The sequence below is a fragment of the Pedobacter jeongneungensis genome, from assembly GCF_000633455.1.
Classification (GTDB): Bacteria; Bacteroidota; Bacteroidia; order Sphingobacteriales; family Sphingobacteriaceae; genus Pedobacter; species Pedobacter jeongneungensis_A.
Map to the genome: position 1 here is coordinate 1 of NZ_AYMG01000003.1, position 57,671 is coordinate 57,671.

The 57,671-nt window shown below is 39.9% G+C and carries 37 protein-coding genes (1 of these 37 running past the window's edge); 8 read left to right on the plus strand and 29 right to left on the minus strand.

The features are described 5' to 3' along the window. Positions 1–398: 398 nt before the first annotated feature. A complete protein-coding gene (locus U859_RS0103010; RefSeq protein WP_025141960.1) occupies positions 399–953 on the minus strand; it encodes an RNA polymerase sigma factor in 555 nt (184 codons plus the stop codon). 155 nt (positions 954–1,108) lie between these two features. On the opposite strand from U859_RS0103010, the gene U859_RS0103015 reads away from it, so the two are divergent. Next, a complete protein-coding gene (locus U859_RS0103015; RefSeq protein ID WP_025141961.1) occupies positions 1,109–1,609 on the plus strand; it encodes an RNA polymerase sigma factor in 501 nt (166 codons plus the stop codon). A 1-nt stretch (position 1,610) separates the two neighbouring features. Next, the gene (locus tag U859_RS0103020) at positions 1,611–2,216 is read left to right on the plus strand and encodes a hypothetical protein (RefSeq protein ID WP_025141962.1); all 606 of its coding nucleotides are present in this window, start codon (positions 1,611–1,613) and stop codon (positions 2,214–2,216) included. A 92-nt stretch (positions 2,217–2,308) separates the two neighbouring features. On the opposite strand, the gene U859_RS0103025 is transcribed toward U859_RS0103020, so the two are convergent. The 10 genes from U859_RS0103025 to U859_RS0103075 all read right to left on the minus strand — a co-directional run bounded on the left by U859_RS0103025 (position 2,309) and on the right by U859_RS0103075 (position 20,172). After that, positions 2,309–4,243 carry an alpha-amylase family glycosyl hydrolase gene (locus tag U859_RS0103025; RefSeq protein WP_025141963.1) on the minus strand — a complete coding sequence of 645 codons (1,935 nt, stop codon included), beginning with the start codon at positions 4,241–4,243 and terminating at the stop codon, positions 2,309–2,311. A gap of 339 nt (positions 4,244–4,582) precedes the next feature. Continuing rightward, entirely contained in the window at positions 4,583–5,959 is a 1,377-nt protein-coding gene (locus U859_RS0103030) for an MFS transporter (protein WP_025141964.1), read from the minus strand. A gap of 134 nt (positions 5,960–6,093) precedes the next feature. After that, positions 6,094–7,959 carry an alpha-amylase family protein gene (locus tag U859_RS0103035; protein ID WP_025141965.1) on the minus strand — a complete coding sequence of 622 codons (1,866 nt, stop codon included), beginning with the start codon at positions 7,957–7,959 and terminating at the stop codon, positions 6,094–6,096. Further along, a complete protein-coding gene (locus U859_RS0103040; RefSeq protein WP_025141966.1) occupies positions 7,956–10,274 on the minus strand; it encodes a glycoside hydrolase family 65 protein in 2,319 nt (772 codons plus the stop codon). Before U859_RS0103040 ends, U859_RS0103035 begins: the two co-directional genes overlap by 4 nt. Positions 10,275–10,331: 57 nt before the next feature. After that, positions 10,332–11,030: a beta-phosphoglucomutase gene (gene pgmB, locus U859_RS0103045; RefSeq protein WP_025141967.1), complete on the minus strand. Its 699-nt coding sequence runs from the start codon at positions 11,028–11,030 to the stop codon at positions 10,332–10,334. A 98-nt stretch (positions 11,031–11,128) separates the two neighbouring features. Beyond that, complete coding sequence (locus U859_RS0103050) at positions 11,129–13,045, minus strand: glycoside hydrolase family 13 protein (protein WP_025141968.1); 1,917 nt, start codon at positions 13,043–13,045, stop codon at positions 11,129–11,131. Positions 13,046–13,108: 63 nt separating this feature from the next. Further along, positions 13,109–14,125, minus strand: coding sequence for a SusE domain-containing protein (locus U859_RS0103055; RefSeq protein ID WP_025141969.1), 1,017 nt, complete (start codon positions 14,123–14,125; stop codon positions 13,109–13,111). A gap of 20 nt (positions 14,126–14,145) precedes the next feature. Beyond that, positions 14,146–15,735 carry a RagB/SusD family nutrient uptake outer membrane protein gene (locus U859_RS0103060; RefSeq protein ID WP_025141970.1) on the minus strand — a complete coding sequence of 530 codons (1,590 nt, stop codon included), beginning with the start codon at positions 15,733–15,735 and terminating at the stop codon, positions 14,146–14,148. A gap of 14 nt (positions 15,736–15,749) precedes the next feature. Continuing rightward, positions 15,750–18,725: a SusC/RagA family TonB-linked outer membrane protein gene (locus U859_RS0103065; RefSeq protein ID WP_025141971.1), complete on the minus strand. Its 2,976-nt coding sequence runs from the start codon at positions 18,723–18,725 to the stop codon at positions 15,750–15,752. Between the two features lie 433 nt (positions 18,726–19,158). Continuing rightward, complete coding sequence (locus U859_RS0103075; protein ID WP_025141972.1) at positions 19,159–20,172, minus strand: LacI family DNA-binding transcriptional regulator; 1,014 nt, start codon at positions 20,170–20,172, stop codon at positions 19,159–19,161. Between the two features lie 286 nt (positions 20,173–20,458). On the opposite strand from U859_RS0103075, the gene U859_RS0103080 reads away from it, so the two are divergent. Next, positions 20,459–20,818, plus strand: a complete 360-nt coding sequence (locus U859_RS0103080; RefSeq protein WP_025141973.1) for a PleD family two-component system response regulator — start codon at positions 20,459–20,461, stop codon at positions 20,816–20,818. A gap of 537 nt (positions 20,819–21,355) precedes the next feature. Here U859_RS0103080 and U859_RS0103085 read toward each other — a convergent pair. Beyond that, complete coding sequence (locus tag U859_RS0103085) at positions 21,356–21,715, minus strand: DUF6717 family protein (protein WP_025141974.1); 360 nt, start codon at positions 21,713–21,715, stop codon at positions 21,356–21,358. Positions 21,716–21,780: 65 nt separating this feature from the next. Between U859_RS0103085 and dinB the strand changes: the two genes are divergently transcribed. Further along, positions 21,781–22,881 (plus strand): DNA polymerase IV, encoded by a 1,101-nt coding sequence (gene dinB, locus U859_RS0103090; RefSeq protein ID WP_025141975.1) that lies wholly within the window; start codon positions 21,781–21,783, stop codon positions 22,879–22,881. A 466-nt stretch (positions 22,882–23,347) separates the two neighbouring features. Here the strand turns inward: dinB and U859_RS0103100 are convergent, their stop codons facing one another. The 14 genes from U859_RS0103100 to U859_RS32450 form a co-directional block, all read right to left on the minus strand. Further along, the gene (locus U859_RS0103100; protein WP_025141976.1) at positions 23,348–25,822 is read right to left on the minus strand and encodes a glutaminase family protein; all 2,475 of its coding nucleotides are present in this window, start codon (positions 25,820–25,822) and stop codon (positions 23,348–23,350) included. A 203-nt stretch (positions 25,823–26,025) separates the two neighbouring features. Then, positions 26,026–26,871, minus strand: a complete 846-nt coding sequence (locus U859_RS30880; RefSeq protein WP_025141977.1) for a PKD domain-containing protein — start codon at positions 26,869–26,871, stop codon at positions 26,026–26,028. Positions 26,872–26,883: 12 nt separating this feature from the next. Further along, positions 26,884–28,311 (minus strand): PA14 domain-containing protein, encoded by a 1,428-nt coding sequence (locus tag U859_RS0103110; RefSeq protein ID WP_025141978.1) that lies wholly within the window; start codon positions 28,309–28,311, stop codon positions 26,884–26,886. 32 nt (positions 28,312–28,343) lie between these two features. Next, a complete protein-coding gene (locus U859_RS0103115; RefSeq protein ID WP_162799845.1) occupies positions 28,344–30,041 on the minus strand; it encodes a DUF4983 domain-containing protein in 1,698 nt (565 codons plus the stop codon). Between the two features lie 30 nt (positions 30,042–30,071). Continuing rightward, the gene (locus U859_RS0103120) at positions 30,072–31,691 is read right to left on the minus strand and encodes a DUF5008 domain-containing protein (protein ID WP_025141980.1); all 1,620 of its coding nucleotides are present in this window, start codon (positions 31,689–31,691) and stop codon (positions 30,072–30,074) included. A gap of 24 nt (positions 31,692–31,715) precedes the next feature. Beyond that, on the minus strand, positions 31,716–32,441 hold the full coding sequence (locus U859_RS0103125; protein ID WP_025141981.1) for a hypothetical protein: 726 nt from the start codon (positions 32,439–32,441) through the stop codon (positions 31,716–31,718). A 23-nt stretch (positions 32,442–32,464) separates the two neighbouring features. Next, a complete protein-coding gene (locus U859_RS0103130) occupies positions 32,465–33,994 on the minus strand; it encodes a RagB/SusD family nutrient uptake outer membrane protein (RefSeq protein WP_025141982.1) in 1,530 nt (509 codons plus the stop codon). A gap of 11 nt (positions 33,995–34,005) precedes the next feature. Further along, positions 34,006–37,155 carry a SusC/RagA family TonB-linked outer membrane protein gene (locus tag U859_RS0103135; RefSeq protein ID WP_029985409.1) on the minus strand — a complete coding sequence of 1,050 codons (3,150 nt, stop codon included), beginning with the start codon at positions 37,153–37,155 and terminating at the stop codon, positions 34,006–34,008. 21 nt (positions 37,156–37,176) lie between these two features. After that, complete coding sequence (locus U859_RS0103140; RefSeq protein WP_025141984.1) at positions 37,177–38,265, minus strand: DUF5007 domain-containing protein; 1,089 nt, start codon at positions 38,263–38,265, stop codon at positions 37,177–37,179. 36 nt (positions 38,266–38,301) lie between these two features. Beyond that, positions 38,302–39,411: a discoidin domain-containing protein gene (locus U859_RS0103145; RefSeq protein WP_025141985.1), complete on the minus strand. Its 1,110-nt coding sequence runs from the start codon at positions 39,409–39,411 to the stop codon at positions 38,302–38,304. A 73-nt stretch (positions 39,412–39,484) separates the two neighbouring features. Next, positions 39,485–41,029 (minus strand): RagB/SusD family nutrient uptake outer membrane protein, encoded by a 1,545-nt coding sequence (locus U859_RS0103150; RefSeq protein ID WP_025141986.1) that lies wholly within the window; start codon positions 41,027–41,029, stop codon positions 39,485–39,487. Position 41,030: 1 nt separating this feature from the next. After that, entirely contained in the window at positions 41,031–44,045 is a 3,015-nt protein-coding gene (locus U859_RS0103155) for a SusC/RagA family TonB-linked outer membrane protein (protein ID WP_025141987.1), read from the minus strand. A gap of 539 nt (positions 44,046–44,584) precedes the next feature. Beyond that, positions 44,585–46,120 carry a SulP family inorganic anion transporter gene (locus U859_RS0103160; protein ID WP_025141988.1) on the minus strand — a complete coding sequence of 512 codons (1,536 nt, stop codon included), beginning with the start codon at positions 46,118–46,120 and terminating at the stop codon, positions 44,585–44,587. A 142-nt stretch (positions 46,121–46,262) separates the two neighbouring features. Then, positions 46,263–46,388, minus strand: coding sequence for a hypothetical protein (locus U859_RS32450; RefSeq protein WP_262496781.1), 126 nt, complete (start codon positions 46,386–46,388; stop codon positions 46,263–46,265). Positions 46,389–46,606: 218 nt separating this feature from the next. Here U859_RS32450 and U859_RS0103170 point away from each other — a divergent pair, with 218 nt between their 5' ends. The 3 genes from U859_RS0103170 to U859_RS0103180 all read left to right on the plus strand — a co-directional run bounded on the left by U859_RS0103170 (position 46,607) and on the right by U859_RS0103180 (position 52,813). Beyond that, the gene (locus U859_RS0103170; RefSeq protein ID WP_025141989.1) at positions 46,607–49,684 is read left to right on the plus strand and encodes a SusC/RagA family TonB-linked outer membrane protein; all 3,078 of its coding nucleotides are present in this window, start codon (positions 46,607–46,609) and stop codon (positions 49,682–49,684) included. 12 nt (positions 49,685–49,696) lie between these two features. Next, on the plus strand, positions 49,697–51,376 hold the full coding sequence (locus U859_RS0103175; RefSeq protein WP_025141990.1) for a RagB/SusD family nutrient uptake outer membrane protein: 1,680 nt from the start codon (positions 49,697–49,699) through the stop codon (positions 51,374–51,376). Between the two features lie 873 nt (positions 51,377–52,249). Then, positions 52,250–52,813: a Crp/Fnr family transcriptional regulator gene (locus U859_RS0103180; RefSeq protein WP_025141991.1), complete on the plus strand. Its 564-nt coding sequence runs from the start codon at positions 52,250–52,252 to the stop codon at positions 52,811–52,813. A gap of 68 nt (positions 52,814–52,881) precedes the next feature. On the opposite strand, the gene U859_RS0103185 is transcribed toward U859_RS0103180, so the two are convergent. From U859_RS0103185 to U859_RS0103200, 3 genes are all read right to left on the minus strand, one after another. Then, positions 52,882–53,772, minus strand: coding sequence for a helix-turn-helix domain-containing protein (locus U859_RS0103185; protein WP_025141992.1), 891 nt, complete (start codon positions 53,770–53,772; stop codon positions 52,882–52,884). Between the two features lie 76 nt (positions 53,773–53,848). Next, a complete protein-coding gene (locus tag U859_RS0103190; RefSeq protein ID WP_025141993.1) occupies positions 53,849–54,667 on the minus strand; it encodes an SDR family NAD(P)-dependent oxidoreductase in 819 nt (272 codons plus the stop codon). Between the two features lie 623 nt (positions 54,668–55,290). Next, a complete protein-coding gene (locus U859_RS0103200; RefSeq protein WP_025141994.1) occupies positions 55,291–57,042 on the minus strand; it encodes an RICIN domain-containing protein in 1,752 nt (583 codons plus the stop codon). Positions 57,043–57,476: 434 nt separating this feature from the next. Between U859_RS0103200 and U859_RS0103210 the strand changes: the two genes are divergently transcribed. After that, positions 57,477–57,671, plus strand: the 5' portion of a protein-coding gene (locus U859_RS0103210; RefSeq protein WP_025141995.1) for a VOC family protein. It continues 219 nt past the right edge of the window; only the first 195 of its 414 coding nucleotides appear in the window; it begins with the start codon at positions 57,477–57,479; its stop codon lies beyond the right edge, outside the window.

Genomic DNA, 57,671 nt, shown 5'->3' on the forward strand with positions numbered 1-57,671 from the left:
GGTTTTGAAGACAGTACCTATCCGCTTTATCCCGATGAAAAATCGGGATGTCCGCTGCTATCAGGTTTAGATGGCCCGGGCTGTATTACTATTGAAGGTTGCAGGGTGCAGAATGATTAGGCCGCCAAGAACTACAAACTTAATTCCCTAAACACGGTAGTAACGGAAATCCTTTTTATTGCCTATAGTCACCATTAAACTATACTTATTGCCGGTAACGCTAAATTGCAATAGAAAGATTGGAGTGTATAACGGGGCTACAGTAACCCATGGAGACAGGAATGTTCGTTTCCAAAACAAAAACATCCCTAAATAAACTACGTTTTAGCAGGAAAAGATTTAGAAAATTTTTCTGTCTATTAGATTTCTCCACTGCGGTCGAAATGACGATACTAAAATTACGTATTAAATTCCTTCCTTAAGATTTTAAGCGCATCATAAATGGTATTGTAGGCCGTTTTTATAGTCTGATTGCTCTGCTCGGCAATCTGCTCATAACTTAAACCTTCGAAAAATTTTAAGTGAATCAGTTGTTTCTGACGGAAAGTGAGTTTTTCAAGTGCATTTTTAAGCTGGTGTTTTACGAGTTCATCGCTTTGCACCTTTACAATAAATTCCTCGTAACTCATCTCCATCCAATCGCCATCGGCGCCAGCATTAAAAAGGGCATCGTTAATTTTGCGTTTTCGTTCGAGAATTCTTAGTAATTTCCTCTTAAGGAAAGTGCGCAGGTAAGCTTCAACATTATCAACACGGGTTAAACTTTCATGTTTTTCCCAAATGGTGGTAAAAACCAGGTCGGTGGCTTCGCTGGCCGTATCGGCATCGGCACAAACCCTGATCCCGAAATTAACCAATGGATAATAAAGTGCTGCATAGAGATCAAAAAACGCATCTTTATCGCCAGTCCGTAATCGTTCCCATAATAAGTGATGCGCTAATTTATTATCCATTAAGTTGTTAGTTGTTATCGCAATATTAACTAAAAACAATAAGATTATTACCTACCGATTTTGATGCAGACAAATTTCTCTGCCTATTTGCATAAAAATTTTTAATCCTGTAACATTTTTTCAAAATGACATACTTATCCAGCAAAAATTAGATTTTGAAAAAGACAGACTTAGAAATAGAATTCGAAACAAAATTAAAAGATTATAAACTTTTGATTTATAAAGTTTGCCGCATGTATGCAAACAACCACGATGATATCCAGGATCTGTATCAGGACATTATCATCCAGCTTTGGAAATCGTACCCCAAATTTAGGGGCGAAGCTAAATTTAGCACCTGGCTGTACCGCATTGCAATTAATACTGTACTTACCAATTTCCGCAAACAGAAGCGCAACATCCAAACCAGCGATGTTGAGCTGCAAAACATTCAGATACCCTATGAGGAAGACATCGGGCTGAAGGAAGAACAGCATGAACAGCTATATGCCGCCATCCAGCAATTGAACGATGTAGAAAAATCGATCGTGATGCTGTACCTGGAAGATAAATCGTATGATGAAATGGAAGAAATTTTAGGCATCAGTAATGCCACACTCAGGGTAAAAATGAACCGTATAAAAGATAAATTAAGAACCTTTACCAACAACAACTAACATGGAACTAGATAATTTAAAAAATAGCTGGAACAGTGTTTCGGTTGATTTAAACCGAAATGAATTTGATATTGTAACAGCCACCAAGAAAGAAATGGAATCGCCGCTTAGCAATCTGAAAGCAATGTTGAAAAGACAATTGATTACATTGCCCCTGCTTATAGTTTTTTTAGCGGGAATGACTGCAACCGTACCTGATATGAAGAACCAGTTACTGGTTTGGATTGCATTTATCGTACTTCCATTAACTACCATTTATTATTATTTCAACCTTAAACTGATCAATAACCTGGAAAATAATGAAGGTGCTGTTAAAAACGATTTCCAGAGAAAGGTAAAACAGTTGATCTATAATAACAATCTCTACCTTAACCTTACGAGGGCAGCAATTTTGATATTGGTTGTAGTTACAGAGTTATTGATCCAAAACAACAATATGGGTTTAATATATGGAATAGAGATTATGAAATCGATCATATTGCCCCTGCGTTTATTGATTTACGCTGGTGTAATAGCCGTACATTATGTAGTGAGCAGGTATTCATTCAATCTGTATTTTGGCCAGTACTTAAAAAGATTGAAAGGTTTGTTGGCAGAAATGGAATAATTTTAAGTTTCGGTTCGTGGTGACACGAACCGAGGCGCGAGATTAGTTTAAACCTCGCAGGTTTTAAAAACCTGCGAGGTTTGTAAATAAAATTACTTTAAAGCAGTTTTACTAAAAATATGATATTCACCAGGCGTTAATGTTGCGCTATAAATACTTGTACTTAAATTAATGCTGGTACCAACGGCATCAACCCAGGCGCCAGCCGTTCCGAAATCGATATTGGTCGTTTGGCTCACCACATCAAAATTACCAACTACCACAACGGTATTGCCTCCTTCGCTTAACTTGATGTATTTAATTGCTCCCGCAAGGTCATAAGTTGAACTGGCTGAATTAAAAATGCTGTTGTTCTTTTTTAACCGGATAAATTTTGCATAAGCATCGTACAATGCCTTGCGGTTTGGATCGCTATAATAATCCCATTTAATGGGTTTTTCTCCGGTTCTTCCGTTAAAATCGATGTTGATATCGTATCCCAGCTCTCCAAACTGCCAAATCATTTTCGGCCCGGGGATACTGAACAAAAATGCTGCTGCAAGTTCTTCTCTTTTTAAGGAGGTGGCCAGGTTTCCTTTAATTACATAACTGCCTGAAGCATTTCCATAAGTGATATTTTTAAAGTTTAAACGTTCCTCATCGTGACTTTCGCCGTAAGTAACCAGACCATCAGATTTGGTGAAACCGTGATTGGCATAAAAGCCCCATTGAAAGTTAGAATTATCCAGCCAGCCCATTGTAGCCTCATTCATATTATAATTGAGGTTATTCCAAAGCATCATGCCGTCATCAGCCAATACCTTTTCTTCTGATTGTTCGGCAAAATGTTCTAAAATCACATAAAAATTATTGGCATCTACACTTTTGAGAAAAGCATTGTAATCTTTCCATATCGCGATACGGCTGGCATCGTATAACCTAAACTGCGCATCGTCAGTTGATTGCTTTTGCGTAAATCCTTTTGAAAGATCGAAACGGAAACCATCAATTTTATATTGCTGCATCCAAAATTTCATCACATCTTTCGAGAATTTTTTAGTAGTCGAACTTTCATGGTTAAAATCGTAACCCACATTAAAGGGATGTTTGGCATCAACATTAAACCAAGGACTTGAAGCGGTTGGTTTAGTACCATCAAAATACAATTGTACCATTGGCGATTGACCGAAAGAGTGATTTAATACCATATCCATAATTACGGCAATGCCGCGGCCATGGCATTCGTCGATGAAGTTTTGTAGTGCGGTTTTAGTACCGTAATATTTATCGGGGGCAAAATAAAACGAAGGATTGTAACCCCAGCTTAAATTTCCTTCAAATTCATTTACCGGCATTAATTCTATAGCATTGATACCCAAACCAGTTAAATAATCGAGTTTGGCCAAGGTTGACGCATAATTATGATCGGTGGTAAAATCGCGGACCAGCAATTCATAAATCACCAGGTTATTTTTATCGGGACGTGTAAAACTGCTATTCTTCCAGGTGTAAACGGGCTGATTGGCCTGCATCACACTCACAATTCCTGTGGTTTTACCTGTTGGGTAAGCTTTTAAGTTTGGGTAAGTAACAGCAGAGATATATTGATCATTATCCGGATCAAGCACTTTTTCGCAATACGGATCGGCTACTTTCAGGTCTCCATCTACATAAAACTGATAGGCATATTCTGTAGCTGGATTTAAATTATCGATCTGCACCCACCAATAATTTCCATCGGTCGTATTTTTCATCGGCGTTGCGCTGGTAGACCAATTGTTAAATTCGCCGATCAGTGCGACTGATTTTTTATTGGGCGCATACAGGGTTACAATGGCCGATGTTCCGTTATTGATAAATACCACACCATCTTTGGCTCCTGCGGGCAGATCAGCTTTTTGATCAGTTGGCGTAGGTTCTAAACCACCATCTGACGCTTTTTTACAGGCCGTACTACATGCTGTTACCAATAGCAAGAGGTAAACAATGGTTTTGATTTTTTTTGTTTCGTGCAGACACGAACCAAGGCGGTTAATTATTTTTTTCATTTGGTTAGAGATTATTATTGGTTTTACCACAGAGAACACCGAGTTATCACAGAGCGCACTGAAAATAAATATTTTATGTACCTCGGTCTGTGTCCCCACAGACCATGGAGTAGTGTTTTAGACTGATCTATTTTCTCCACCTCGGTCTGTGTCCTCACAGGCCGAAATTCTCGCTAGTGATCTGTGAGGACACAGACCACGGAATATGGGCAAAGACGACGGATAATTTTAGACCGATCTATTTTCTCCGCCTCGGTCTGTGTCCTCACAGGCCGAAATCCTCGCTAGTGGTCTGTGAGGACACAGACCACGGAGTATGGGCAAAGACGACGGATAATTTTAGACCGATCTATTTTCTTCTACTTCCAGTTTAGAAGTCAAAACTTCATCTGTTTTCTTTGGTTCACGGATAAATAAATAACAGATTACTGCCGCTAAAATCATCAATCCACCGCCCAATTGTACCGCTAAAAGTCTGTCGTTATTCAGTACGTTACGCATGAGCCAGCCAAAACCGAGTGAAGCGATAATTTCTGGCAATACAATAAAGAAGTTGAAGATACCCATGTAAATCCCGATTTTATCTTTGGGTAACGATCCGCTTAACATGGCATAAGGCATAGAAAGTATGCTGGCCCAGGCAATCCCCACGCCCGTCATACACAAATACAACATGTTTTTATCATGCACCCAGGCCACACTGATCAAACCGATTGCGCCACAGATTAAACACAATGCATGTGTGGTTTTACGTCCCAGTGTATCGGCAATTTTTGGCAAAACCAATGCGAAGAGAAAAGTAATTACGCTATAATAGGCAAGGGTTAAACTGCCAAAATCTGCTCCATGCGCATAAACCGGATCGGCAGCATCTTTACCGCCAAAAACATTAACTGCTACTGCCGTTGTATAATAAAACCACATTAAAAACAAACCTGGCCAGGTAAAAAACTGTACCAAAGAAACAATCTGCATTCTTTTAGGCATATTTCTTAAGGCATGAAAAATTTCGCGGGCACCTCCACCAAAACCTTTGTTGCTTTCTTTTACTTTTTCTTTAAAATCTACATCCTGTGGTGGATACTCTTTAGTGGTAAAAACCGTCCACAGTACCGCGGCGAAAAAGAAAAATGCACCGATATAAAAAGAGAATTTTACATTTTCAGGGATATTGCCCTTTTCTGCAGTATTGGTTAAATGGAAAACATTGTTCATGATCCATGGCAATGCCGAAGCAACACTCCCCCCTAAACCGATCATCATGCTTTGCATAATGAAACCACGGTTAACCTGGCTATCGGGCAATTTATCGGTAACAAAAGCGCGGAAAGGTTCCATGGCAATGTTTCCAAAAACATCCAGGATCCAAAGTAATCCGGCAGCCATCCACAAGGCACTGCTATGCGGCATAAAAATGAGCGCAATACTGCTCACAATGGCACCAATCATGAAATAAGGTCTTCTTCTACCCCATTTCGGATGCCAGGTGCGGTCGCTCAGGTAACCGATAACAGGCTGAACCAGCAATCCGGTTAAAGGTGCTGCCAAAAACAATAATGGAACCTGATCTGGATTGGCGCCCAGGTTTTCGTAAATACGCCCCATGTTGGCCCTTTGTAAATCCCAACCGAACTGGATCCCGAAAAACCCAACGCTCATATTAATGATCTGTGCGAGTGTTAATTTGGGGTTCTCGAATATTGTTTTTAAGCTCATTTTGTTTAGTTTAAGCGCTTAGCGCAGGGCGCATGGCGTTCTATTCGGTTAAATAAATTAATTTAAATACTATTCATCTGTTCACCTTTTTTTTTACCGCTAAACGCGTGGCGCCAGACGCATAGCACAAACTTTTAAAATTCTATCAGCTGAGCGCTAACCGGCGCCATGTTTACGGGTATGCTTGTTCCTGCGGGAATATTTAATTTTTTATCTGTTAGCAGATCTGTAACCGGCGATGAACTTTTAACTTTTAAAATCTGATCGGGAATTTCGATGTTAGCAGTTAAAGTTTCTGTCCGATCAAAATTGGCCACGACCAGTAAACGTTGCTTGCCAGAGTAACGGATAAAAGCATACATGCGCTTATTCATGTTCCCGGTAACAGGCACTTCATAGATTTCGCCATTAATTACAGCATCACTTGTTGAAGTTACTTTTAGCAATTGCTGATAATAAGCCCTTAAATTTTGTTGGGAAGTGCTTAATTTCCCTCCATCAAACAATCCGCCGTTCATCCATTTCTGGTGATCAGGCACACCCCAATAGTCAAAAATCGTGGTGCGGTTATCGTCGCCGCCAAAACCTTCCTGGCCTTTGCCAGGCTCACCAACTTCTTGTCCGAAATAAAGCATTACCGGACCAGCGCCCAGCGTTGCCGAAACAAGCATTGCAGGTAAAGCCAGTTCAGCTTTACCTGCAAATCCTGCCGATGCAATGCGTTCTTCATCGTGATTTTCTAAAAAGCGCAACATGTGTTTGCCAAAACCAGCACTTTCTACCTGCCACACGTGTTTAATCGCTGCTACATCTGCAGTTGGTTCATTTCTGATTAATTTTTTAAGTCCATCATATAAACCTACTTTATCGTACAGGTAATCAAATTTACCTTCGTCTAAATATTGTTTGTACACTTTTGGGTTGTACGCTTCTCCAAGGAAAATCAGATCGGGGTTCACTTTTTTAACCTGTGGAATTACCCAGTTCCAAAATGCAATGGGAACCATTTCGGCCATATCGCATCTGAAACCATCAACTCCTTTATGCGTCCAGTAAATTAAAATGTCACGCATTTTAATCCAAACCGGTGGAATGGGATCGAAATATTGTTTTTCGCCGTTCTGATAGTCTACGCCGTAATTTAACTTAATCGTTTCGTACCAATCGTCGTATTTAGGCTGGGCAGAAAACACATTGTTACCGGTAGCTTTTGCCGGATTCTCCTCAAACTTACTATCCTGAAGTGCCGAAAGTGGCGTTTTTTGTCCGTTGGCTGGAACCACTAAAGCCTGACCAGGAATATAGTAAAAATCGTTTTTCGGACTAAATGCTTTGGTTACCTCATCCTGAGCACCAAAATCAACTACGCCATCGGGTTTTGCATAAGAATGATAACTCCTGGCGACATGGTTGGGCACAAAATCGATCAAAACCTTTAAGTTTTTGGCATGTGTTCTTTTAACCAAGGCCTCAAACTCTTTCATCCTGTTTTTAACATCAACGGCTAAATCAGGATCCACATCGTAATAATCGCGGATGGCATAAGGCGAACCTGCCCTGCCTTTTACCACATCGGCATCATCAACCTTGATTCCATAAGCAGAATAATCGGTTAAGCTGGCATGGGCAATGGCACCGGTATACCAAACGTAATTGGCGTGAAGCGCTTTGATGCCATCGAGCGCCTTATCGGTGATATCGTTAAACTTACCCGAACCATTTTGTTCAATGGTACCGTAAGGGATATTGGTGGTATTTTTATTCCCGAACAAACGGGGCAGTAACTGATATATAACGATCTGTTTATCGTTCATTTTTGTACGTGTTTTTTGTGCAAAGGATGATAGAGAGAGTATTGTGAAGGTAAAAAAAAGTGCAGATAGCCATACTTTATTGCTTCCAAAAACGGATAAGCTTTGAGCAGAATAACATCCTCCACCAGATAAAGTTTTAGATTTTAACCCTCTACCCTCAACCTTTACACCCTTTACCTTTCTCATACCAACTCGCCGTTATTTACTTCAATTTCGGCATTCCCGGCCAATTTATACACATGGTTTCTAATCCCGATTTCTAAATCAACAGCTGCATTGTTTTTAATGCTGATGCCGTTTTCGGTAATATTGATTTTTAAGGTTGCTCCCCTGAAACCAATGGTAAAGGAGAACGATTTCCATTTTTCAGGCAAGAAAGGATTAAACTGCAGTTTACCATCACGAACACGCATACCCGCAAAACCTTCTACCACACTCATCCAGGTTCCGGCCATCGAGGTGATGTGCAAACCATCTTCGGTATCGTTATTATAGTCGTCGAGATCTAAACGGGCGGTGCGTAAATAAAATTCGTAAGCACGGGCTTCATCGTTTAATTTGGCGGCCAAAATACTGTGTACGCAGGGCGATAATGAACTTTCGTGTACGGTACGTGGCTCATAAAAATCGAAGTTGCGTTTCAGGGTAGCCAGGTCGTAATCTTCTTCAAAGAAATACAGTCCCTGCAAAACATCGGCCTGTTTAATAAAACACGAACGTAAAATCCTGTCCCAGCTCCATTTTTGGTTAATCGGTCTTTCGCTGGCAGGCAAATCCTTAACTAAAGTTTGTTCTTTATCTAAATAACCATCCTGTTGTAAGAAAATGCCTAGTTTTTCATCCTGCGGATAATACATCTTTTCGATAATATCAGCCCAATCAGCAAATTCCTTTTGATCGAAATTTAAACTTTTTAACAAGCTGTTATATTTTTCCGGCTGTTGTATTTCTACAATTTTAGCTGCTTCAGTGGCATATCTCATGCACCATGTAGCCAAAATATTGGTGTACCAGTTATTATTGACGTTGTTTTCGTACTCATTTGGTCCGGTTACGCCAAGCATTACATATTGCTGTTTATCGTTGCTCCAGTTTACACGTTGTTTCCAGAAACGGGCAATACCGATCAATACTTCTAAACCGAAATCCGAAAGGTAACTTTCATCGCCGGTATAACGGATGTAATTAAAAATGGCAAAGGCGATAGCACCATTACGGTGGATTTCTTCGAAAGTAATTTCCCACTCATTATGGCATTCTTCACCGTTCATCGTTACCATTGGATAAAGCGCTGCACCATCTTTAAAACCTAACTTTGCTGCATTTTCGATGGCTTTGCCCAATTGTTTATGACGGTAAACCAGCAGGTTTTTGCTTACTTCCTGTGGCGCTGTGGCCAGGTAAAAAGGCACACAATAAGCTTCAGTATCCCAATAGGTAGAACCTCCGTATTTTTCACCGGTAAAACCCTTCGGACCGATATTTAAGCGATCATCTTTACCGGTATAAGTCTGGAAAAGCTGGAAAATATTAAAACGGATCGCCTGTTGGGCAGAAACATCACCTTCAATAATGATATCGCTTTCTTCCCATTTGGTTGCCCAGGCTTCGGTTTGCTCTTTTAATAAAGTATCGAAACCTTTGGCAGATGCTTTGGCAATTACAGATTTGGTTTCTTTTAAAAGTGATTCTTTTGGATAATTTTCTGAAGATAAATTAGCCGCGATTTTAACCAGAGTGATTTCGTCGTTTGCTTTCACGTCCACCGAAAAAGTTTGTCCGACGAATTTCTCTTTGAGGACATCTGAAGGATTGATACTTAATTTTTCTTCACCTTTATACAGTTCGATGTTACTTCCGGTGCAAACCTCAAATTCAGTTTTCTTTGTTCTTAGTTTAATGTAAGCTTCTGTTCCTGAAATTTCATCAGCAACCATATCCCAGAATTTTTCATCATAGTTACTATCCTGATTTTTAACATCGCCATCAATAAAAGGTGTTAACGTTAATTTACCCTCGAAATTTAAAGGGGTAATGCTGTAACGGATGGCACCCACTTCATCGTCGGCTATACTGCAAAAACGTGTCGATTTAACTTTTAGGGTTTTACCACTTTTTAATTTTGCAGTAAAAGTACGTTCTAAATATCCGGCATGCATGTTCAGCACACGTTTAAAATCGCTCACTTCTGCAGTCGCCAGATCCAGAATTTCATCATCGATTTTTACTTCAATGCCTACCCAGTTTGCTGCATTTAACACTTTTGCAAAATATTCAGGATAACCATTTTTCCACCATCCCACACGGGTTTTATCAGGATAATAAACACCTGCAACATAATTGCCCGGCAGGGTTTCTCCGGTATAATTTTCTTCAAAATTGGCACGTTGCCCCATGCGACCATTGCCCAGGCTGAAAATACTTTCCGAAATTTTATTTAAATGTGGATCAAAGCCTTCTTCGATAATATTCCACTCATCTGCTTTAATGTAGTTTTTCATAATTAGTATTGAGTAGTGAGATTTGAGATGATGACCCCTAAACCTTACACCTTAAACCTATAAATTCTCTAAATCTTTAACTGTTAATTTATCTAATCCGCTTACTACCACATCTGCCTGGGTGAGTACGCTTTTTTCGCCGATACCTATGGCTTTCATTCCACCTCTTTTTGCTGCTTCTACACCTGCTACGGCATCTTCAAAAACCACACATTCATCGGGTTTAAAACCTAAAAGTTCGGCTCCTTTTAAAAATACCTCGGGATCGGGTTTCGATTTGGTTACCATATTCCCATCTACAATTTCATCGAAGAAATGGGCCAAATTTGTTTTTTCTAAAATAATACCTGAGTTTTTGCTTGCAGAGCCTAATGCCAGTTTATAGCCTGCTTTGTGTATTTCGGTTAAAAAATCAACTGTTCCGGGTAAAACTTCAGCAGGTGTCATTTTGGTAATCATATCTACATACCAGCTGTTTTTTAAAGTAGCCAGTTCTTCTTTCTCAGCATCTGTTTTCTCTACGCTGCCCCAGGCCAGAATTTTATTCAAACTTTCTACGCGGCTAACGCCTTTTAACTGCTCGTTCTGCTCTTCAGTAAAATCGAAACCCATGGTATTGGCCAAACGTTTCCAGGCTTTATAGTGGTAAACCGCAGTATCTACCAGGACACCATCGAGGTCGAAAAGACAGGCCTTTATTGAGGCTGAAGGTGTAAGGTTTAAGGCTGAAGGTTCTGAGTGGGTGTTATCTTGCATTGTGTTATTTTAGTATCGGGTAATTAGTATTGGGTATCAAGACGAAAGTATTAAGTATCGAGATGTAAGCCCTATACCTTCAACCTTTTACCTTTCACCTACCTTAATTCCAGTACCAACGTTGTTTTAGCAGGTACTTTAATATTTTTGAATTCGATGTTTTCACCGGTAATTACGTTTTTAGCGGAAGTAATTCCTGTTGTTCTTTCGGCGAAGCGATCGGTATTTAATGTTTTATCTTTCTCTGTATTGTTTACAATAACCATTATGGAGCCTTTTGGTTCGGCATTGTAACGGAAATAAACATAAATATCATCCTGTGGCACAAACTGCATCAATTTACCTGTTTGCAATGCCGGACTGTTTTTGCGGAAATTAGCCAGTGTTTTCACAAAATTGAAAGCCTCATTTTCTTTATTTGTACGGCCATCGGCAATGAATTTATCTTTTTTGTCGCCTTCCCATCCCCCTGGAAAATCAGAACGGATTAGGCCATCCGGATTGGAAAAGTTTTTCATCAGGATTTCTGTTCCGTAATACATCTGCGGAATGCCCCGCATGGTTAACAAGATACTCATTCCCATTTTGTATTTATCAAAATCTTCGCCCACCATCGAATAAAAACGGCTCATATCGTGGTTATCCAGAAAAATACAGTTGGTGTTCGGGTTTTTGTAAAGAAAATCGTGCGCAAGGGTTGCATACAAACGGTTAATGCCATCTACCCAGCCATTTTTACCATTGATGCCTTCGTAAATGGCATCTTTTAAAGTAGCATCGGTAATGCCCTGAAGATGGGTATCGAATCCACGGTTAACGGTATTGCCACCCGTAAAGAAAGCCTGGTTGGCCACCGCGGTCACCAATGTTTCACCAAATACGGATAAGTGTGGAAATTCTGCCTGTACTTTTAAAGCCCAATCTGCCATGTAAACCGGATCGTTATAACCGTAGGTATCCAGGCGTAAACCATCAATACCTGCATATTCAATCCACCAGATGTGGTTTTGAGTCAGGTAGTTTTGCACATAAGGATTACGCTGATTTAAATCGGGCATTGAAGGCACAAACCATCCATCCAGCATCTGTTTGCGGTCGGCAGCAGAAGCATGGATATCCATCACCGTTTGATCGCGGTAACTCGTTTGTGTATATTTTGGCCATTGGTTTAACCAGCTTTTCATTGGTAAATCTTTATAAAACCAATGTTGGGTACCAATGTGGTTGTGTACAATATCTTTAATTACTTTTAATCCTTTGGCATGCGCAACCTCTACATATTTTTTGTAAAGTGCGTTAGTACCATAACGTGGATCTATTTTGTAGTGATCGGTTACCGCATAACCATGGTAAGAAGCATGTGGCATGTCATTTTCTACCTCCGGTGTCATCCAAACGGTCGTAATTCCTAAATCTTTCAGGTAATCGAGGTGATTGATTACGCCCTGGATATCGCCACCATGGCGGTAGTACATGCTGTCGCGGTTTAATGCGGTTTCGGTTAAACCCTGCACCACATCGTTGCTTTTATCGCCGTTCGAAAAGCGATCTGGCATCAGCAGGTATATAAAATCTTTGTTGGTTACACCCTGAATCCTCCCTGCGCTTTTATCGCGGTTTTTTAATTCGTAGGTGTAAGTAAATATCTTTTTTCCGTTAACGGCAAAGTTAATCGGGAATTTTCCGGCTTTAGCCACCGGAGCAATTGTTAAATCGAGAAATAAATAATTCTGGTTTTCAACTTTGTTAACCTTTACGAGTTTTACCCCCGGATAAGTTAAGGAAACCGAGCTTGAAGCAATGTTTTCGCCATGAACCAGCAATTGCAACTTAGGATTGTGCATGCCTGTAAACCAGAACATCGGTTCTACCCGTTCCAGCTTCTGGGCAAATAGATTATTTGTTAGCAAAACAACCAGTAAGGTAAAAATTGTTGTTGCCTTTTTAAAAAAGGAAGTATTAGTATGATTATGAATTGGAAGCGGATAATTTGGATGGGTATGAGATCTGTTCATGCTAAAACTTTAAAAATTTAAAAAAAGCCCCGCAGTAGGTAACTGCAGGGCAGATAATAAGGATTAGTTTTTAACCATTGTAGCTTTTTTAGCGGCTACATCTAAAGTAATGGTATAAGTTCCGGGAACGGTTACGGCAATGTTATCGCCTCCATTGGTTAAAGCAGTTATGCTACCGCCGAGATTAACTGTCCAATCGTGTTTGAACCTGAATTTCAATGCACCAGCTGTTAAGGTTGTTTTAACGGAGTAATTATTTGATTTTCCATCATTTACCACTTTCATGTCGGTATCATTGTTCCAGCCACCCAAAGTTGCGTCTCCAATAATCGACCATTCGTTTGGTGTTGAAAAAACTATGGTTTTGGCATTTAAATCAACAGTTACCTGTTTCACTATGGCATCTGGTGATTTTAAATTATCGCCGGCGCTACTGCTGATTTTACCTGCACCTGCATCGCCATAAGCAACATCCCATTTTTTGGCAGGTGTGATTTTAAATTCCAGGTTTCCGGCAGTATAAGCAATCATTCCGGTATAAATACCATTGCTTGATAGCGAAATTAAACTGTCAGCAGTGGTAGGATCCCAGCCCTGGTAAGCTCCGGGAGCGTAAATCCATGCTGAAGCTAAATAAGGTGTAGCGGTTAAAGTGATTACGTTTGAGTAAGTTAAATCGTTTACAGCAGCACCTGATTTCAACCTTACTTCGATCTGTGACGCTGTTCCTACTTTACCTCCTAAAGCCAAAATCATGTTGTTGATTTCGGTTACAGTTGGTGCATAAGTTTTTGTAGTAACCACCACCTCTTTTGGAGCGGCAAAGTTAGTACCCTTTAAAGCGAACTGTAAGGTGGAGTTTACCGGCACCACGTAACCTGATGAAGTAGCCAGTGGATAGCTTAATGTTAATGCGGCCTGCGCACCGTTTGCCTGTACTAAACTTAATGTAGTTGTAGAAGCGGTAAGCGTGCCTGCTGCCCCAATAGTTGAAACCGTTTGGGTTTCGTCTTTTTTACACGACCAAAGCGATAGTGCTACAAAGCAAAGGGCCAAGGTTTTGAAAAATATTGATTTCATATCTTATTAAAATATTAAGATTAATAACCTGTGTTTTGAACCAGATTCGGATTGGCAATTAAATCTGCCGCTGGGATCGGATAAATGTTACGGTAAGCTGGAATAGATGTTCCGGCTTTAACCCCACCTTTAAATGGCCATAAGTAAGTACCACCGGTAAACTTGCCATAACGTACCAAATCGGTACGGCGGTGACCTTCCCAGTATAATTCGCGCGCACGCTCATCCAAATAAAAATCGACGGTTAATGCGGCTGGAGTCAGATTACCTGACGCATTGCCATAAGCACGTTGACGTAAGGCATTAACATATTCGAGTGCTTTCCCTGCATCACCACCTGAACCACCACGGGCAACAGCTTCTCCGTAAATCAAATACTGTTCGGCCAAGCGGAAAATGGCAAAATCCAAAGAGCTGAATGTTCCGTTTAATGATGGCGGTATGGTACTTGTACCAATGATATTTTTAAATTTTGTAACACGCAATCCATCGGTAAACACACCAACTTCATCAACTGTATTTTTTGCACCGAAGAAGGTACCGCGCTTATCTAAAGTTCCGTTTGCATCTGGAAATAGTGCAGGCAAGTTCTGACGGGTTCTGTTACCGCCCCAACCACCGTTTGGCACACCATAAGAGGCTGTACCCATATCAGCATTAATACCTGCATTGATCAGGAATGTGGTACCGCCATAATTAGTACCTGTTACCCCATCGTAGTTAATGGTTAAGATGTTTTCGGTATTGTTAATGTTGTTATCCGCTTTAAAAAGATCCATATAATTGGATTTTAAAGTGTAACCTGCATTAATTACTTTGCTTGAATAAGTAATGGCTTCTGTATATTTTGCTGTACCGGTATATACCTGTGCATTTAAATATAACCTGGCCAATAAAGCCCAATCAGCACCTTTGTCTGCACGGCCATATTCGTTGCTACGTGCATTCGCTAAATCACCCTCAATTGCTTTTAGTTCTGATTCGATATAAGTAAAAAGAGCTGCTCTCTGAATTTGTTTTGGGGCTACTTTGCCGATTTCATCATTTTCGGTAACAAAAGGCGGATTACCAAAGGCATCTAAAAGTACCCAATATTGATAAGCACGTAGAAAACGGGCTTCTGCACGGTATTTGGTAATATCTGCAGCGTCGGTACCTGTAATGTTACGTGAGGCCAATTTTTCGGGTGTACTTTCGCGAAGAAATTCGTTACAAACCGTAATCTGTAAAATACTTCTAGAATACAATCCGCGTAAAAACTGGTTATCTACACTTGGCGTGCTGTAATCTAATTCCGGAATACCGGTATCTCCCCAGGCGCAAATCGCCTCATCGGTTACCAACTCTTGTGAAGTCCAGAATAAACGAAGAAAATCTGCAAAACCAGAGTTTAGTCCACCAATATCACTATTATCCGATCCGGTAGAGCTGGTTAATGCATAAGCCGCATATAATTTAGCCAGGCCTTGTTTATAACCTGCCGGAGTAGCATAAACGGTTGCCGCAGTAACATCGTTGGTGGGCAATACGTTTAGATCTCCTTTTTTGCATGAATTTAATGACAACAATAAAATACCTGATGCCAATATTATTTTAAATGAGTTTTTCATTTTTTGTCTCCTTATTAAAAACCAACATTAAAACCTAAAGTATACGTGCGTGGGCGCGGATACAGGTTATAATCAATACCACCGCTCAACTCAGGATCTATACCATTGTACTTCGTTACGGTAAAAACATTTTGGCAGTTTGCCGATATCCTTAACGAGGCTGTTCCGGTTTTAGATAATTTGCCGGCATTGTAAGAAATACCTGCATTGTCCATTTTCAGGAATGAAGCGTTTTTAATATAATAATCGCTTAAGAACTGGTTGTTCTGGAAATTGGTTGCCAGAAAATCTGTAGATGCGTTGTTGATTACACCTGCCGGACTTAAGATATTCGCCCTTACACCAAAGTTAGAAGAAACGTTATCATATATGTAATTGCCAAAGTTTGCCCTAAGTGACGTGGTAAAACTCCATTTTTTATAAGAAAAAGAAGTATTGAAACCCAGGGTTATGTTCGGATCTGGTGATTTGTAAAAATACTGATCGCTGGTATTGATTACGCCGTCTTTATTTAAATCTTCATAAACACCTTCTAAAGGTTTTCCATCTGCGTTATATACTTGTTTGTACACGAAAAAAGATCCGGGTATCTGGTTAACTGCATTGTATTTTAAGGTAACACCGGTACCACCTGTAATATCGCCTGCACCAACTTTCGAAGCCGGATCAGGATTTAGGGTTAAATTGGTTACTTTTCTTTTGTTGTACGCAATGTTTACACCAAAATCCCAGCTGGTGTTTTCGGTTTTGATTGCCGAAAAGTTTAAACTTCCTTCAACACCCTTAACATCCATATTACCCACATTTGTAGTTAACTCGTTGTTAAAGTTGGTACCTACCGGAATATTGATTTTGCTTAATAAATCAGATGTTTTTTTGTAATACACATCAATACTTCCATATAAACGGCCTTTCATAAAACCATAATCCAAACCTGCATTATAGGTGGTAGTGGTTTCCCATTTCAAGTCAGGATCGTAAGCTGCCGGGGTATAATAGTTGTAAAAAGTATTACCAATCTGGTATTGACCGGTATTGCTGTTGGCGTAATATTTAGATAAGTAATCGTAATAACCGATACCATCTTTATTACCTGTTTGACCGTAACTTAAACGAAGTTTTAAATCAGAAACCGATGAGCTGTTTTTCAAGAAATTCTCGTTCGAAATTCTCCAGGTAAAAGCAGCCGAAGGGAAATAACCCCAACGGTTTTTCTCTGCAAATTTAGAAGAAGCATCAGCCCTTAACGTTCCGGATAAAATATATTTATCGGCCAAAGTATAAATAAACCTTCCGTAGTAAGAAAGCAATTTATCACGATCAGTAGAGAAAGGGAAAACAGGAGTTACCAACGCTTCGCCGGTTCCTTTGTAAGAAGTAAAGTTGAAACCAGTTTTTGAGTTATCGTAATATCCGTAACCTGCAGTTACATCAAAACGGCTTTTAATACTTTCTACCGTGTGTGCATAGTTTAAATAAAACTCAGAAAGTTTGTTGGTTTCGGTGTTTAAAGAATTGGTGTACGAGCCTGATGTTGCAATGCTTTGCGCAGCAAAAACAGGTATCCTAACATCGCCATAACCTTTAGACAGATCGTAACCTAAATTTAAATTGGCGTGCAATTCTGGTAAAAAGTGGAAAGAGTAATCGAAACGTGCATTACCAAAACTTCTTTCGGCATTACCATTGTTATCGTTCAACCTGATTAAACCTACCGGGTTGCGCGGTGCATTCGGGTTTACCGTACCATCGCTTCTTAACCATTCGAAATAGTTGCCAAAGCTGTTATTTGCATTTACTGATTGTGTTGGATCGAACTGAATGGCAGCGCCCACACCACCTGCATTTGCAAAATGCGACTGGGTTAAAGCACCTTTTAAGTTTAAGTCGATTTTTAAATGATCCTGAAATAATTTTGGCGAAATGCTGATTGCACCGGTACCACGCGAAAAATGATCGGTAATTAAAAGACCTTGCTGATCTAAATAACCAGCAGAAACACGGTAAGGAACCCCTTTAAATGAGCCTGCTATACTTAAACTGTTATCGGTAGAAAATGCATTCTGATAAATTTCATCCTGCCAATCGGTATTCGAACTGCCCAGTAACGAAGTAAATTTTTTACCATCGTCATAAGTTGCATTTGGGTTCGCATTTACAAAATCGCGGATCTGACCTGATGACAGGATATCAACCTTTTTGGCTACTGTAGCAATAGAATTGTTGGTGCTAAAATTAAACACCGGAGCGCCTGATGCACCTTTTTTGGTGGTAATTAAAATTACCCCGTTTGATGCTCTCGATCCATAAATGGCTGTTGCATTTGCATCCTTTAAAACAGTAAAGGTTTCAATATCGTTCGGGTTAACCAATGATAACGGGCTTGGCGCATTACCAATAGAGTTACCACTGAATGGCACTCCATCAATTACGATAAGCGGATCGTTACTGGCATTAAGTGAAGCACCTCCACGGATACGGATGGTACTCCCTACCCCTGGCTGACCGCTATTTGAAATAATGTTTACGCCAGCTACCTTACCCTGGATCAATTGTTCAGGCGTAGTAATGGTACCCTTTTGAAAATCTTTCGAATTTACGGTTGTGATAGAACCGGTTAGGTTTTTCTTTTCTGCAGTACCATAACCAATCACCACAACTTCGTTTAGTTTTTGGGCGTCGGGCACCAATTGAAAACTTACAGTAGCATTTGCCGAAACGCTAACTGTTTTATCAAGGGTTTGATAACCGATAAAACTTGCCGATAGGGTAACCGAACCGTTCGATAAACCTGCAAGTTTAAAAACACCATTGCCATCTGTCGATGTACTTCTTGTTGTACCTTTTACAATTACAGAAGCACCGGGCAGTGGCAGGCCGGTTTCGTCAAGCACTTTACCAGACACTGATCCGGTTTGTGCTTTTACCATTAATGCTGAAAAAACCAACAGCACCAAAAGCCCCTGTTTTAACAGGTAAAATACTCTCATATTTGAAGCTCGTTTAAGTATAAAAATTTGGTTAAATATTATAGTGATTTACACATAGGCCTAATTTACAGCTGTTAATGAGATTTCAAAATTTATTTAAAAAATATATTTCGGGCAAAAAACGATATGTTAAAAACAGCAAAAAACCCAGCTTTTAGGCCAGTCTAAAAAATCATATTAAATAATTGTTAATTATATAATTAATTAATTATCAAATATTTACAAATGTTAAATTTCAGTTTAAAGTGTAATTTTTACACTAAGCTATTTTTAAGGTCTTTTTCGGGAACGTTCCCGAAAAAATTAGATCAAAATTCAGTCATCTTTCGGGAACGTTCCCGAAAATCAGTCAAAATTCTGCGTATTTTACACTAAGTGAAGATTTTTTTTGAAAATTTCAAGCTTCAAAAGCAGCTATTTTTTAGCGCTTATTTTACCCTTTTGAAGTCGAATTCCGCTTGATCATTTGCGACTCCAAAACCACTTCATTTGGGCGGTTTTTATCAACATTATCATCCAGGATGGTGAACAGTAATTTGGCCGCCTGCTCCCCTATTTCGATAGCGGGCTGGGTAATGGTGGTGAGTGAGGGATTCAACAATGGAGCAATTTCAAGACTGGAGAAACTGATCACCTTTAAATCTTTAGGGATGTTGATGTTGAGATCGTAACAGGCATAATAAGTAGCAAAAGCCAAACGCTCTACTGAGGTAAAAATACCATCGGGTTTTAATTGTGTTAAAGCCTCTTTAATAATGATGCTGTTTTCTTCGTAACTGTTGCTGCAATCCACAATCAGGTTTTCTTCAAAAGGTACCTGATGTTTGGCAAGTGCATCGATATAGCCCTGCATACGCGTTTTACCGATGGATAAACTTTTGTTTACCACCAGATAAGCGATCCTTTTGCAGCCATGTTCTATTAAATGTTCAGTGGCCAGAAAACTGCTGTTATAATCGTTCGTAATTACCCTTGGTGTTTCAATGTCCTCGTAAATCCTGTCGAAAAATACCAGCGGCAACCTTTTTGCCCCAAATTTATTCAGGTAATTGTGATCGTTGGCCTCACCTGAAACCGACATGATAATTCCATCTGCCCTACCGTTATGCAAGTGGCGGATAAAAGTTACCTCTTTCTGATAATCGTCGTCGGTTACATAAATGAGGATATGGTAACCATTCTCCCTCGCCACACGTTCGATACCGTGAATGGCTTGCGAAAAATAATTGTTGGCCAGCTCAGGAACAATAACAGCAATGGTTTTGCTTTTCTGCTCCCTTAAGTTACTGGCGTAGTGGTTAGGCTGGTAGTTTAATTCTTTAGCCTTGGTGAGTATAAGTGCCTTAGTAGCGTCACTAATGTCGCTATTATCCCTAAATGCTCTTGAAATTGTAGAAGTAGATAGATTTAAAGCTTCTGCTAACTTCTTAATATTGATACTATCCATTTTTGGCTATTAAACCCAATTCAATTTGAATTAACGCTGTAAATATAAAATATTAATGTACGAATATCTGATATGCTAAATAAATTATCACTTAATTCACCACTACGGGAATAAAACACTAAACTTTGCCGGTTGACATTAGTCAATATTTGGCATAAAATTCTTTAAATAAATATTCGTTTTTTTTAAAACAAAAAGCATCTTTACGGCATTATTCATTATACGCTATCAATTATCTTCTCATTTACCTGTTGCGAAACAAACTATATGGAAATAAAATTACAAAATGGGAAATAAGAAAATACTCATTGCAGACGACGACGAGGGCATTGTTGATGCTGTAACGATGATTTTGGAAGTAATGGGTTACGATGTTGAATATACCTATGATGGCGGAGCAGTAATTGATGCGGTTAAAAACAGGCCTGATTTGATTCTCCTTGATATCTGGATGAGCGGTCATGACGGAAGAGATATCTGCAAACAGCTAAAAAACGATCCTGAATTTATGGAAATTCCTATTTTAATGATTTCTGCAAGCAGGGATATCAGGCAATCGGCGCTTGATGCTGGCGCAAATGATTTTATGGAAAAACCATTTGAGATGGATTCGTTACTGAACAAGGTAGATATACTGTTGAATTAAAGTTTTAACACATAGCTTGCTAAGATCTTAACACTAAAATATATTCATCGTTATTTTTTGACCAACTAAGCCACCTTAGAACATCTGAGTTTGATTAATCGTATAGGCACATCTTTTAAGCATAATTTAACGCAATGTGCTGGCTTGCTTTAAAATACCCCAGGTCCTACCGAAGAACGCCGTCAATCCCAAGTGGCAGATAAATCAAAAAAACAGCTGCAGGTTAGCACAAACGGCACCACCAAACCTGAAACGCAGTGGTTTTGTGAAAATACCCCTCTAATTTTCACTTAGCAGAATCGAGCAAAACAAAGTGCCACTGTTTTTTTGATGAGCACAGGGCGGTGAGAAGCCACATTGCTGGATTGACAAAGCCCTTTGGGTACTTTGGCGCTCCAAAGTACCATGCCCCCGCGGCATTGAGCGGTAAAAGAAGTTTATATTAATAGTGTCCAAACGATAGTCTCATGCTGGAAGCTATCCGTTGGGAATAATGCATCGAAGGAATAAAACTCCAAAATCGTTATGCCTTAACGATCATCCTTGCGCAATCTCCTTAAAGTAAATCTTTTCAGGCAGCTGTTTAAAAACAAATTCGGTTACGTTACATAACCAAAGTTTATGATTTTTAAATTCGCCCCTAAAACTCTCTAACATATAATCGCCCCCACCGCCAAGGTTTTCCTCGCGTGCGTAAACCAGGTTTAAAATCTCAGCATTTTGTATTTGCTCGTCGGCCATCAGCAATTTACATTCGCTTTCATCTGCTGAAATCCAGTTTAATAAGTCGTCTGCGCCTTCTACCATCTGTAAGTCTTCGATAGCACCACCCCATTCGGGTATATCGGCATACCATTCGTGTTTTGCATTTTTATAAAAGCGGATTGCTCTTTCCATATTTTGTAAAGAAAAAAAATCTATTTCAATAATACTAAAAAAAATAGCGAAATTTAGCTATTCCTATGTCTGACGAAACCCCAATAGTTTTAAGAAAGATTATCCACATTGATATGGATGCTTTTTATGCGTCGGTAGAACAACGCGATTTCCCCGAATACAGGGGAAAACCATTGGTGGTTGGAGGTAAACCTGATAGTCGTGGAGTGGTATCAACGGCAAGTTATGAAGCGCGGCAATATGGGATCCGTTCGGCCATGCCCTCCAGCAAAGCCTATCAGCTCTGCCCATCTGCCATTTTTGTCTACCCACGTTTCGATGCCTACACGACCGCTTCTAAAGCCATCAGGGAAATTTTTAGCCGTTATACCGATCTGATTGAGCCTTTATCTTTAGATGAGGCATTTCTTGATGTTACCGAAGATAAACTCGGTATAGGATCGGCCATTGATATTGCGCAATCGATTAAAGACGCGATTAAAAATGAGCTGAATTTAACGGCATCGGCGGGGGTTTCAACCAATAAATTTGTGGCCAAGGTAGCCTCGGATATGAACAAACCTGATGGTTTAACATTTATTGGTCCGTCGAAAATCGAGGCTTTTATGGAAAAACTCCCGGTAGAGAAGTTTTTTGGCGTGGGTAAAGTTACAGCAGCTAAAATGAAGGCCATGCAGGTTAATACCGGTGCTGATCTGAAAAAATTAACGGAAGAACAGTTGGTTGCTCAGTTCGGTAAATCGGGTAGATTTTACTATAAAATCGTACGTGGGATTGATGACCGGCCTGTGAGGGCTAACCGCGAAGCTAAATCGGTAGGTGCGGAAGATACGTTTGCTGAGGATACCAATGAAGATTCGGTAATGCACGATCTGCTGAAACAGATCAGCGAAATTGTATCGAAACGATTGGAAAAACATCAGTTAAGCGGTAAAACGGTGACGTTAAAAATAAAATTTTCGGATTTTAAGATCATTACCCGCAGCAGGTCTTTTGCTATACCGATTAACAAAGCTGAGGTGATATATGCGGAAGCGATAAAACTTTTGGAGGAAGCGGATATTGGTGTAAGCCAGATAAGGCTTCTGGGAATTACATTATCAAGGTTTTACGATGATGTTGAAATTGAAAAAACAGAGAATAACCAGTTGGAATTTGAGTTTTAGGTTTGAATGATACGTGGAGACACGTACCATGGCCAAATAAACATCGTCATTTCGATCCGATAGCTATCGAATGGAGCGTACCGATCCTTCATCGGAAGCGGAACGTAGAAATCTGTTAGGTTTATTTAAACCAGCCTTACAGATTTCTCCACTGCGGTCGAAAGGACGATTTATCTCAATCAATAACTAACGTAGTTTTTTAACCATATAAGGCATTTAAGAAACATATAAGTCATGTATCGCAGAACGAGAAAAGTTCGTCATTTCGACTGAAGCGCAGCGAAATGGAGAAATCTGTTAAGTTTATTTAAAATTTAAACCAGTCTTACAGATAAGATGAATAAAAAAACACCCCGTCCTGCGGACACCCCTCTGAAAGAGGGGAATGGAAGGAACGATGGGAATGAAAAAGGTCCTGCAAATTAATGCAGAACCTTCGATTGCTAATTTAAGGGATGGTGAGGTCTTATTTACTGTTTAATTTATCGGCAAGCATTTTCATATAAAAACCGCCTACAACGCTACGGGCCTTAAAGTTATCGCGGATGCCGGTATTTGAATCATAGAAATCGTTCAAAGGCACTCTTGATTCTGTTTCGATAGCATGTTTATAAACCGGATGCACCAAAGCCTCGAATTCTGTTTGGGTTGGTGCAAAAGTTGCCGTCCACAAAATCCAGTCGTTTTTGGTATAAGCCTTTCTACTGTCTAATGGAATACCGTATCTGTTTTGTTTGGTGAGGTAATATTTAGTTTCAGTGTCGTAGATTTTTTGAGGGAAAAGGTTTAAGTTTAAAACTTTATCCCAAACCAGGTTATATTTCTGGCTCCAGGTATCTTTATTATCGAAGGTTAAGGCATAATGATCGCCCGCATCAGCCATTTCTATCCATTTAGGCACCATGCCTTCGGCAATATCCCTGTATTTTTTAGCCACATCATCATAACCCAATGTTTTTGCCATTTGAGCATAACAGGCAATACCTACAATTGCTTTTACCGATAAGTTGGCATTACGGGCCAGGTGACCGGCAAAATCATCGGTACATAACTGTGTTTTTGGATCTAAACCTTCTTTGGTTAAATAATCAACCCAGGTGGTTAAGGTTTTCCAATGTGCTTTGGCGTAATCGGCATTTCCTTGTGCTTTGGCAATGGCAGCAGTTAAAATGATCATGTTGCCCGATTCTTCAACCGGCATTGGTTCGCCGTAGGTTTGTCCGTTGGCCAATGGGTAAGTCCCTAAATCGTGTGCTGCCCATGGGTGGGGATATTTCCCGCTTTCGCTGAAATAGAAAATACCATTTAACATACCTTGTAGCAACTGTGGATTATAAATGAGGTATAATGGAGCCGATGGATAAGTTACATCAACCGTGTTGATAAAGCCACCACTGTTATTTTCTTTTGATAACCACAAAATTTCACCTTGCTGGCTTTTAACCAAAGTGTGTGCTGCAATACTCTGACGATAACCTAAAACACATAAATCAGCGTACTCTTTACCGCCTGATTTTAATGCATCAGCATATAAGGTTTTATTAAAAGCTTCGCATTTCTGAATCACTGTTTTATATTCATCGGCCGCAGCAGTTAATTGCCCTTCAATGGTTTCTTTACCAGAAGTGTTCCACCATGGCCTTAAATTTTTGTTAAAATATTGAACCGAATAAATTTCATCATAACCCAGCTCAACATATTTTTCAACCGCAGCTTTTCCTACCGCACCAAATGGAATAATGGTGTTAAGTGCCAGCATTTTGCCCTGTTTAGCGGTTGAAGCGGAGTTGCCTTTTCTAAAGGCTTCAGCTGCATCTTTTTCTGCAGTTACAAACTGAATGGCATTGCTGGTTTTTGGAGCCGCTACATAAAAATAACCCCAATCAATACGCATATCGTCGCTTGCCTTTTGCAGGATGGGCTGCTCTACCGTTCCCGTTTTTAATATAGATAATTTTGGCGTAGCATATTTAGTTGCGGTAACCTCTTGCGTAGGACGGTAAACTGCAATGTTAGATGAAGCACTTAAATACACTCTTACCTGGTGTGTTTTACCATCATTGGCTTTTACCTGATAAGAAACATAAGAAACCGGACGTGCAAACAAACCTAAATCATTCATCAATAAAGGTGAGGTAAAGGTCAGTTTCAAGTCGATTTTGCCACAGGTAAAGTTGTAAATGGTTTGCGTGGCATTAATATCAACACTTTTTTGCTTTGCCAGCTGTACCTTTTCTGCATTGTCTTTTAGCCTGTCTACCAGGCCAAAATCAAGGAAACGGCCACCTGCGGTATTAATCAGGTGGATTGCAATTACATTGGACCCCGCTTTTAAAGCACTTTTATCGCTATTGCTTAAAGCAATATATTGGAAATTGTTTGTCCAGCCTTCTTTGGTGTAGATCTTTTTACCGTTTAAATACACCTCGATATTATCGTCGTGGTTTATTTTTAAGAACAACTCATTTATTGAGGCCGGATTAGCTACATTAAAGGTTCTCCTCACCCAGATATCATGCGATTTCCAGAGTGTTTTTACGTTTTTGGCATCATCGCCAATTGGTGCGGCACCTGTTTGCCAGTTGCCTGCATTGTAATTTGGAGACTTCCAATCGCCCTGCGGTTCGGTTTCTGTATATTTAACTTCGTAGCCTTTTTCATCAGAAGCAGGTACAACTGTTTTGTAGGTTATGGTTTCTTTACCTAAAAAGCGATAAATACCGCCATCAACATTGATTAAGCCTAAAAGAGAATTATCGGCACCGGTCCAGTGCTGGGTAGAAGATTCGTTTAATTTATCAGTAGCAGACCAGATACTGAAATAGGTATTGTGCGTAATTAAGGGATAAGCGGGTGCCTTTCGCTCCTGTGCTTTTAGCAAGCCCCCGACTAACATGCAGCCGAGTATGCCGAAGAATTTTAAAGTGTTGGTTTTGTTCATAATTTGTGTGTGTATTGAAGTATGATCGTATATTCTGGTTAGATTAACGCTGGTTAAACGTTTTACTAAAGTATAAAATATAATTTACTTTTGGCAAGACAATTCAATTTTTAATTGTCCAAATGACATTTAAATTCGGGAACTAAAAAAATACATGAAGTTTTTAAGCCTCATGTATTTTTCAAATGTGTGGAGCGTATTAGTTAAGGTTGTTTTTTGTTGATTGTCCACTCGCCCAGTTGAAACACGCGGCTTCCCCTGTTCGATTTAATGTAAAGACGATAGAATTTATAAGCGATGTAATTATCAAAGTGGAAAAGCTTGGTCTGTTTTCTACTCGCACCTTCATTGGTATTTTCCCACGGACAACTGGTTACAGTATGCAGATCGGTATATTGAATGCCATCTAAAGATCCCTGTAAAATCCAGTACCTTGGATCGCGGTCTGCGGCATCGTTGCCCGACGTTAAGGTATAAGCACCTACCACCTGTGGCGTATTCAGTTCGAAAGTACATTTTTGGGTACCATCAAAACCAGCCTGTAAAAATTTGGTATTGATATCCTGATCGACAAGTTTTTTAGAACCTTCGTTAGAATCGGGTCCGGCACCAGCCTCGAGGTTTACTGAAAATTTTCCTCCAACGGTTACCATGTAGTTTTCGCCATATTTGGTAGGATCGAAATTAGGATCGACAATTTTTAGGTTGATCTCTTTTGTTGCCGAATAACCCTGTCCGTTTCTGATCGTTAAAATTACGCGATATGTACCCGGAAACCTGTAAACGTGTTTTGGCGAAATTTCTACTGAGGTACTATCATCTCCAAACTGCCACAATAATGATTTGTAATTTGTGGGAGTGGCCGTAAACTGAACCTCCTGGTATTTTACCGGATTTGGAATGGTATAATCAAATGTAACCAATGGCTTTGGTTCATCCACCTGTGGAATAACCTCATCGTTTCCGCTTTTTTTACATTTTACCGTTAACACAACGATAAGCAGTAAAAGCGAGCAGATGCTCAAAAACTTTTTCATATTACTTTTCATATCTATTAATGTTTAAGGAGTTGGAAATAATTGTGAGGTCTCTATAGGACGCTTACCCACTATACCTGCCGATGGCACTTCGTATTCTAACTTAGCTTCCTGGCCACCCACATTCTCGCGGTGATGTACTTCTATTCTATATTTAATTCCTCTTTCTAAATGGATAGTTGCCTTTCTTCCCGGCTGGCTCCAACTTGTGGTATAATCATCAATAATTGCTTTTCCGTTGATAAACAATCTTGATCCGTCATCCCAGGTAGTTTGATAAAAAATATAATCACCTCTAACCGGAGCCAGGAATTCTCCGCTCCACCTGCTTGCGAAATTATCAAGACTTACTCCTGCATTTCTTGGCCAGTCATCTCCGGCAAAATTAATACTCGCATCTACCCTTGTTGTTGTCGGGGCTCTTCCATCATCAGGAGCTAATTGTGTATTGGTGTAGTATTTAGCGATTAAACCCGTTCCGTTCCCAAAAATTGGCGAGTTATTATCTAAGTTCACATTTGGATCGATTATTACAATCACTTTTCCTTTTGTAGGATGGATTACATGATTGGTATTTTCGGCAAGACTTAATGCAAAGGCGAACTTTTTATTGGCTACGATATTTGCATCGAAAACCGGCCAAGGTATAGTTAGCCTCACTGTGGCACTGCTTGCCCCTGTATTAAACCTGATTAATGTATCGAGTGAAAAATCTTTTGCAGCCAAATGAATGGCATCCGCAGGGAGCGTACCTCTCGAAACTAAGGTAGCAATGGTATCTACATTATCCCTCACTTTTACATTAAAGGCTGTAGAAGGAGCATTTTCTAAACTGATAATAAGTGGAAAGGTAACACCTGCGGGCCCCACAATATAATTACCCTGATAAGCGATGTTATAAGTACCGCCGCCTTGCAGCGTAAGAAAATGGACGTCAGAAGTTTTAAGTAATTCGGATGTATTGATTACCACCAAAATGGTAGATTTTCCATTAGCAATTTTATTTCCTTTACCTGGCGAAGAGAGTTTTAAAGCAAAAGCCACTTTTTTACCGAGATAACGCTCTAAAGTGGCCCTACGCACAATGGCAATACCTTCGGCATTATCTGTTCCGTAAGCTACGTTAATCACCGTTGGATATTCTACTGCAGATGAAGGCATTAATACGGTATTGGTTAAACCTCCGTTATTGATTAACTGGGTAACGGTATCGTTATTTAAGGTTAAACCCACCTGGAAAGCCTCTTCGGCCATGCCTGAAAGGGAAATTTTAAAGGGTACCCTCACAAATTGATTATCGATGGTTACATTACCCACTACAATACCCTCGCCAGTAATGCTCCTGGTTGCAGCATCGGGCAGTTTTAAATCCTCTACTTGCGATTGTTTACAAGAATAGGCACCAATTATAATGGTTAAACCCATTACCATTGAATATATAATTTTTTTCATTTTCGATATTTTTAAATGATCCGAAACTTTTGTTATTGATCTAACCAAACCCTGCCATCAAGTGCCCAGGTTTGTTTGTTTGCTATTTTTAACCAGTTGATTACCTGTGCGGGTATATCAGAAGTTTGAGGAACCAATGCAGCAAGTGTGCTTGCAGATGGCGGACAGATTAAATCATTAAAATTTTCCCATGCATAAGGTCCGAGCAATTTAAAATCGCGTGCCTGAGAAGAAAGATCAACCATTTTATCACTGTTTCCATCTGTAGCAGGCCAGTAACCCACCAGAAAATTATAAGAAGGGTGACTTTGATCGATAGAAGTTTCGCATGCATATTGCCCGATTACTCCATCTGGAACCGAAAGTTTAAAGAACCTGATATCGGTTACATAATAATCCGGTTCTCCATGTCCATCACCATTTAAGAAGCCCAGTTTTAATGCATTTGAATTGGCCAAAGAGCCAGAATTGGTAATTTCTAATTCATTATTAAAAACACCGTTGGTATAGGTACGGATGAACCTTTGATTACCACGCTGCTCTAATTTCACCGATAGATTTTCCCATCTGCCCTGAACCAGATCGGCGCCTCTGCACTGGCGGTAATCGCCATCTTTTGTACCTCTCCATTCGAAATACCAGTACTTATCTTCCAGGTAAATTACCCAGCCAACACTTGGGTGACCGCTAGACCATTCGTTCCGTTTACCTAAAATGCTGGGGTAAAAAAGTTTCTCCTGATTCTTTTTAACCTTCAGTTCGATGGTCATTTTGGTGGTATCATCAATGTTATAAACAGTAGCATCTTCGCCGGCAATTTCTGCCCTTACCTCTTTTCCAGTCATTTTAACTGTTTTACCTAAATAACGGTTACCTGTAAAGGGCTTAACCAAAATTCTTTTGCTATAGGTAGAACTATAATAGATCACAAATGCATTATTAGCAGGCTTGCTAAAAATAGTCTGATCATCAGCATTTGGCGGAAGGGTAAATGCACCACCATCGCTAGAGGCGATTACAACCAGCCAATCTTCGTTGATGTAGTTTGTGCGTTTCTTTAAAGCAGTCATGATCTCGCCTACACCACTATCAAATTTTTCAATTGCCGATTTATAAGCCGGAAATGAATTATCATAACCCGAAGCAATACCTGCTTTATCTACATCGGTAAAATGGCCCACAATAACCGATGCGGTATCGGTATTTAACTGATTGATAACTGCCGCCTTAACCTCGTCATCATTGGTTACCAGGCTACTGATATCGGCACCGGTGGTTAATGATTTAAATACTGCAGATGAAGTATATGCTGCAATTTTAGTCTGCGGTTTTACCTCTTTAATCCTTTTAAAAATAATTGGATAGTTCTGCAGGTTATTATTGGTTAAATTATCATCGTTTACCAGGTGTTTGCCTTTTTTTACTCCGGTAAGCATATTGGCCCAATTGCTGGCATTCTGCGTAACTTCGGGTTCGTTTAATGCTACCCAACTGTAAATAGAGGTTGGAAGTAAAGCCGTAATATTAGGGATACTAGCCGTTGACACCGACTGGCCCCTGGCACCATCAACAATGAGGTACAAAACCTTGCGGCTACCATACCGTACTTTAGTGGTATCGGTACCATCTTTTGGAGTAAGTGTTCTATCGAAATCTTTGTTACAGGAAAATATGGCCGTTGTAATTATTGTGGCCATCAGACCTATCAATAATTTATATTTTTTCATCATGCTCATCATAATTTATCTTGGTTAGGCGTCTTATTCAATGGTTACTCTCATAATGTTATAAAATGGCTGGTTATCGAAGCGGCTAAAGCCACCGATTAGCAGCAATGCTTTTTTACCATCTGCTGATTTTGTTTCAATTACATCAGATAAACTTCCCTGAAAAGGGCCTGTTGCATTATAACCTGGGGCCAATAAACCTGCTGGTGTAAGTACCATAAAGCCATTTCTGGTTACATTGTTATATTTCCTGAAATAACCACTCACTACAATCAGCCCGTTAGAGAGCTGCTTGGCAAACTCCGGATAACCACCTTCAAATAATTTGGCGCTGAACGATTCGTCAAGGCTTCCATCTTCATTTATCAGCGCTATTCCATTGGCAGGCTTGCCATTGTATTTGGTAAAACTTCCGGTAATCAGATATTTTCTGGTGGTGGCATTATAGGTTAAGTTACCAATACCATTATCTGCCCCAGTGCCCGGATTAAAGGAAGGATCTACTGCTCCGCTGGCTGTTAAACGTAATATACGTACCGCTGGCTGATCATCAAATGTATTGAAATTACCAAACACCATCAGTTTTTCTAAATTGGGAGCATCGGTATGCATATAGGTGCCAATTGGCCCATTTGCACTTACATTCCCCTTGTTTGTTGAAGTATTAAAACGGTAAGTTTTATCCAATGAACCATCTAAATTAAACCTTAAAATCTGGCGGATTTCGGTACTGTCTACAATAACAGTATCTCTGGTAAAATCGTAGTTATCTTTATTATAGGTACGTTTAACATAATACCTAAAATCACCTGCAGCCAATATTTTCCCCTGATGTGGATATATACGGCTGATATAACCGTTTGTACCGCCATTAAATTTCGGGAACCATTTTTGAGTTACGGTATCGGTAATTGTTGGCTTTCTTTTAGTCTGGATTTTAACGGTATCAATGGCACCATTAGTGAACAATGTAGTAATGTTACTGATATTTTCTGTACGTTGGTTGTAACCACTAAAACCACCAGCAATAACAAAACGTCCGCCTACTTCAATGATTCTTGATAAAGACCCGTTTGCTCCTTTTCCGGTTCTAAATGTACGGTCGTAGTCACCATCCAATGAGGTTCTGGCAATTCTGTTGATCGGTGTAATAAACCCTTTATTATCGTAATTGCTAAAACTGCCGATTACAATGGCCCTTCCGTCAGCCATTTCATAAAACTGGCTTACATAACTATTTGCACCTGATGTTGCTTTCCAGGTAATATCATTTTTAATAATACCGGTTACAGTAAACTGTGGCCCCAGAATTAACTGGTCGCCAATGGCAATAGAGGTAATACCTGTACTACCGGCATCTGGTACCTTAACCGTAATCTCGGTGGCGGTTACACTTACCACCTGAGCCTTTTCGCCATTAAACATAAAGGTAAGCTGATCTTTATAAGGCATCAAACCCGTTGCTTTTACGGTAACGGTTGTACCTACAATACCCTCTGCGGGTGTTGGCGTTGCTGTTTGACTGATTGTTATGCCAAGTGGTTCTTTTCCACTTCCGTAAGGTTCGGCACCTAGTTCTTCTCCCTTTTTACAGCTCTGGATGGTGAAGCTAATTAGGAAAAATACGGTTAGAATATATTTGATTCTTTTCATGATTTAATTCTTTTCTAATAAAACCTATTTACTTCCACCTGGCAGTAACCCACTAATAAATATATCGTTCCAAAACTCTGACTGACTAAAACCAAGATATGCGCCGGTATAACTTAAGCTATGCACAACCCCGTTAGTTGGTTTTATATCTGACGATGCAATTGGCACCGTTATCCAGCTATCATTTGGCTTTGATATATCCGGAATATAAGAAAACATTAACTGCCTGTAGCCTATGTACTTAACTCCATTAGCATCGCTAAAGTTCACCCCAATATTAGCTACACTGTTATTGTAATCATAGTACAGTGCGCCCGGGTAAATGCTGCGCAGACCAAGATCGATCTGTGGATAATCTTTTAAGCGGTTTACGCCTTTAAACATGTAGCGCTGCAGGTATTTTTTCCATATTGCAGGCGGAATCTGATCTAAGGTTTTAACGGTGTCTTTACCGGCATAAAACAAATAGGTATTTAAGCCTCCTGTTTTAAGCGTTCCTATGGTCCTTCTTACCACATCATCATCAAAAGCAAAGAAGGTAAAATCTTCTGAACTGAACTGTTTCTCCATACCAGCCAGTTTTACAATCTGTGCTACGGTATCGAAAGGAACTTTTTTGGCTTGCAGGTACTGCAGCATATTACCCTGATAATCAGGATTTGCTCTACCTCCGTCTATATAATATTCGTCACGTTTACAGGCATTAAGCAAGAGTAAAAGTGCTGCACATATCATTATTAGCTTTTTCATATCTTCTAAATCTTTCTTATAAATTAATTACCTCCGTTAACCCAATACTCGTTCAATACCATATATGGATTGTTATTCAACGCGTTCGAACTGATTGGCCAGGTCCATGCGCCACGGTTAAATTTATCAGCTGTTAGTACATTGTAAGACCACTGGCTGCTTAAAATCCTTTTGGTGCGAACCAGGTCGAAATAGTGATGCCCCTCGCCGATTAATTCTCTAGATCGTTCGTAAAAGATAAAATCTTTCAGGTTTCCGTTGCTTGGGGTATATGGAGATGCACCTGCACGGCCCCTAACCATATTTAACAATTTAACGGCATCACCATCCTGATCGGAATTCGCCATTGCTTCTGCGGCCAAAAGGATTTCGCCACCGTATCTGAAGATCATAAAAGTATTATCAGGGTTGGCATCTTCCTCACCGGTAGAAAATGAGTTTTGTGCAAATTTTAACATCATAAATTTTCCATTATCGGCAAAAATATCTTCGTTAAACCAGGTGGTAATTCTTCTGTCACTGCCATCCTGAAAAATTTTCTGCATATACTCTCCCCTGTAGTAAGCAAAACTTACACGGTGGGTATATTCAGGTCTTTTATACGGATAATGCAAAAACATATCGGCTACAGGTGCAAGATTTGTATTGGCATCACCGTAATTGATACTGCGGTAAAATTCGAACAAACTCTCGTCCGACCGTCCTTTTATCACTGTTGCCCATTCGCTGATCGGCAATAACCTGTATGCATTGCTTGCAATTAATTCGCGGCCCAGGTCGGCGGTTTCCTCATAATATTTTTTAGCATTGTTGGGATCAAAACCCGCATTCCACATATTCATTTCCATCATCAGGGCAACAATACTACCCCTGCTTGCCCTTACGCCTTTTAGGGCAGGATCAGTATAGGTCCATGCAATAGAATTTTTGTAGGTTTTAAGGTCGGCAATACATTTATTTAACACAGAGACAAAGTTTTCTCTCGGTAAAGCTGCAGAGTGGAAGGGATCGGTATAATACACCACATTTCCGTACAGGCGTACCATAATAAAATAACTCAATGACCGTATAAAAGCCGCTTCAGCCTTGAACGAATTTTTTTCGGCTTCGGATACGCCGGGGATACCTTCATCAAGTTTAGCGATAAGAATGTTGGCCCCCTGAATGGCCTGATAATAACCTGTCCAATCGGTTATTCTATAAAAATTATAATTGATGTCATTAACCCAGGGCACTCCGCCGCTAAGTAATGTTAATAAATTGTTTTTGCCTAAAACCTCTACAAATGAGCGCGCTGGTGCATGGTCTGACTGGCTCTCATAAAGTACTTCGCCCGAGCGGTATTCGCCGGTTGCACCAATATAATGGGTTTCGTTGTACTTGTTAAAAACAATTCTTGATAAATTGTAAATATTGGCCACCACATCATCTTTAGACTGGAAGAAGTTATTTCCTGTTAATTTATCTAAAGGCTGTACATCCAGGAACTTTTTACATGCAGGCAAGCAAAAAGTTGCGGCTATAATGATCGTATAAATGATAACTTTTTTCATGATAGTATTGATTAGTTGCCTGTATTAAGTTCTAAGTTTAAACCAATGTTATAGGTACGTGGAACTGGATATCCTGTTGAAATATCGCGGCCTAAAGAGGTTACGTTTTCAGGATTTGGTCCACTGTATTTAGAGAAGGTAATCAGGTTGTTGGTAGAGGCATAAATCCTTAATTGATTAAGCCCAAACCTGCTGATCAATTTCTTATTAAACATGTACGAAACGGTTACGTTACTCACTTTAAAATAACTTCCGCTTTCCTGCCAGAGTGTTTGATCGGCACGTAAAGGCTGAATCTGATCAAAACGTTTATAATCATAAGGATAAGGGTATTTTGCAACATCGCCAGGTGATCTCCAGATATCAAGGTCGTTTAAAGGAACAACTGATTTTTGTGAGAAAGGATCACGCATAATGCCAATCCTATCGGCTAAAGCATTGTTCAAAATCGTTCTGTCGGCGGTATAGGTTGCATAAATATTTAATCCCCAGTTTTTGTATCTGATGTTGGTAGATACACCACCCGTAACCAAAGGCTGCGAGTTTCCGGTAACTTCATAATCCCTGCCATCTAAAATATAATCGCCGTTAACATCTTTCATGATCGGATCTCCGCCAAGGAAAAACTGACCGTTTGATTGGTATCTTTTTCCGGTAACCGGATCTACAGGCACATCGGCATCAGTTTTATAAACGCCCTGATTGATTCTTAAATAATTTGATAAGGTGTTTCTACCTACACGGAAAACATTGTGTTGTAAATAATTCGACTCATCGAACTTAATGTACTGACCATTATACTCGGCCGGTAATTTTAGCAATACGTCGCGGTTTAACGCTCCGTTTACCGACACCGATATGTCTAAATCCTTACTCACCACCGGCCTAACCGTAAGCATTAACTCGGTACCGTAGTTGGCAATACCCAAATCGTTACTGGCCAATTTATTAAAGCCTGTAGTATTGGATAAGAACCTATCGAAAAGCAGGTTATCAACCTTTTTGAAATAAGTATCGAAGTTTACAGAAATCCTGTCGTTAAAGAAACCTAAATCAAAACCAAGGTTATATTGAGTGGTTGTTGTCGGTTTTAAGTTTGGATTTGGTACAAGATCAAAATCGATACCAATAGTAGGGTTGTTGTTAAAATTGCCGTTAAGGTTATAAATACCATAAATACTCTGCAAGTTTCCTGTTGGTACAATGTTCTGCCCCCATGTTAACCTTAAACTACCATAGGATAACCATTTTTTATCAGCCAGCCAGTTTTCTTTGTTAAAGTTCCATCTTAAACCTACTGATGGGTTTTTAGAATATGGATTTTCTAAACCACTGGATGATGTTCCATCTAAACGGTAAGAGAACTCGGCAACATATTTTTTATCATAATCGTAAGATAATGAACCAGCAAACGATGCAATGGTTGCATTTCTATAATTGCTTAATACACCACCACCTCTTGAGTTATAGTCGTCATAACCAATTGGTCCTTGTAACTGATCGTTCGGGATCCTTTCCTGACGGGTAATGCCTGCCTGTGCACCTTGTTTATAAATCTCATTAAAGGTGTTAATGAAAAGGTTATGTTTTTCGCCAAAAGTTTTTGCATAAGTAATACCATTACGGTTGTATAACTGGTAGTTCCTGCCTACATAATCGTAAAGCTTGGCATACTGACCATTTGCTGCAGCTGGCGTAAAAGTAGATTCGGTATCTGAGGTATAATCGTAACTTAAGGTAGATGATAATGCCAAACCCGGGATAAATTCGTAACGTGCTTCTACGTTGGTTCTTAAATTCCTTGAGTTATTATCATTTAACGTTTGCAAAGCCGACAATACACCGCCTGTTGCCTGATAAAACGATGGAGGAGGCAATAAAGTAGAGGCTTGCCCGTTTTCTGCAACTCCCGACTGAAGTAAACCCACACCATTACCTTTGTTCTGTTTACCTACCGAACCATTGATGAAACCAAAAAACCTAAATTTATCATTTGGTTTAAACTCCATGTTCATGTTCAGGTTGTAACGGTCGTAGCCCGTATTTTTAATTACCCCTTTTTCGGTATAGTAACCTAAGTTTGCCTTATAATTAAATTTAGGATCGCCACCATCAAGCGCCAGGTTATGGCTCTGGTTATAGGTAGTCTGGAAAAACACATTCTGCCAATCGGTAGAATTGTTCCAGTAAGCGTTTAAACTATCAGACAAAAAAGCCGTGTTCGAAATCCTTCTGATATCGTCAACATTTGAGGCATTTAAGATAATCTGCTGGATTTTTAATGATCTTTCAGAATTTCCGCCCAAAGTTTCACGCAGTTTAGGTGGTGCATTAACGAAAGCATTGGTAACGTACTTAATTCTTGGCACTTTAGAGTTACCTCTTTTGGTGGTGATGATGATTACACCATAAGCACCTCTTGAACCGTACATGGAGGTAGCCTGCGCATCTTTAAGGATTTGAATATTTTCGATATCTTCCTGAGGGATCAAAGAAAGCGGACTAACACCTGGTCCCTGTGATTGAAAACCAAATTCGGCAGCTTTATCTGCATCCAATGGTACACCATCAATAATGTATAAAGGCGATGTTGGCTGTAAAAATGATTCGTTACCACTGCCCGATATGCTTAAGCTCGATAAACCACGCACCTGTACCGATCCCCTGAAACCTGGAGCACCGGTATTGTTCTGAATATTTAAACCCGGAACTTTACCTTGCAAAAGCTGCTCAACATTTGATACCGGAATATCCTGAACATCTTTCGCCTGGATTAAAACCGACGATCCTGTTGTGGTTTCTTTGCTCCTTTTTTGGTAGGCCACAATAATTACCTCATCTAAAGCCTTACGGTCTTCGCTAATGGTAACCGTGATGTTGGTAGCACCGGTAATTTTTGTTCTCTGTGTATTAAAACCCAGGAATTTAAACAACAGGTTTCCACCAATGGGTACATTCACCGTAAACTGCCCTTTACCATTGGTTTGGGTAAGGCCTTTATTGGTTTCTTCGAGAATTACGGAAACACCCGGAACCCCTTGTTTTGTTTCTTTATCTACAACCGTACCATTCACAATGATGTATTTTTCCTGCGAATAAGCACTCGTGCCGCAAATCATGCACACAATAAGTAGTGCATAAAAAAGTATATTTCTTTTCATAATATTAGCGTTAAATATCACCTACTCGCTGGCGAATTTTGGATTCTCGTTTTTAAAGTGAAATACAATTTCCCAGTCTCCAGCTTTGTAAATGGCGAAGTCGATGCCGAAAGTCGCAACCGTACGCCCGCCACCAAAGGCACCTCTGGAGTAGCTAAGCTCGGCCTTTGCCCTCGAGCCACCCAGGGCATACGAGGTTGAAATCTCTACCAACGGAATTGGATAAGCCACATCGTACTGCACATATTTGTCGGTTTTTTGCATGTTAAAGCCATGTATCATTTTATCCCATTGCGTTTCGTTAAAGAAAGCCGGGTTAATTTCTACCGAATCTTTATTTAAAACCTTGATCCTTAATGAATGGCCATTGCCTCCGGTAAACGGACGGATATAAACCACTACATCTTTTTTATCATTATCGCTTACTAAATTTTTATTGGAGGTAGCACCGATTACGTTGCCTAAGTAAGGGCGGATATAATCCCTTAATTTTTTATCCAACGGAAACTTTGGATCGGGTGCAGGCAAACCTGTGTAGGCATTAAAATCGTTTGATGGCTCATAGGGGCGCTCACGGAAAGGCCTGATCTGAAAATCCTTGATCAATCTTTCCCCGCCGGTATTTTTAACCTTCACATCAAAAAAACGGGTATCCTGACTAAAGTTGGTACTATCTGTTGGTCTTGGGGCAATTAACTGGTTGGTAGCTGAAGCCCACAAAATAAACTGACCAGAAGAACGCATTTCGAATAACTGGTGCTCTTCAATTTTTCTTTTTGCTTCTATCTCTGCCAAACTTTTTTCAAGGCCTGTATATGGCGCTGTCCAAACATAAGTTGGTGCCTTTTGGAAAATATCACTTACCGGCCTTCCATCACCAAACCTTGCATTCACAATTTCGAAAGTGATGGGTGCAGTTGAATTATCACCGTTAAAACCACCAATCAGGTTATTACGACCGATAATCGGTTCGAGAATTTTATTGCTAAAATTTACATTGTTACTTAAGTAATCTTTTTCATCTGGCAAATTGTACAGCTTTTTACATCCGCTTGCCATAACCAGCACAAACAATACAAAAAGAAGTTCCTTTTTTACGATTGATTTCATAAGTCTTTCTAATTTATTTTTTCCGTACTCCATCACCTATTTCGTTTTATTAATTGTCCATTCTGCAAGCTGGAATGTACCGCCATTCCTTAATTCTGTAATGTTTATACGGTAATACTGGTAAGCAACCGTGTTGGTACACCTAAATATTTTTTGCTGGTACCTTTCTTCGAAAAAGAAGTTGGTAACGCGGTGCAGTTCGGTCCAGTTAACACCATCCTGCGAGCCTTCGTATGTCCAGGCCTTAGGATCTCTTTCCGGGGCATCGTTAGCTGATGTTAGTGTATAAACCGACGATACTTCTGGTGTTTTAAGTTTGAATTGCATGGTTAAAAAGCCATTTATATTGCATAAAAACTTAGTGTGGTCATCGCCATCAATTACTTTTTTAGAGTTTTCGCCATTGGTTGGCCCACCGTCGTTTTCACGGTTGGAAGAGAAAGTACCACCTATGGTAACCATTAAATTTGGTGGAGGCGGAACAAAAGTTAAACGGGTAACAAAGCCATCAAAACCGAAGGTATGATCGGGACTGATAACGTGTACAATTCCATTTTTTGTTCTGATATTATTTGAAGCCGTTGTACTGGTGGCCCAGTTTCTGATAAACTTGCTTTTTTTGGTATTGCTAAACTCGATCACTTCTGGTCCGGCACCAACTTCTCCTGATGCAGATCCTTTGGTCGATTTTGCATGCATCGGATAAGCAACTTTTACGCTGGTTAGGTTTAAACCATCCTGAAGTTTTAAAGAATCGGTTGTTTTTACACCTCTAATGATGTAATATGACACCATCGTATCCAGCTGTATGCCATCAATATTAGATAAGAACAAAGGGTCTTTATCGGATAGTTTCCTTAAACTGTTTAAATTCCTTAAAGCCAGCTGAAAACTGGGATTGGTTACAGCAAACAGAGTAACATTACTATCGGTAAGTGTTTTCTTTAAGCCCATCCGGTCAATCGCCACAATGAGCGAATCGTACACACCCGGTTTACTTTTTAAATATTCGTAGGTATTTCCTGCAAAAGGAACTGCCTCATCAGAAGCATCATAATAGCCCCCGTTCTTTTTACAAGCCGAATACACCAGGGTGAGCAATAAAAGCATAGCTACTGCTCCCACATATTTTACAAAATTTTTCATCTGTTTATTATTTTAATGGTGATGAAGCCACCATAGCCCCGAAAGACCATATTGGTTTCATATATGTATTGTTTTAGCGCCAGTAAGGGTTCTGAGTTAATAAATTATTCTGCAATAAAAGTTTGCGCGATATTGGCCAATAAATACCTCCTGAATTAATCAGGTTCATGAACTTGGCATCGTTCTGTCTTATTTTATTGTAGCGGATTAAATCGTACCACCTCTGGCCTTCGCCCATTAATTCGCGGTGACGCTCTTCGAAAATCATTTTTAAGATATCATCATTCAAATTAAAGCTGAATGATGAACCCGCAACAGTTCTCCGGAGAAGCACGTTTAACAATTCGTTGGCAGCGCCTTCCTGATCGCCAAGCACAGATAGCGCTTCGGCACGTAACAATACAATATCTTCCAATCGGGTAAAAATAAGTGCACTGGTAAAGTACCTGAAGTTAGGATCAGTAGTTCCGCCCTGAATTACTTTTATTTTACTAAAAATTGGATATTTACCATTCAGGTTGGTGAAATAACGATCGTATTTAGATTGACCTAATGTATCTACAGCGAATCTTTCGTCGTTTGGCCAGTTAAAATATTTTAAGATCGAATCTTTTGGTAAGTAAATATCAGGGATTGCCTTTGTGGTAATTGGTTCGGCAAGTGTAAGCTCTTCTATGTGACCTGTTGATGAACCATCGATATGACCGTAATCTGAGTTAAAGCCAAACATCTGCCTGAAGTTTTTATTATAGAAAAAGCCATTTGAGTTTGATAAATCCTGACTAGATGTAAAGCCCCCACCACTTTTTCCATAATTATCTTCTACAAATTTTGCATATTTCGCTACGTTCGAGTAATCAGCTGTCCAGGCGGCAACATGCGCCAAAACAGCATAAGCAGTAACTTTAGTCGCTAATGCACCTCCCCAACGGGTTCTATCCTCATTATAATAGTTGCTTGGCTGTTGTATATCGCCACCGCTATAAATGTATGGAAGATCGGCGGCAGCCCTTAAAATTTCAGATTCTACCCAGGCCAAAATTTTTGCCTGACTTTCTCTTGGTTTATTTTCAAATACACCTTCGTTAGAAGAAATAATGAATGGCACATCGCCCCAGATCCGCACCATGTAGAAATATGCAAAAGCCCTTAAAAACCTGGCCTGCGCAATATCAACCGTCATGTTATTATCAGAGTAACGTTTATCGGTTGCTTTAACATGGGCAACGTTTTCAAGAAAAACATTTGCACCGTTTACAATTGCATAAAATCTGGTCCAGTCAGAAAGCGATTCTACCACCGGGTACGATGCATTTAAATTATTGCTGATGATGGCTTTTAAATCCTGTCTTTTCGGGCTGGTAAATTCACCGGTTCTTACATCGCCATAAATCCAGTGGCCATTGTTATCAGATAATGCCGAACGGGTTAGGGCATAAACCCCCATAATACCGGCACGAGCATCTTCAACCGTATTCCACATATTTTTCTCGCCCACAACACGGGTAGAATCTGTTTCCAGCGCCTTGTTACAGCCAGATAAAGCAATTACAGCAAGCAGAAATGAGTATAATATTTTCTTCATCATTGTTGATGTTTTGTTTGTATTTCTTTCCATATTATAATTCCATTTTAACACCCAACGTATAGGTTCTTGGGATCGGTTGACCGTAGCCTGTATCAATGCCATCGTAACCTACCAGTTCAGGATCCTGCCCCGTGTATTTGGTAATTACGAACACATTGTTTACCGAGCCATATACATAGATTTTATTCACCTTGATATTTTTTCGCTTTAAAAAGTTACCAAAATCATATCCAACAGAAACCGATCTTAATTTTAAGAATGAACCGTTTTCTAAGAAAAGGTCCTGATCAGTACGGTAAGGAATTACAGTACTCCAGGGATTGTATAAAGGGTATTTGCTATAATCGCCTCTTTTTTCCCAGAAGGTGATTTCTTTAACCGACGATACATCTGTATTGCCTTCGTGATTCACAAAATCGAAACGGTTAGCCATTTCTTCGTTAATAATCTTTCTACCGAGGTTGAAATATAGGTTGGTATTTAAAGTCCAGCTGCCATATCTGAAAGAGTTATCAAACCCTCCTGCCAAAACCGGCAAAGAATGTCCTTTTAATACTTTGTCTCTTTCATCGATAATGTTATCGCCATTTTGATCTTTCCATTTCGGATCGCCAGCTTTTAACGGTGTACCATTGTATTTTAACGGCTGGCCGTTAACAACAGGCACCTGACTGTTTGCAGTATAAATACCTTCATTTTCCAGTAACCAGTATTGATCTACCGGCTCACCAACTTTTAAAAACCTGTTGCCAATGATAATTTCGTTCAAACCTCTTGGCAAGGCTGTTAATTTATTACTGTTGTGGTTCAGGTTTAATGAAGAATTCCATGAGAATTTACTTTTAGCAATTACCAGTGCACTAATGGTTAAATCTACTCCGGTATTGCTCATATCCAATCCACTTTCGATTGATTGTTTATAACCATATTCTGCATATGATGGAATGCCCAGCAATTGGTTTTTCTCTGCCTTAGTATAAAAATCAACCGCTACATGCAAACGGTTTTTAAGCATGGCTACATCAGCACCAATATTTAACTGATCTGAATACGACCATGGCACACCATAACCTACCCAACCGAACGAATATGGCCTGGTCAATACTCCAATTGCGTTATAACCTGGAACAGTTAAGTTTCCGGTATAACCAACCGATGCACTGTATTGAGGGCCCTGTGCATAGTTATCAAAGGTGAAAGCCCTTCCCATTCTGCCGGCACTGGCACGCAATACCAGGTCATCAATAAATTTCTCGTCTTTTAGCAGTTCATTTTTGATGTTCCACGCAGCCGAAACGGTTGGCGAATAAAACCAGCGTTTGGTAGGCTGTGCATTTGATGAACCATCTGCCCTTAATATTCCAGATAAAAAGTATTTATCGTTGTAAGAATAATTTACCTTACCATAAAATGATAACAGGTTATCGGCTGTTTTATCCAGGAAACGGTAAGTTAACTCCCTTGGAAATGCTGTTGGCACCAGGTAGTTCGGGTTATCAGAACCATCATCGTTTTTTGGTTTAGAATCCAACAGGTTAATTTTGATATAATCATTGGCTCCTTTATAAGCATAAGCATAGTTGTACTTATAAATATCCCATATCATGGATTGGCCGAGTTCGAAATGAAAATCGTGTACTTCTTTAAGTTTCAAATCATAGCTAGCCTTATTCTCCATCATTAGCCTTTGGTTAAAACCATAGTAGTTAGAGGCATAGCTATTTCCCTGCAATAATGTTCTTGCATAGAAAATATCCCTGTAACCTTCATTATAATCTACATTGAAAGATGAGCTGATGTTAAATTTGCCAAATGTGGCTACCAGTTTGGCAAAGCCCTGAATACTATTGGTTTTGTTATCATCAAAACCCTTACTGTATGAATTTAAGTAACTGGCATAATAATCTTTATTTGGTGCCAGCGGAGCACTTAGATCAGGGAAATAATTGATCTGTGCAAACCTGTCTCTTAAGGTTCTGTTCCGATCACGGTTTAAACGGTTACCGTTAATCATAGCCGAGAACAACAACCATTTAACAGGTTTCATGTTGATATTGAACATGGCGCTATAGCGGTCTAAGCCGGTATCATCAGCAACACCACTGCTTTTCGTATTCCCTAAAGAGAACCTGAAATTTGCGCGGTCAGAACCACCGGTTAAGCCTAAATTGATGCCATAAACCAGTGCATTTTTATAATATAAATCGGTCCAGTTAGATTTGCCGCTATATACATTATTAAGCGAATCACTTAAATATACCGGATAGGCCTCATCATCAGAGTACCTGCCGTTAGTAGTATAAATATCGTAGAAACGTTGTCTGAATTCATTCTCGTATTTACCGTTAATGGTATTTACAACTGGCTTTTGTGCCATGCCGATATACGAATTGAAACTAATGCTGCGCGAAACACCATCGGGAGCTTTTGTTTTAAGCAGGATGACGCCATTTACACCCCTTGGACCATAAACAGCCGTACTGGCCGGATCGCTCAATACTTCTATCGAGGCAATGTTGTTCATATCAATCCCGGTAAGCAGGTTAGTGGCAGGACCAATCCTGTTGAAATCGTACTGCTGGATATCAAAAGCAAAAGGATGCTCGCCAATTAAAGGAACCCCATCCAGCACCACCAATGGTTGTGAGGCATAAACATCTTTTTTAGACAGCAGCGGCATTGGCGCTCCTCTTAAAAACATATTCTGTATGGTTCCCGGTTCGCCGGATGGCTCCTGAACGTACAGACCAGCAAAATTGCCCTTTAAGTTTTGCTGTAATGAAATGGCTGGAAAAAGAGATAGGTCTTTGGTATCTTTCTGCACACCGCCAGACAGTTTGTTATAAACTGTTTTCTGACTGATCTGCTTTAAACTATCTTTCCGCAGTGAATCTTTTAAGGGTACGAACTTGATTTTCGTTGTATCCTGAAAGATTAAGTAATTAATTGTCAGGCCTTTATGAAGTTTTTTACCCGCTGCAAAAATTGGTAAAACGTTTAATGTAAACGCGGCAAAAAAGACAAGGCACGCCCATAAGTATCGCATAGTTAATGGATCTTTAATTGGTAAAAAAATGATTTTTAAAATTTATTTTTTTGGAAACGGCAAGATATATCCTTGATGAGGGAGATAGGTACTTCTGGAGTAATAGTTAGGGATTCTCATAAAATTTAGCATTTGGTTAAATCAAATATATATATACTAAATCGTTTTAACAACAAATTGTCATTTTTATGAAATTTTTATTAAATCCAATAATAATATTCAATTATTAACAATAAATGTCAATTTGACACATAAAAAAATCAAATTTTATTAAATTATATTAACATTTTAATCCCCTATAAAACAGCATATAGCGATATTTTATTCTGCTAATTACAATAAATTGAGTGATTTTATGTTATAGAAAATAAATCTAGTTAAACGTTTTACCTAAAATAATTTCAGGGAGGTTTTAATCACGTAACGTTACAACACGAAGAAGTATCTATGTAAACAACAGTTAACCTAGAATTAATATTACACGAAAAGCTTTGTGCACGTTAGAAACGGTTTAATACATTAATTGTTAACTGGTTAAATTATCGTTCTGTAGCTACACGATAAATTGGATCTTCGATAATATTTACCTCAATAATTTCATCGGCATTTTTAAGAAGACGCTTACAGTCTTCGCTGAGGTGCTTTAACTGCAGTTTTTTATTGGCTGAGCGGTACCTTTCGGTGAGTTTGTTCAGCGCATCTATACCCGACATATCAAAAACCCGGCTGTTTTTAAAATCAACGGTTACCGTTACAGGATCTTCAGCAACATCGAACAGTTCGTTAAAATTGGCCACCGAGCCAAAAAACAATGGTCCAAATATTTCATAGTGTTTTACACCATCTGCATCAATATATTTACCGGCCCTTATCCGTTTAGAGCTTTGCCATGCAAAAACAAGTGCCGAAATAATTACACCAATTAATACCGCCAGGGCAAGGTTATGCAGCCAAACGGTAATTACCGCTACCAAAATCCCAATAATGATATCCTGTTTAGGCATTTTATTAATCACCTTAAAGCTCATCCATTCAAAGGTACCAATGGCTACCATCATCATTACACCAACCAATGCTGCCATCGGCACTCGGTCGATCACCGGAGCGCCAATTAAAATGATCAACAGTATGGTTAACGCAGCAATAATGCCGGATAACCTGGCCCTTGCTCCTGCTGAAAGGTTTACCAGTGTTTGCGCAATCATCGGACAACCGCCCATCCCTGTAAAAAAACCATTTAATATATTGGCAATGCCCTGGGCAATACTTTCTCTGTTAGAGTTGCCCTTAGTTTCGGTAATTTCATCAACCAGGTTTAAAGTAAGTAATCCCTCTGTTAAGCCCACACCGGCCATAATAAGCGAATAAGGAAAAATAATTTTAAGCACGTCCAGATTCAACGGCACTTTGGGGATATGGAAGGGAGGAAAACCACCGCTTACAGAGGAGATATTCTTAACCAGTTTGGTATCGATACCAAAGCAAAGCACGATCAAAAAAACCACGATGATGGCCACTAAAGATGCGGGAACGGCTTTTGTTATTTTTGGGAGGATAATCACAATGGCCACGGTAAGTAAAACGAGGGCAAGCATAATATATAAAGGTGAACCGCTTAACCATTCTACTCTACCATTAACCAGGGTTTTAAACTGTTCTAATTGCGACATAAAAATGATCACGGCCAAACCATTCACAAAACCAAACATTACCGGTTGCGGAACGAGCCTTACAAATTTGCCGAGTTTAAACAGTCCGACCAAAATTTGGATTACACCTGCCAGTGCTACCGCAGCAAAAACATATTCTAAACCCTGGGTTTTCATTAAGGCGATGAGTACAATTACCGTTGCCCCTGCCCCGCCAGAAACCAAACCTGACCTTCCACCCAAAACAGCTGTTACTAAACCCATTATAAAAGCGGCGTAAAGACCTGTTAACGGAGGAAAACCAGCCAGGATAGCAAATGATAATGATTCAGGGATCATTGTCATGGCAACCGTTAAACCCGCAAGAATTTCGGTTTTATAGTTAATTTTCTTCGAGAAATCGAAAAGCTGCAGGTAAGGTTTCATTTATAATGGAATGTTTAGCGCAGGCAAATATCCGGTTTTATTGTAATATAATATTTAAATTAATCCTTCCCCCACCTAAACCAGAGCAGATTATGGCTGCGGTTAGCACAGTAAATCAATTTATAAGGCATTTAATACATCACTAATCAAACGGTTGCGCGGAGTTTAAACGGGCATCACCAGTTTTATAGCCCGACCGATACATATTGAGCATTGCTACCGCTGCAATTACCTGCTTTAGCACTTTATTCTTAGTATGTACAAACATAACAGCCATGTATTAATTGTCACTTTTACATTTGTTATGGATACCATTTCACCATGATGGCCTTTAATTCCATATGGGGTCATATCCGAAACTTTTCACAAACGTTTGCGTGGAGTTTGACCACCCATTTATTTGACAGCGGCTGGTTTCATTTCTAAATTACGGCTTCAGCCGTTCAAAACCGGCAAATAAACTATTAACTAACAAAACAAATAACCATGAACAAATTAAAAAAAAGGCAAGCCCTTCTAACCGGCTTGTTTTTAATGTTCTCTCTTTTGGCCTTTGCGCAGGTAAAAATTACCGGCGTTGTAAAGGATAGTGATGGAGGAACTGTACCAGGTGCAACCGTAATGATTAAGGGAACCAGCACTGCTGTAAGTACCACACCCGACGGTAAATTCTCAATCAACGCTCCGGCAGATGCTATTTTAACAATCTCTTTTATTGGTTACAATCCACAGGATGTGCCTGTTAATGGCAAAACCACATTAAATGTAGTGCTTACTTCATCTACCAAATCGCTAAACGAGGTGGTAGTAGTGGGTTACGGCACGCAGAAAAAGGTAAACTTATCTGGTTCAGTAAACACGGTAGACACCAAAAACATTGTTAACCGTCCGGTTACTTCGCTTACGAACGCCTTGCAGGGTGCCGTACCAGGTATGGCCATTAAAGCTACGCCAGGTGATGTTGGGGGCAACATTGGGACCATTAACGTACGTGGACGCGGTAATTTAGGCTCTTCAGAGCCACTTTTCGTAGTAGATGGAGTGATTGTAAGTTCAGGCGATTTTGCACGCATCAATACCAATGATGTAGAAAACATTTCGATCCTGAAAGATGCTTCGGCTTCTGCCATTTATGGTTCGAGGGCTGCTTATGGTGTAGTGTTAATTACCACTAAAAGAGGTAAAAAAGGCGAAATGACCATTAATTACAATGCTTATTATGGCATCCAATCGGCAACGGTTTTACCAAACTGGGTTGGTGCTTATGATTATGCCACCTTGCGTAATGAGGCTGCTGCCAACGCAAATAAAGCTCCGGTATTCTCGGCAGGCGATTTAGCCAAGATCCAGAATCAATCAGATCCGGATCGTTTCCCTGATAACGATTGGTATGCTTTAACCTTAAGAAATACTGCTCCGGTAATGGAACATGCCATTAATGTTTCTGGCGGGGATAAAACCAGGTATTATTTAAGTGGGGCCTATTTTAACCAAAACTCACTGGTTCCGGGAAAAGATTTAACACGCTACTCGTTAAGGGCCAATACCGAAACACAGGTGAGCGACAAATTTAAAGTTGGAACCAACATTTCGTTTATCCGTGATGGTTTCGACAACACAAACGGATTGATAGATTTTACCAGTTTAAACAGACTTACGCCTTTAGTGGTAAATAAACAGACCAACGGTAACTGGGGCAGTATGAACGGTGGTAAAATAGATGGAACCTCGGCTGCAACCAATACCCTTAGGAAACTCGAAGAAGGTGGTCGTAATTCATATAATACCAACCGTTTTATTGGTAACTTAAACGGAACCTATACCCCGATAAAAGGTTTAGAGATCAGTGGTTTGGTTTCGTACAATTTCTACAACACCGTAAATAGCGCATTTATCAGTACCATTGATCCTATTCTGGATTTTAATACCGGTGCTCCACTTAGCGGAACGGCAGTAAATACCAATCAGCTTACGGAAGAATGGCAAAATATCGGTCGTTTGTTAACCCAGGCAACGGCCAGCTACGAAAAAACAATTGATAAACATTATGCCAAGTTATTGGCCGGTGCTTCTTACGAGAACAACAACACCAGGGTGATCAAAACCATCCGCAAGAACTTTGTAAGTAACGATTTAAATGCAATAGACGGTGGTTCAAGCGATCCTTTAAATACCACCTCATCCGGTAGTATCCAGCAAAAGGCTTTCGAATCTGTATTTGGCAGGTTTAACTATGCTTATAACGATCGCTATCTGTTTGAGGCCAGTGTAAGGCTTGATGCATCTTCTCAATTTGCACCTGGTCACCGCTGGGGTGCGTATCCATCATTTTCGGGTGCATGGAGAATCTCACAGGAAGATTTCATGAAAAGCATCAGCTGGATTTCGGAACTGAAACTCCGTGCTTCCTGGGGTAAACTGGGTAACGTAAATAACGTGGGCAATTACGATTATTTCGATGGTTTAAAAACCGGAACTGCGGTTATCCTGGATGAATCTAAACAAGATGGTGTTTTCCCTAATAAAATCTATAATCCAAGATTATCATGGGAAAAGATCAATATGACCAATATTGGTTTGGATGTTAACCTCTTTAAAAAACTGAGTCTTCAGGTTGATGCCTTTGACCGTTTAACCAACGATATTTTATTAACAGATCCAACCATACCGGCTGAAGCAGGTTTAGTTAGTGATACAGATCCCCTTAAAACCCAATATCCTTCTATCAACCTTGGTCAGGTGAGAAACAGGGGTTTTGAACTTTCATTAACCTATAGCGGACAGATCAACGATTTTAAATATTCAATCGGTGGTAACCTGAGCAAAATCTGGAATAAGGTTGAAAGTTTAGGCGGTGCATCAGAAACGCCACCAAGCGGATATTATATCAACAGGGTTGGTCAACCGATCGGTTCATTTTACATGTTGCAGTCAGATGGTTTATTCACCAGCAATGCAGAAGTTGCAGCACATGCTTTTCAGGCCAACGGAACTAAAGCAGGTGATATTAAATATGTAGACCAAAATGGAGACAACAAAATTGATGGCGACGACCGTGTAATTGTAGGCAATGATGTTCCTTACTTTATCTACGGACTTAACTTTTCGGCCAATTACAAAAACTTCGATTTCTCGGTTTTAGCCAATGGCGTAAGTGATGTTAAAGTGTATCTGGAAAACGAAGCATCGCAGGCATTTTTTAATGGTGCAGGTGCAAAACAATACGTTTTAGATAGATGGACACCTGGCAACCCGAATCCAAATGCTGCTTATCCAAGGGTTTTGGTATCTGGTGATAATACACAGAACCTGATACAGTCTGATTTCTGGTTGTTCAACGCTGATTATTTAAGGATTAAATCGTTAACCCTGGGTTACAGCTTACCAAAATCGGTATTGGATAAAATTAAAATCAGGGGATTGAGGATTTATGCATCGAGCAATAATCCATTTACCATCCGTGGCGATAAAAGGTTAAAGGATTTCGATCCGGAGGCGGCTTCTCAGCGTGCAGCTTACCCACAATTAAAAACCTATTCGTTCGGTATCAACCTTACCCTTTAACAAAAGCTTTTTATGAAAAAATTAATATATATATCGTGTTTAACTTTTGCCAGCTTCGCCATAAGTAGCTGCAAAAAATCGGCAATCGATTTTGTTCCACAGGATCAGGCGTCGAACACTACCTTCTGGAAATCACAAAAAGATGCCACTTTAGCATTAAATGGCTGTTACGGTTATTTAAATAATGCTTTTAATAACGCCTATGATGATGGAGGTTCTGATAATGCCTATGCCCAGTATCCATGGGAAAGTAATGCCACCGCTATTGCTGCAGGAAATATAAATGCTACACTTGATCAGGGTTATAATAGCCGCTATATTTATATCCGCAGATACAATTATTTTCTTGATAACGTAGGCAAAACTCCAATGGGTGCCGATTTAATGAAAAGATTTATTGCCGAGGCAAGGGTTTTAAGGGCATTAACCTATTTCGATCTGGCGAGAACATTCGGTTCGGTTCCATTATTAAAGGTTGCTTATACTGATCCGCACGAAACCGGAGTAGCACCAACGCCAGAGGCCGAGGTGATTAACTTTGCCATTGCCGAAATCCAGAGTGCAGTTACCGATCTTCCGGCAACTTATCCGGGCGGCTCAACTGTTGAAACCGGAAGAATTACCAGCGGTGCGGCCTGGGCCATTTTAACCAGGATACAGTTACAATATGGCAAATATGCCGATGCGGTTACCAGTGCGCAAAAAGTAATGGGTGCAGGTTATCAGTTGTTCAGGGTAAGTACATTAGCACCTGCCGATACTCAGGACGATTTTAGCACTTTTGTAAGTTTTGCCAATGATGCTGAAAAACAGAAATTTTATAAAGGTTTAGCCAGTTACGAGCAACAGTTTTGGCAAATTAATGAGGGAACCAGTAAAGAAAATATCCTGGTTTCTCAGAACATCACCAATTCCTCATACGAATATGGCAACGGTTTAAGAACCTTATTCCCTCCGGGCAATTTAGGTGGCTGGAGTTCTATTACGCCTACACAGGAAATGGTAAACGCCTACTGGGATAAAAGTGGTAATCCATTTACGCCACCTAGTGCAACTACCAGGGCAAGTAATTATAATAACGGCACGCCAAATGCAGCCTATGCAGACGAATTTAAAAACCGCGATACCAGACTTTATGCCAGTATACTATTCCCAGGTACACCCTGGAGCCGCTTTGATAGTGGTTATAAATTTTCGTGGGGGAAAGGTGGCGGAAACAATAGTGTAACCGGTTACAACTTTAAGAAACTGGTAGACCCAGCCTTTACACAAAACGATTGGGATGGTGCACAGGATTTCCCGATCATCAGGTACGCCGAAATTCTTTTGGCTTATGCTGAAGCTAAAAACGAATTGAGCGGTCCGGACGCAAGTATTTATGCCGTACTTGATGACATCAGGGATAGAGCCGGAATGCCAGCTGTAGTTCAGGCTACTTATAATACGAAAGAAAAATTAAGAGCGTTCATCCAACAAGAACGCCGCATCGAACTGGCAGCAGAAGGTCAGCGTTTCTTTGATATCAGACGCTGGAATATTGCTAAAGATGTAATGAAAACCACTTACGATATTACCAACAGTCCGGTGCAGGAACGTGTATGGCAATCTAAATTTATACTGATGCCTTACCCTCAGGCGGCCTTAGATGGCAACCCGAATTTAAAAGCGGCCCAATCGGCCAAAGGTTATTAGAAAAAAAACGTCCCGATTTTAGATCGGGACGTTTTTTTTTAGTCCGAAAAGTCCGGAGACAGAGGTCGGAGGTCCAAAGACAAATAAACCTTAATTTTCTTAACTTCTTAATGGTCAGAAATGATGTAAAATGTAAATAGTCCGAAAGTCGGGAGACCGACGTCCGAAGATAAATAAACCTTAATTTTCTTAACTTCTTAATGGTCAGAAATGATGTAAAATGCAAAATGGATGATGGAATTGATCCGAAGCCCTAAATAGTCCGAAAGTCGGGAGACCGACGTCCGAAGATAAATAAACCTTAATTTTCTTAACTTCTTAATGGTGAGGAAATGATTTAAAATGTAAAACGGATGATGGAATTGATCCGAAGCCCTAAATAGTCCGAAAGTCGGGAGACCGACATCCGAAGATAAATAAACCTTAATTTTCTTAACTTCTTATGGTGAGGAAATGATTTAAAATGTAAAACGAATGATGGAATTGATCCGAAGCCCTAAATAGTCCGAAAGTCGGGAGACCAACGTCCGAAGATAAATAAACCTTAATTTTCTTAACTTCTTAATGGTCAGAAATGATTTAAAATGTAAAACGGATGATGGAATTGATCCGAAGCCCTAAATAGTCCGAAAGTCGGGAGACCGACGTCCGAAGATAAATAAACCTTAATTTTCTTAACTTCTTAATGGTGAGGAAATGATTTAAAATGTAAAACGGATGATGGAATTGATCTGGAACCCTAAGTTTAACTTTAAAAAGAATCGGAAAGTCGGGAGACAATCGCCCGAAGTTAACATACAAGTAAAAAACCTAATTGCATCTTCGTGCCTTAGTGGTAAATAAAAAATACCCCTTATCTTTATCACTCAAGCCATGCATCACAAGTTAAGAGCACATATAGAAAAAATAGTACCATTAACAGATGACGAATTTGCTTTTGTAGAAGCGCATTTCATCACTAAAAAGTTCAAAAAACATCAATTCCTTATTCAGGAGGGAGAAAATGTAAAGTACTCTTACTTTGTAGTTTCGGGGCTTTTAAAACTGGTGCATACCGACGATTCGGGGAAACAGCATATCGTTTCGTTCGCCATGGAAGATTGGTGGGAAAGTGATTACCTGGCCTATTTTACACAAAGCAAGGCAACCATGAGTTTAGAATGCCTGGAGGATACTGAAGTATGCTGCTTTACCCTTAAAGATTACCGTAAATTATGTGCCGGACTGCAAAAGATGGAGCATTTTTTCCTGCAGAAAGCAAACTTTGGCCATATCGGATCTCAGCGTCGTATTTTATCATTACTCACCTCCAATGCCCAACAACGTTACGAACAGTTGCTGAAACAATATCCTGCTTTGTTTCAAAGGGTACCAAAATCTTTACTCGCCTCTTATTTGGGTGTTTCGCGGGAAACTTTAAGCAGGTTTACGGTTTAAAACAAACTATACCACGATGGATACTGAAACAAGTTCGGTATAACGAAACGCTTAGGAAAGCTATCCAACTAATTCAACAATTGCTTTTTAAATACATTCGGACTAATGCCTACTTCCTTTTTAAATAAACGCGAGAAATAAGACAGGTTTTCAAATCCCAATGCATAAGCAATCTCCGAAACCGATCTATTCTCTCCTATCAGGCGGTTTTTAGCTTCGGATATTAAATAAATATGAATATGTTCGAGGGCTGTTTTTCCGCTTTCCTGTTTTAATACATCAGATAAATAACCGGCAGAAATATTTAACCGTTCGGCCATATAATTTACCGAAGGTAATCCTTTACTCGCCAATAATCCCTTGGCAACATAATTGTTTATCTCTTCGTTAAATCTGGTTACCGTTTTGCCCGAAACTTCTGCCCGGTTAAGGAATTGTCTTTTGTAAAACCGCTGACTGTATTTCAACATGGTATCTACATTGGCCAAAATCAGTTCCCGGCTGTATTCATCCTGGTTATTGTTGTACTCGGTTTCAATTTTATGATAAAGTTCCCATACAGTGGCCTCTTCGCTTGGCGAGAGGTGCAATGCTTCATTGGCCTCGTAATCGAAATAGTGGTATTTTTTAATCACATCGTGCAGGATATGCCCGTTCAGGAAGTCTTCGTGAATAAAAATCAAAAAGCCATCTTCATCCAGTTCGAGGTTTTTCATTTCCACTAACTGGTTAGGCTTAAAAAACATCATTGAACCACTTTCGTGATCGTATTTTGTACGCCCGTAAAGAATATGCCCCGCCAACACCTTTTTAAAGCCGATCATATAAAAATCGCTCGTAAATTCCCTGTCGCCAATGGAACATTGGCGGTTGCATTGATAGATGCTAAACTGCGGGTGTGCAGGCGGTGGAAATCCATTTGCCTTGTGCAGCTCGATTAAACTTTTAAAATGTTTCATGCCCTTAAAATGATAGCGGATACAAGCTACACAATTACCTGCATAGCTTGTATTTAATAAGCTTTATTATGATTGATTAATGACCGTGCGCATCGGCAGATACCGTTGCCCACTCTTCAAACTCGGCCAAACGCTCTGCATAAACCTTTTTAACTCCAGGATATGCAACCTTTCCCAATAGGAAATGTAAAGGAGGGTTTTCGCTATCAATCAATGCCAATACCGCTGGCGCTGTAGCTTCTGGTTTACCCCAGGTATCAGGTGTTGCACCTTCGGCAAATGCCTGTTTAATTGGCGCATACACTTCCAGAGGTTCTGTTTGGAAAGCAGAAGCTCCAGACCAGTCTGTAGAAAAACCGTTTGGTTCGATTAAACTCACGTTAATGCCAAAACCCTTTACTTCAGCAGCCAATGTTTCGCTTAAACCGTTAACCGCATATTTAGAAGCGTTGTATAAGCCCAGTACAGGTAGCGTTACCAGGCCTAAAAAGCTCGATACCTGAATAATGTGACCACTTTTTTGTTCGCGCATTACCGGCACTACTGCCTGTGTTACCCAAAGCAGACCAAAAAAGTTGGTTTCCATTTGTGCGCGGGCCTGTTGCTCAGTTGTTTCTTCAATAGCGCCAAATAAACCAAAACCAGCATTGTTGATCAATACATCAATACGGCCGAAATGTTGTTTAACCTTATCTATTGTTGCAAATGCAGCGTCTCTATCGTTCACATCCAACTGAAGCGGAAGTACCGCATCGCCATAAGCTTCAACCAGGTCGTTTAAATCTTTAGTATTTCTTGCGGTTGCGGCAACTTTATCGCCACGTTCTAAAAGGGCCTTGGCCCAGATTTTACCAAAGCCACGGGAGGCACCGGTAATTAAAATTATTTTCGACATTTTTTTCTTTGTTAAATATTGATAACAAAGGTATTGCGGCCACCTGAGAGCCGTTTATACAAAACACGGAAGTATTAGCACATTTTAAGGGAGGTTATAATAAAGTATGTATTCGATGACAAGTTCCAGGTTTAAAAGCATCAGCACATTTTTTCGGAGCGCAATTTTTTGTGCTTATGGGTTGGGTTCCGTCCTGCTGTTTGTTCAATCCTTTTGGAGAAACTTGCTCTGGAGAAAAAATCATCTTTTCCCAAAAGGGATTTCACTGCCATCAGGGCTATTTAACAATGGCCTGGTAAAAATCGTGATTAACCCGTTGGTCGGGATTTGTACTCCCGACTAGCAGAATCGTAATGCTTTAACCAGGCTTTTATTGTGCATTAACATTCCCGCCTACGCGGGAAAGACGACCAAATTGGAATCCATCATCGCCCACTTCAATGGTTTGCTAAAAAACTAACCGTTCGAAATGGCGATCAGACGATTACAACCTGCTTTTAAAAGCTGTTTAAGCTGCGCTTTTTATCATCTTAAATCTGCGGGGAGAATTTACATAAAAGGCCGCTACGACATGGTAATCGTAACGGCCTGATCTAAATTATTCAAACACCTTATAAAATGGTTTAAGCTTTAGGTATGTATTTCGACAATGGAAAATCTTTATACTGCCAATGGAAATTTAACTGCTCTATCTGTTGTGCACTGTGGTATCCTGAAATATTTACCAGTTTAGGGTTAAATCCGTCGCTAAGATCGGCTGTGAAATAAGTGTTGCCAATGCTGCCGCCACCAGCGGTACTTGCTTTTTGGGTACTAAACCAAAGGCCATCCACATGGCGATTGAAGTAGCCGATTACGTGGTTGATGTATTCGCCAGTGCCAAGCGTTAAGGTTTCAACCGAACTGCCGGCTTTTCCCTTTAACCCGTCAGAAGTTTCGCTTCCATCGTAAAATACTTCCAGTCCGCATAATACGCCAGCTTCAGCGTATATTTTTATTTTACTGATTACACCATTCTCTTTCCCTTTAAATTCTGTTGTTTTATATGGCCCGCCAAATAATCCTGTTGTTTTACTGTTAATGGTTTCTTTATATGCTTCATGTTCCGGATCAAAATACTTCCAGAGTTTAGCAGGAAGTAAAAATTCGTCGAGTTCAGTGGCATATTGAACCCTTACCTGGTTTTTACGTTGCTCAGCAGCATTTCCGGCAAGTTGTTTATAATTTTCGTCGCCAATTCTATTGGAAGTAAACTTCCATTCCATTTTCCAGCCGTCGTAGGTATCAACCGCTTCAGAAACATAGGTATCGCGTGGAAATTTACCTTTTCCTTCAATGGTATAATCTCTCCTGTCTTTTACCTGTGCCATTCTGAAATCCATCACAGCTTTTCTGCTTTTCTCTACCTCCTTACTATATTCTTTTATTGAGGCTTTTAGTTTCCGAAGGTTATTGGCTTTAATCTCATCGGTGGCTTCAACACCATAAAGGTCTTCATACTTCGTTACCATCATGTGCCTAAGGGCAATCATTAAAGTACCTAAACCCACCAGGTAAGGCAACACTTCTTTCGATTGGTGCAGAAAATGGGGTTCTCTTCTTACAATACTTAAAACTACATCATTGATTTTACCCCCCTTTAAACCGCTATCGGTGTTGATTTCTGCAAGGCTTTTCAATTGCCCTTCGAGCATTTCTTTGAGCTGTTTCAACTGCGATTCTTTAATCAGCTCCCTGATCCGCGCATCCACATAAACCTTCATTTGCTCCCAAAGATTGGCCAGTTTATCTTCCTTACTCCAAAAGTGTTCAACAATAACTTTAAGCCCTCCACCAACTTCGGGTATTGCGCCGATAAGCCCTAAAGCAGCGGTATGAGCCATTTCGTTAATCTCTACAAAGGATGTCGGATTATCGTCGGCAGGCTGGTTGATTACAGCTACAGGTTTAAAAAGCTGGTTATCGGTAGTGGTTAAACGATGCTGCACCACTTCAGCGTTATCAGCAGTACTTAAGCCATATACATCCAGGTATTTACCACTGTTTAGGTTCATGATGCGGTAATATCCGTCCCCTGCCGGTATAAACCTGAAATGCAGGTTGGCTTTGTTGGGTTCCCAATGCCAGGAAATCGGATGTACCCCGTCATCTTTCGAACTATTATGTATGGCTAAAAAACGCTCTTTATAGGGCTCCATCAAAATCCAATGGAAATTATTCCCAAAATCAAACCGAAATTGCTGTTGTTTATTGTCGGGGTCGAATTTCATCTGGATCAATCCGGTTCCGAGATTGGTGTTGGCAAAGCCAAGTGCCTTTGCACTATGCTTCGCAATCAGATAATAGCTCTGATTGGCTAAAGGTTTAAACGACATGTGGGATGGAATATTAAATTTGGTTAAATGTATTTAATTAAATTTCGGCAGGAATCATCATTAATGAGTAAATGCAAAATAGTGCTGTAACTGCTGTTGAGAGATCGTATGATGGAAGATGGAATAAATCTTGAATAGCCAGCCAGCTCTGTGCCCTCTGCACCCTTCTCTTGCGTTCTTTGTGGTTAAAATAAAGGATCATTAAGAGATTATTAAAGCCACGGACGCATGGAAAATACGGAGGATTGCGTAGACACTTTATTTTACTACTTTCGATTCAGGCAACTGCAGAAAGTAAGGTTTTGCGAAAGTAGATAACTCAAATTGCGGCGGCATCACATCCGTCGCATATAACCCCTTAACTTGTCGTTTTTGCACGTTAACACCTATAGGTAATGCCTGTATCTTTGAATAAACTAAATAAGAAAACAAATATGGCAACTCAAATTTTTGTAAACCTGGCTGTTAGTGACCTTAACAAATCAGTAGAATTTTTTACCAAACTCGGTTATACCTTTAATCCACAATTTACCGACGAAAAAGCAACCTGTATGATCATCAGCGATACGATTTACGTGATGCTGCTCACCAGAACCTTTTTCCAGACTTTTACTACAAAAGAAATTGTA

Bases quoted from the DNA above. Each gene is read 5' to 3' on its own strand.
- U859_RS0103125 (WP_025141981.1), bottom strand. From the start codon at position 32,441: ATGAAAAAGCTAATAATGATATGTGCAGCACTTTTACTCTTGCTTAAT.
- U859_RS0103020 (WP_025141962.1), top strand. From the start codon at position 1,611: ATGGAACTAGATAATTTAAAAAATAGCTGGAACAGTGTTTCGGTTGAT.
- U859_RS0103085 (WP_025141974.1), bottom strand. From the start codon at position 21,715: ATGGAAAGAGCAATCCGCTTTTATAAAAATGCAAAACACGAATGGTAT.
- U859_RS0103075 (WP_025141972.1), bottom strand. From the start codon at position 20,172: ATGGATAGTATCAATATTAAGAAGTTAGCAGAAGCTTTAAATCTATCT.
- U859_RS0103040 (WP_025141966.1), bottom strand. From the start codon at position 10,274: ATGAAAAACTACATTAAAGCAGATGAGTGGAATATTATCGAAGAAGGC.
- U859_RS0103010 (WP_025141960.1), bottom strand. From the start codon at position 953: ATGGATAATAAATTAGCGCATCACTTATTATGGGAACGATTACGGACT.
- U859_RS0103115 (WP_162799845.1), bottom strand. From the start codon at position 30,041: ATGATGAAAAAATATAAATTATTGATAGGTCTGATGGCCACAATAATT.
- U859_RS0103180 (WP_025141991.1), top strand. From the start codon at position 52,250: ATGCATCACAAGTTAAGAGCACATATAGAAAAAATAGTACCATTAACA.
- dinB (WP_025141975.1), top strand. From the start codon at position 21,781: ATGTCTGACGAAACCCCAATAGTTTTAAGAAAGATTATCCACATTGAT.
- U859_RS0103130 (WP_025141982.1), bottom strand. From the start codon at position 33,994: ATGAAAAAAGTTATCATTTATACGATCATTATAGCCGCAACTTTTTGC.
- U859_RS0103155 (WP_025141987.1), bottom strand. From the start codon at position 44,045: ATGCGATACTTATGGGCGTGCCTTGTCTTTTTTGCCGCGTTTACATTA.
- U859_RS0103160 (WP_025141988.1), bottom strand. From the start codon at position 46,120: ATGAAACCTTACCTGCAGCTTTTCGATTTCTCGAAGAAAATTAACTAT.
- U859_RS0103110 (WP_025141978.1), bottom strand. From the start codon at position 28,311: ATGAAAAAAATTATATATTCAATGGTAATGGGTTTAACCATTATAATT.
- U859_RS0103185 (WP_025141992.1), bottom strand. From the start codon at position 53,772: ATGAAACATTTTAAAAGTTTAATCGAGCTGCACAAGGCAAATGGATTT.
- U859_RS0103135 (WP_029985409.1), bottom strand. From the start codon at position 37,155: ATGAAAAGAAATATACTTTTTTATGCACTACTTATTGTGTGCATGATT.
- U859_RS0103190 (WP_025141993.1), bottom strand. From the start codon at position 54,667: ATGTCGAAAATAATTTTAATTACCGGTGCCTCCCGTGGCTTTGGTAAA.
- U859_RS0103150 (WP_025141986.1), bottom strand. From the start codon at position 41,029: ATGGAAAGAAATACAAACAAAACATCAACAATGATGAAGAAAATATTA.
- U859_RS0103170 (WP_025141989.1), top strand. From the start codon at position 46,607: ATGAACAAATTAAAAAAAAGGCAAGCCCTTCTAACCGGCTTGTTTTTA.
- U859_RS32450 (WP_262496781.1), bottom strand. From the start codon at position 46,388: ATGTTTGTACATACTAAGAATAAAGTGCTAAAGCAGGTAATTGCAGCG.
- U859_RS0103065 (WP_025141971.1), bottom strand. From the start codon at position 18,725: ATGAGAGTATTTTACCTGTTAAAACAGGGGCTTTTGGTGCTGTTGGTT.
- U859_RS30880 (WP_025141977.1), bottom strand. From the start codon at position 26,871: ATGAAAAGTAATATGAAAAAGTTTTTGAGCATCTGCTCGCTTTTACTG.
- U859_RS0103145 (WP_025141985.1), bottom strand. From the start codon at position 39,411: ATGAAAAATTTTGTAAAATATGTGGGAGCAGTAGCTATGCTTTTATTG.
- U859_RS0103175 (WP_025141990.1), top strand. From the start codon at position 49,697: ATGAAAAAATTAATATATATATCGTGTTTAACTTTTGCCAGCTTCGCC.
- U859_RS0103120 (WP_025141980.1), bottom strand. From the start codon at position 31,691: ATGAAAAGAATCAAATATATTCTAACCGTATTTTTCCTAATTAGCTTC.
- U859_RS0103200 (WP_025141994.1), bottom strand. From the start codon at position 57,042: ATGTCGTTTAAACCTTTAGCCAATCAGAGCTATTATCTGATTGCGAAG.
- U859_RS0103030 (WP_025141964.1), bottom strand. From the start codon at position 5,959: ATGAGCTTAAAAACAATATTCGAGAACCCCAAATTAACACTCGCACAG.
- U859_RS0103055 (WP_025141969.1), bottom strand. From the start codon at position 14,125: ATGAAATCAATATTTTTCAAAACCTTGGCCCTTTGCTTTGTAGCACTA.
- U859_RS0103100 (WP_025141976.1), bottom strand. From the start codon at position 25,822: ATGAACAAAACCAACACTTTAAAATTCTTCGGCATACTCGGCTGCATG.
- U859_RS0103035 (WP_025141965.1), bottom strand. From the start codon at position 7,959: ATGAGAAAGGTAAAGGGTGTAAAGGTTGAGGGTAGAGGGTTAAAATCT.
- U859_RS0103080 (WP_025141973.1), top strand. From the start codon at position 20,459: ATGGGAAATAAGAAAATACTCATTGCAGACGACGACGAGGGCATTGTT.
- U859_RS0103050 (WP_025141968.1), bottom strand. From the start codon at position 13,045: ATGAACAGATCTCATACCCATCCAAATTATCCGCTTCCAATTCATAAT.
- U859_RS0103025 (WP_025141963.1), bottom strand. From the start codon at position 4,243: ATGAAAAAAATAATTAACCGCCTTGGTTCGTGTCTGCACGAAACAAAA.
- U859_RS0103060 (WP_025141970.1), bottom strand. From the start codon at position 15,735: ATGAAAAACTCATTTAAAATAATATTGGCATCAGGTATTTTATTGTTG.
- U859_RS0103140 (WP_025141984.1), bottom strand. From the start codon at position 38,265: ATGAAATCAATCGTAAAAAAGGAACTTCTTTTTGTATTGTTTGTGCTG.
- pgmB (WP_025141967.1), bottom strand. From the start codon at position 11,030: ATGCAAGATAACACCCACTCAGAACCTTCAGCCTTAAACCTTACACCT.